General features: G+C 67.4%; 49 protein-coding genes. 20 read left to right on the top strand and 29 right to left on the bottom strand.

Features of this window, described 5'->3' with window-relative positions:
• Nucleotides 1-108: 108 nt before the first annotated feature.
• The 4 genes from KIT86_RS11590 to KIT86_RS11575 form a co-directional block, all read right to left on the bottom strand.
• Nucleotides 109-900: an ABC transporter ATP-binding protein gene (locus KIT86_RS11590; protein WP_297398465.1), complete on the bottom strand. Its 792-nt coding sequence runs from the start codon at nucleotides 898-900 to the stop codon at nucleotides 109-111.
• A gap of 96 nt (nucleotides 901-996) precedes the next feature.
• A complete protein-coding gene (locus tag KIT86_RS11585; RefSeq protein ID WP_297398463.1) occupies nucleotides 997-2025 on the bottom strand; it encodes a branched-chain amino acid ABC transporter permease in 1029 nt (342 codons plus the stop codon).
• Nucleotides 2022-2924, bottom strand: coding sequence for a branched-chain amino acid ABC transporter permease (locus tag KIT86_RS11580; protein ID WP_297398461.1), 903 nt, complete (start codon nucleotides 2922-2924; stop codon nucleotides 2022-2024). Before KIT86_RS11580 ends, KIT86_RS11585 begins: the two co-directional genes overlap by 4 nt.
• 109 nt (nucleotides 2925-3033) lie before the next feature.
• Complete coding sequence (locus tag KIT86_RS11575) at nucleotides 3034-4230, bottom strand: amino acid ABC transporter substrate-binding protein (protein WP_297398458.1); 1197 nt, start codon at nucleotides 4228-4230, stop codon at nucleotides 3034-3036.
• 192 nt (nucleotides 4231-4422) lie between these two features.
• On the opposite strand from KIT86_RS11575, the gene KIT86_RS11570 reads away from it, so the two are divergent.
• Nucleotides 4423-5376, top strand: a complete 954-nt coding sequence (locus KIT86_RS11570; RefSeq protein WP_297398456.1) for a helix-turn-helix domain-containing protein — start codon at nucleotides 4423-4425, stop codon at nucleotides 5374-5376.
• A 152-nt stretch (nucleotides 5377-5528) separates the two neighbouring features.
• On the opposite strand, the gene holA is transcribed toward KIT86_RS11570, so the two are convergent.
• The 7 genes from holA to KIT86_RS11535 form a co-directional block, all read right to left on the bottom strand.
• Nucleotides 5529-6581 carry a DNA polymerase III subunit delta gene (gene holA / locus KIT86_RS11565; RefSeq protein WP_297398454.1) on the bottom strand — a complete coding sequence of 351 codons (1053 nt, stop codon included), beginning with the start codon at nucleotides 6579-6581 and terminating at the stop codon, nucleotides 5529-5531.
• A gap of 22 nt (nucleotides 6582-6603) precedes the next feature.
• Nucleotides 6604-7140, bottom strand: a complete 537-nt coding sequence (gene lptE / locus KIT86_RS11560) for an LPS assembly lipoprotein LptE (RefSeq protein ID WP_297398451.1) — start codon at nucleotides 7138-7140, stop codon at nucleotides 6604-6606.
• 10 nt (nucleotides 7141-7150) lie between these two features.
• A complete protein-coding gene (gene leuS, locus KIT86_RS11555) occupies nucleotides 7151-9832 on the bottom strand; it encodes a leucine--tRNA ligase (protein ID WP_297398449.1) in 2682 nt (893 codons plus the stop codon).
• A gap of 114 nt (nucleotides 9833-9946) precedes the next feature.
• Nucleotides 9947-10381 (bottom strand): biopolymer transporter ExbD, encoded by a 435-nt coding sequence (locus tag KIT86_RS11550; RefSeq protein WP_297398447.1) that lies wholly within the window; start codon nucleotides 10379-10381, stop codon nucleotides 9947-9949.
• Entirely contained in the window at nucleotides 10378-11052 is a 675-nt protein-coding gene (locus tag KIT86_RS11545; protein ID WP_297398445.1) for a MotA/TolQ/ExbB proton channel family protein, read from the bottom strand. The genes KIT86_RS11550 and KIT86_RS11545 overlap by 4 nt, the downstream gene beginning before the upstream one ends.
• Before the next feature lie 138 nt (nucleotides 11053-11190).
• Entirely contained in the window at nucleotides 11191-12012 is an 822-nt protein-coding gene (gene dapB / locus KIT86_RS11540; RefSeq protein WP_297398443.1) for a 4-hydroxy-tetrahydrodipicolinate reductase, read from the bottom strand.
• The gene (locus tag KIT86_RS11535; protein ID WP_297398440.1) at nucleotides 12009-12575 is read right to left on the bottom strand and encodes an outer membrane protein assembly factor BamE; all 567 of its coding nucleotides are present in this window, start codon (nucleotides 12573-12575) and stop codon (nucleotides 12009-12011) included. Before KIT86_RS11535 ends, dapB begins: the two co-directional genes overlap by 4 nt.
• A 187-nt stretch (nucleotides 12576-12762) precedes the next feature.
• On the opposite strand from KIT86_RS11535, the gene fur reads away from it, so the two are divergent.
• Nucleotides 12763-13206: a ferric iron uptake transcriptional regulator gene (fur, locus tag KIT86_RS11530; protein WP_297398438.1), complete on the top strand. Its 444-nt coding sequence runs from the start codon at nucleotides 12763-12765 to the stop codon at nucleotides 13204-13206.
• A 15-nt stretch (nucleotides 13207-13221) separates the two neighbouring features.
• On the opposite strand, the gene hprK is transcribed toward fur, so the two are convergent.
• The 3 genes from hprK to raiA all read right to left on the bottom strand — a co-directional run bounded on the left by hprK (nucleotide 13222) and on the right by raiA (nucleotide 15128).
• Nucleotides 13222-14172, bottom strand: a complete 951-nt coding sequence (gene hprK / locus KIT86_RS11525) for an HPr(Ser) kinase/phosphatase (protein ID WP_297398436.1) — start codon at nucleotides 14170-14172, stop codon at nucleotides 13222-13224.
• A 13-nt stretch (nucleotides 14173-14185) separates the two neighbouring features.
• On the bottom strand, nucleotides 14186-14656 hold the full coding sequence (locus tag KIT86_RS11520; RefSeq protein ID WP_297398434.1) for a PTS sugar transporter subunit IIA: 471 nt from the start codon (nucleotides 14654-14656) through the stop codon (nucleotides 14186-14188).
• Nucleotides 14657-14798: 142 nt separating this feature from the next.
• On the bottom strand, nucleotides 14799-15128 hold the full coding sequence (gene raiA / locus KIT86_RS11515; RefSeq protein ID WP_291113681.1) for a ribosome-associated translation inhibitor RaiA: 330 nt from the start codon (nucleotides 15126-15128) through the stop codon (nucleotides 14799-14801).
• A 140-nt stretch (nucleotides 15129-15268) separates the two neighbouring features.
• Between raiA and KIT86_RS11510 the strand changes: the two genes are divergently transcribed.
• The 3 genes from KIT86_RS11510 to corA all read left to right on the top strand — a co-directional run bounded on the left by KIT86_RS11510 (nucleotide 15269) and on the right by corA (nucleotide 19688).
• On the top strand, nucleotides 15269-17194 hold the full coding sequence (locus KIT86_RS11510; RefSeq protein ID WP_297398431.1) for a hybrid sensor histidine kinase/response regulator: 1926 nt from the start codon (nucleotides 15269-15271) through the stop codon (nucleotides 17192-17194).
• Nucleotides 17195-17225: 31 nt separating this feature from the next.
• Entirely contained in the window at nucleotides 17226-18491 is a 1266-nt protein-coding gene (locus KIT86_RS11505; protein ID WP_297398429.1) for a patatin-like phospholipase family protein, read from the top strand.
• A gap of 210 nt (nucleotides 18492-18701) precedes the next feature.
• On the top strand, nucleotides 18702-19688 hold the full coding sequence (gene corA, locus KIT86_RS11500; protein ID WP_297398427.1) for a magnesium/cobalt transporter CorA: 987 nt from the start codon (nucleotides 18702-18704) through the stop codon (nucleotides 19686-19688).
• A gap of 6 nt (nucleotides 19689-19694) precedes the next feature.
• On the opposite strand, the gene KIT86_RS11495 is transcribed toward corA, so the two are convergent.
• Together KIT86_RS11495 and KIT86_RS11490 are read right to left on the bottom strand one after the other, a co-directional pair.
• Entirely contained in the window at nucleotides 19695-20447 is a 753-nt protein-coding gene (locus KIT86_RS11495) for a 5'-methylthioadenosine/adenosylhomocysteine nucleosidase (RefSeq protein ID WP_297398425.1), read from the bottom strand.
• A 76-nt stretch (nucleotides 20448-20523) separates the two neighbouring features.
• Nucleotides 20524-22200, bottom strand: coding sequence for a long-chain-fatty-acid--CoA ligase (locus KIT86_RS11490; protein ID WP_297398469.1), 1677 nt, complete (start codon nucleotides 22198-22200; stop codon nucleotides 20524-20526).
• 256 nt (nucleotides 22201-22456) lie between these two features.
• On the opposite strand from KIT86_RS11490, the gene KIT86_RS11485 reads away from it, so the two are divergent.
• The 3 genes from KIT86_RS11485 to KIT86_RS11475 are packed head-to-tail and all read left to right on the top strand — an operon-like array spanning nucleotide 22457 to nucleotide 26122.
• Nucleotides 22457-24127: a CHASE2 domain-containing protein gene (locus KIT86_RS11485; protein WP_297398423.1), complete on the top strand. Its 1671-nt coding sequence runs from the start codon at nucleotides 22457-22459 to the stop codon at nucleotides 24125-24127.
• Nucleotides 24128-24144: 17 nt separating this feature from the next.
• On the top strand, nucleotides 24145-24477 hold the full coding sequence (locus KIT86_RS11480) for a hypothetical protein (protein ID WP_297398421.1): 333 nt from the start codon (nucleotides 24145-24147) through the stop codon (nucleotides 24475-24477).
• A gap of 16 nt (nucleotides 24478-24493) precedes the next feature.
• Nucleotides 24494-26122 (top strand): M48 family metalloprotease, encoded by a 1629-nt coding sequence (locus tag KIT86_RS11475; RefSeq protein WP_297398419.1) that lies wholly within the window; start codon nucleotides 24494-24496, stop codon nucleotides 26120-26122.
• A 24-nt stretch (nucleotides 26123-26146) separates the two neighbouring features.
• Here the strand turns inward: KIT86_RS11475 and KIT86_RS11470 are convergent, their stop codons facing one another.
• From KIT86_RS11470 to KIT86_RS11455, 4 genes are read right to left on the bottom strand one after another with little or no spacing between them, the layout of a single operon-like run.
• Complete coding sequence (locus tag KIT86_RS11470) at nucleotides 26147-27571, bottom strand: NAD(P)(+) transhydrogenase (Re/Si-specific) subunit beta (RefSeq protein ID WP_297398417.1); 1425 nt, start codon at nucleotides 27569-27571, stop codon at nucleotides 26147-26149.
• Complete coding sequence (locus tag KIT86_RS11465) at nucleotides 27568-27891, bottom strand: NAD(P) transhydrogenase subunit alpha (RefSeq protein ID WP_291113664.1); 324 nt, start codon at nucleotides 27889-27891, stop codon at nucleotides 27568-27570. The genes KIT86_RS11470 and KIT86_RS11465 overlap by 4 nt, the downstream gene beginning before the upstream one ends.
• 15 nt (nucleotides 27892-27906) lie before the next feature.
• Complete coding sequence (panD, locus tag KIT86_RS11460; protein WP_297398414.1) at nucleotides 27907-28269, bottom strand: aspartate 1-decarboxylase; 363 nt, start codon at nucleotides 28267-28269, stop codon at nucleotides 27907-27909.
• Nucleotides 28266-29396, bottom strand: a complete 1131-nt coding sequence (locus KIT86_RS11455) for a Re/Si-specific NAD(P)(+) transhydrogenase subunit alpha (RefSeq protein WP_297398412.1) — start codon at nucleotides 29394-29396, stop codon at nucleotides 28266-28268. The genes panD and KIT86_RS11455 overlap by 4 nt, the downstream gene beginning before the upstream one ends.
• A 104-nt stretch (nucleotides 29397-29500) precedes the next feature.
• Between KIT86_RS11455 and KIT86_RS11450 the strand changes: the two genes are divergently transcribed.
• A complete protein-coding gene (locus KIT86_RS11450) occupies nucleotides 29501-29998 on the top strand; it encodes an NUDIX hydrolase (RefSeq protein ID WP_297398410.1) in 498 nt (165 codons plus the stop codon).
• A gap of 77 nt (nucleotides 29999-30075) precedes the next feature.
• Nucleotides 30076-31437: a DUF3422 family protein gene (locus KIT86_RS11445; RefSeq protein ID WP_297398408.1), complete on the top strand. Its 1362-nt coding sequence runs from the start codon at nucleotides 30076-30078 to the stop codon at nucleotides 31435-31437.
• On the opposite strand, the gene mnmA is transcribed toward KIT86_RS11445, so the two are convergent.
• A complete protein-coding gene (gene mnmA / locus KIT86_RS11440; RefSeq protein ID WP_297398406.1) occupies nucleotides 31434-32585 on the bottom strand; it encodes a tRNA 2-thiouridine(34) synthase MnmA in 1152 nt (383 codons plus the stop codon). The genes KIT86_RS11445 and mnmA overlap by 4 nt on opposite strands.
• A 125-nt stretch (nucleotides 32586-32710) precedes the next feature.
• Here mnmA and KIT86_RS11435 point away from each other — a divergent pair, with 125 nt between their 5' ends.
• The 4 genes from KIT86_RS11435 (at nucleotide 32711) to KIT86_RS11420 (ending at nucleotide 34843) form a co-directional block, all read left to right on the top strand.
• Nucleotides 32711-32968, top strand: coding sequence for a PepSY domain-containing protein (locus KIT86_RS11435; protein WP_297398404.1), 258 nt, complete (start codon nucleotides 32711-32713; stop codon nucleotides 32966-32968).
• Nucleotides 32965-33495: a cytochrome b/b6 domain-containing protein gene (locus tag KIT86_RS11430; protein WP_297398402.1), complete on the top strand. Its 531-nt coding sequence runs from the start codon at nucleotides 32965-32967 to the stop codon at nucleotides 33493-33495. Before KIT86_RS11435 ends, KIT86_RS11430 begins: the two co-directional genes overlap by 4 nt.
• A gap of 27 nt (nucleotides 33496-33522) precedes the next feature.
• Nucleotides 33523-33927: an alternative ribosome rescue aminoacyl-tRNA hydrolase ArfB gene (arfB, locus tag KIT86_RS11425; protein WP_297398400.1), complete on the top strand. Its 405-nt coding sequence runs from the start codon at nucleotides 33523-33525 to the stop codon at nucleotides 33925-33927.
• Between the two features lie 172 nt (nucleotides 33928-34099).
• Nucleotides 34100-34843, top strand: a complete 744-nt coding sequence (locus KIT86_RS11420) for a hemerythrin domain-containing protein (protein WP_297398397.1) — start codon at nucleotides 34100-34102, stop codon at nucleotides 34841-34843.
• On the opposite strand, the gene KIT86_RS11415 is transcribed toward KIT86_RS11420, so the two are convergent.
• Entirely contained in the window at nucleotides 34840-36204 is a 1365-nt protein-coding gene (locus KIT86_RS11415) for a GAF domain-containing protein (RefSeq protein ID WP_297398395.1), read from the bottom strand. The two genes, KIT86_RS11420 and KIT86_RS11415, sit on opposite strands and share 4 nt — an antisense overlap.
• Nucleotides 36201-36698 carry a hypothetical protein gene (locus tag KIT86_RS11410; RefSeq protein ID WP_297398393.1) on the bottom strand — a complete coding sequence of 166 codons (498 nt, stop codon included), beginning with the start codon at nucleotides 36696-36698 and terminating at the stop codon, nucleotides 36201-36203. The genes KIT86_RS11415 and KIT86_RS11410 overlap by 4 nt, the downstream gene beginning before the upstream one ends.
• Before the next feature lie 109 nt (nucleotides 36699-36807).
• Between KIT86_RS11410 and KIT86_RS11405 the strand changes: the two genes are divergently transcribed.
• Together KIT86_RS11405 and KIT86_RS11400 are read left to right on the top strand one after the other, a co-directional pair.
• Complete coding sequence (locus KIT86_RS11405; protein ID WP_297398391.1) at nucleotides 36808-37410, top strand: TetR/AcrR family transcriptional regulator; 603 nt, start codon at nucleotides 36808-36810, stop codon at nucleotides 37408-37410.
• 57 nt (nucleotides 37411-37467) lie between these two features.
• Nucleotides 37468-38352: an alpha/beta fold hydrolase gene (locus KIT86_RS11400; RefSeq protein ID WP_297398389.1), complete on the top strand. Its 885-nt coding sequence runs from the start codon at nucleotides 37468-37470 to the stop codon at nucleotides 38350-38352.
• Nucleotides 38353-38369: 17 nt separating this feature from the next.
• On the opposite strand, the gene KIT86_RS11395 is transcribed toward KIT86_RS11400, so the two are convergent.
• Nucleotides 38370-38846: a MarR family winged helix-turn-helix transcriptional regulator gene (locus KIT86_RS11395; protein WP_297398387.1), complete on the bottom strand. Its 477-nt coding sequence runs from the start codon at nucleotides 38844-38846 to the stop codon at nucleotides 38370-38372.
• A gap of 109 nt (nucleotides 38847-38955) precedes the next feature.
• On the opposite strand from KIT86_RS11395, the gene KIT86_RS11390 reads away from it, so the two are divergent.
• Genes KIT86_RS11390 through KIT86_RS11375 form a run of 4 tightly spaced genes read left to right on the top strand, consistent with a single transcriptional unit; the run spans nucleotide 38956 to nucleotide 42383 of the window.
• Nucleotides 38956-40158 carry a 3-hydroxybenzoate 6-monooxygenase gene (locus KIT86_RS11390; RefSeq protein ID WP_297398385.1) on the top strand — a complete coding sequence of 401 codons (1203 nt, stop codon included), beginning with the start codon at nucleotides 38956-38958 and terminating at the stop codon, nucleotides 40156-40158.
• Between the two features lie 14 nt (nucleotides 40159-40172).
• A complete protein-coding gene (locus KIT86_RS11385; protein ID WP_297398383.1) occupies nucleotides 40173-41231 on the top strand; it encodes a cupin domain-containing protein in 1059 nt (352 codons plus the stop codon).
• Between the two features lie 16 nt (nucleotides 41232-41247).
• On the top strand, nucleotides 41248-41949 hold the full coding sequence (locus KIT86_RS11380) for a fumarylacetoacetate hydrolase family protein (RefSeq protein ID WP_297398381.1): 702 nt from the start codon (nucleotides 41248-41250) through the stop codon (nucleotides 41947-41949).
• Nucleotides 41950-41981: 32 nt separating this feature from the next.
• Nucleotides 41982-42383 carry a YbaN family protein gene (locus KIT86_RS11375; protein WP_297398379.1) on the top strand — a complete coding sequence of 134 codons (402 nt, stop codon included), beginning with the start codon at nucleotides 41982-41984 and terminating at the stop codon, nucleotides 42381-42383.
• 6 nt (nucleotides 42384-42389) lie between these two features.
• On the opposite strand, the gene KIT86_RS11370 is transcribed toward KIT86_RS11375, so the two are convergent.
• From KIT86_RS11370 to pgk, 5 genes are all read right to left on the bottom strand, one after another.
• Nucleotides 42390-43286: a LysR family transcriptional regulator gene (locus KIT86_RS11370; RefSeq protein ID WP_297398377.1), complete on the bottom strand. Its 897-nt coding sequence runs from the start codon at nucleotides 43284-43286 to the stop codon at nucleotides 42390-42392.
• A gap of 6 nt (nucleotides 43287-43292) precedes the next feature.
• Nucleotides 43293-44384, bottom strand: coding sequence for an ABC transporter ATP-binding protein (locus KIT86_RS11365; protein WP_297398375.1), 1092 nt, complete (start codon nucleotides 44382-44384; stop codon nucleotides 43293-43295).
• A 25-nt stretch (nucleotides 44385-44409) separates the two neighbouring features.
• A complete protein-coding gene (locus KIT86_RS11360) occupies nucleotides 44410-46140 on the bottom strand; it encodes an iron ABC transporter permease (RefSeq protein WP_297398373.1) in 1731 nt (576 codons plus the stop codon).
• A gap of 71 nt (nucleotides 46141-46211) precedes the next feature.
• On the bottom strand, nucleotides 46212-47546 hold the full coding sequence (locus tag KIT86_RS11355; RefSeq protein WP_297398371.1) for an extracellular solute-binding protein: 1335 nt from the start codon (nucleotides 47544-47546) through the stop codon (nucleotides 46212-46214).
• Between the two features lie 135 nt (nucleotides 47547-47681).
• Nucleotides 47682-47805, bottom strand: a 124-nt coding sequence (gene pgk / locus KIT86_RS11350) for a phosphoglycerate kinase (protein ID WP_297398467.1), incomplete at its 5' end; no start/stop codon positions are given.

Below are 47805 nucleotides of genomic sequence, written 5' to 3'. Positions count from 1 at the left end.
GCCTGCCGCGCAGCTCGTGGTCGGCGCCGTTGCCGGCGGACTGGCGGTCGACCTTGAGGCGCGCGCGCGCGCCGCCGCCGAGTTCGAAGGGGGTGGGTCGGTACCACATCATGCGGCGGCCTCTTCTTCCGTCATTTCATCGCCCAGGTAGGCTTCGATCACTTCGGCGTTGCGCACGACGTCGGCGGGCGTGCCGTCGGCGATCTTGCGACCCTGGTGCAGGACGATCACGCGCTCGACATGGCGCAGCAAGGTGGTGACGGCGTGCTCGATCCAGACCACGGTGAGGTCGAGTTCGTCGCGCAGGCGGCGGATGAGGCGCGCCATTTCTTCCACTTCGTTTTCGGTGAGGCCGGCGGCCACTTCGTCGAGCAGCAGCAGCCGCGGGCGGGTGGCCAGGGCCATGCCGATTTCGAGCAGGCGCTGTTGCGAGGGCGTGATGGCGGCGGCGGGCAGATCGGCCTGGGCGCTCAGGCCGATGAGGCCGAGGATGCTCTCGGGCGTGCGCAGCACCCAGGGCACGGAGGCCTCTTCGCCCCACAGGATGTATTTGCGCGGGCGCCGGCCGGCGAACTTGAGGCCGAAGGCGATGTTGTCGCGCACGGGCATGTCGCCGAAGACGCGCGGGGTCTGGAAGGTGCGCGCCAGGCCGTTGGCGGCGAAGCGGTGCGGCCCCTGGCCCGCGAGTTCGCGGCCTTGCACCGAGAGCGCGCCGCTGGTGGGCTTGGTCACGCCGGAGATGGCGTTGAAGAAGGTGGTCTTGCCCGCGCCATTGGGGCCGATGATGCCGACGAGTTCACCGGGCAGGAAGCGCGCGCTGACGGCGTCCACGGCCGTGAGGCCGCCAAAGCGCACGGTGACGTCGCGGGCGTCAAGAAGAGGCGTTCTCGTCTCGGTCACGTGCGCTCCTCCACGCACGCCATGCAACGGGTGCGACCATCTAGCCCAGAGCTGCCCACTTTGAGGGGGTCGCGCGAAGCGCGGCAGGGGTGTTTCTCAATACACATGGCGACGCTCCCGCTGTTCTTTTTCGCGTTGCTTGCGGCGTCGGGTCTCGCCGCTGAGGTCGTCCCGCAGGTCCTGCCACCAGGCTTTGGCGTCGTCGCGCCAGCCGCGGAAGGTGTCGGCACGCACGGAGGCCAGGCCACCGGGCAGGTAGAGCACGGCGAGGATGAGCAACAGGCCAAGCGACATCATGTAGATCTGAGGCACTTGCAGGCGCAGGGTTTCGGCGAGCACGCTGAAGACGATGGCCGCGATGAGCGGGCCCCAGAGCGTGGCCGCACCGCCGATGAGGGCGATGAGCACGGTCTGGAAACCGATGAAGGGGTTGAAGACGGTGTGCGGGTCGATGTAGGTCCAGCGCACGGACATGGCCGCACCGATCGCGCCGGCCACGGCCGCGGTGAGTGCGAAGCCGGCGATCTTGACCAGGCGGGTGTTGACGCCCAGGGTCTGCGCGCGCTGTTCGTCCGCGCCGATGCCGAGCATGGCCAGGCCAAAGCGCGTGCGGCGGATGGCGATGGAGAGCGCAACGGTGCCCACGGCGAGGAGCAGCACGGTGAAGTAGATGGTGTCTCGCTCGGGCACGACCATGAGCACGCGGCCGACGGTGCCGGTGACGGATTTTTCAAAGTAGCTGATGGCGTGGCGGATGAGCTCGGTCATGCCGAAGGTGAGCACGGCAAAGTAGGTGCCGCGCAGGTGCAGCACGGCCGCGCCCATCACGATGGCCACGCCAGCGGCGATGAGCGCGCCCAGGCCGATGGCCTGCGCCCAGGAGACTTGCTCGAGCAGGATGGCGCTGGCGTACGCGCCGATGCCGAAGAAGGCCGAGGTGGCGAGCGAGAGGTAGCGTGTGGTGCCGCAAAAGAGCGCCCAGCTGGAGGACAGCGCGACGTACATCAGGCAGGTGAGCGCCATGGAGACGACGAACTCGCTGGCGAAGCCGGGCAAGGCCACGGCCCAGCCGGCCAAGCCGAAGAGCACCAGCAGGTCGCGGATGAGGAACTGGCGGGAGGTCATGCTTTGCGGCTCTTTCTGGCAAAGAGCCCTTCGGGGCGCAGCAGCAGCACGCCGATGAAGACGACGTAGCTCAGCAAGGCCTTGAGGGAGGGGTTGGTGAAGTGCATGCCCAGGGCTTCGATGACGCCCAGCAGCAGGCCGCCGGCGAGTGCGCCACCCATGCGGCCGAAGCCGCCGAGGGTGATGACGATGAGGGCGGTGACGGTGTAGGGCTCGCCCATGGAGGGGCTGATGGTGTAGGCCATGGAGAGCAGGCAGCCGGCCACGCCCGAGAGGCCCAGGCCGATGCCGAACATCATGGGGTGCAGGCGCTTGGTGTTGATGCCCATGAGCTGAGCGCCGGTGGGCGACTGCATGAGCGCGCGCACGCCCTTGCCCAGCAGCGTGGTGCGCAGCAGCAAGATGAGCGCGCCCGAGAACAGCAGGGCCAGCGCGAACACGACCAGCTTGTTGACGGCAAACTGCGCGCTGCCGCCGGGCAGCGGGATGGACAGCGGCTGGGTGAGGTAGTCGTACCCGCGCAGGTCGCCGCCCCAGACGTAGGAGATGAAGTTCTGCACCAGGAACATGAGGCCGAAGGCGACCATGAGGCCACGGGCTTCGAAGACGTCGAGGTTGGGCGAGGTGGCGGTGAGGCGGCGAAAACACAGCCAGTGCACTGCCACGCCAAGGGCGAACAGCAGGCCGAAGGAGACCGGGATCATGAGCAGCGGCGAGAGGCCGAAGGAGGTCTGCACCATCCAGGTCAGGAAGGCCCCGACCATCAGGAACTCGCCGTGCGCGATGTTGAGGATGCGCATCAGCCCGTACTGCAGGTTCAGCCCGAGCGCGACGAGCGCGTAGATGCCCCCGGTGATGAGTCCGGAGGCGATGAGTTCTAACCAGGCGGAAAAGGACATAGGGCGAGAGAGGGGAAACGGATCCAGCACGTCGCGGGTGCGGCTTCGCCGGCCCGCAGACGTTGCCCCTTGAGGGGTGACGCGCCGCGGGCGCGGCGCGGGGTGGGCCTTACTTCCACGCCGGCTTCACCGGCATGAGCTTGGCGGTGGCGACCTTCTGCGGCCAGACGACTTCGAACTCGCCGTTCTGCCACTGGCCCACGGTGCCGGGCGTGCCCACGTTCTCGCTGCCGCTGAACTTGATGTCGCCAATGATGGTCTTGTGGGTGGTGTTGGCCACGTAGTCGCGGATGGCCTTGCGGTCCAGGCCCTGGGCCTTGACGGCGTTGGTGAGGATTTCCAGGCCGGCCCAGCAGGCGCCGCTGGCCCAGCGATCGGGTTCCTTTTTCTGGCTGGCGACGTGGGCGTCGAAGTAGGCCTTGGCGCCGGGGCTGGTCTTGCTGTTCCAGGAGCCCATGCCGAGCACGCCTTCGGCGCCGGCGGGGGTCATGACGTTCTTGTAGAGCGGGAAGGCCGTGCCGACCGAGGCGTAGAAGAACTTGGGGTTGAAGCCGATTTCCTTGGCCTGGCGGCTGGCGAGGATGGTGTCGGGCGGGTAGGTGAAGCCGACGAAGGCATCGGGGTTCTTGTCCTTGATGCTGCGCAGGGTGGGCGAGAGGTCTTTGACGCCGCCGGGATAGCTGGTCTCCTGCACGAGGTTGATGCCGGTGCCTTGCAGCGCGACCTTAAGGGCGGAGTAGTTTTCCAGCCCGAAGAGGTCGTCCACGTAGACGACGGCGACGGTCTTCACGCCGTTGGCTTTGAACATCTCCACCAGCGCGTCGCACATGGGCTTGGGCTGTTGCAGGAGCAGGAAGAAGTAGGGCAGCTTCATCTCGGCCAGGCGGCGCGAGAGCGCGGTGGGCGCGAGGAAGGGGTAGCCCAGCCGGTTGGCCAGGGGGGCGACGGCGAAGTTGGCGTTGCTGCCCCAGGGCGGGAGGACGAGGTCGACCTTGTCGCTGCCCATGAGTTTTTCGTAGGTGCGCACGACGGTTTCCATGTCGCTTCGGTCGTCGCTGCTGATGAGTTCGATCTTGCGGCGCACGCCTTTGACGTCGAGGCCGCCGGCGGCGTTTTGCTGTTCGGCCCACAGCAGGTAGTTGGGCTCCTGGCTGACCTGGGCGCCGCCTGTCCACGGGCCGGTGCGCGACATGGAGTAGCCGACGCGAACGGGCGCGGATTGCGCAAGGAGCTGGGGCGCGAAGGACATGGCGCCCACCGTGGCGGCAGCGCTTTGAATGACCAGACGGCGATTGGGATGGGCCATGGTGTGTCTCCTGGAGTTGTGGTGGACCAAGCCGCATCGTAGGGAGAACCGGGGCGCGCCGCTATGCTGGTTGTGCACTGGCTGCTTGTCGGAATGTGCACACCGATTCGGGTTAACCCTTGACCCTGGCCGCCGCGCCCGGGCGGACCGCGCCCGATAATCCGGCCCATGCCCACCCCCTCGCCGTCCACCATGACCACCGATGCCGTCGCCCCGGGCGAACGGGCGGCGATCTGGCGCGATTGGGTGTGGACGCATTTCGGGGGCCTGGAGTCGGATCTGTATGGCGACGTGGGGTTCGACGGCCACATGCATGCTTCGCACGCGGGGGACGTGGTGCTGACCAAGCTGGAGGCGAACCGGCACCGGGTGTTGCGCAGCCCTCAGCTGGCGCGGGGCAGCGAGCGGGCGTACCTGAAGATCGTGGCGCCATGGCGAGGCAGTGCGGGGGTTCAGCAGCACAACCGCGAGGCCTGGGTGCGGCCGGGGGGCTGGGCGATTTACGACACGACGGGCAGTTACGAGATCGCGAACCCGGAGCGGGTGGAGCATTTGATCGTGATGCTGCCCAAGGAGCAGCTGGCCGAGCGCGGTTTGCGGCTGGAGCCTCTGATGGCGCGGCATGTGGGCGGCGTGAGCGGGATCGCGCGGGTGGCGCTGGAGACGATGCGCACGACGTACCAGGAGTTGCCGGGGATGAGCGAGAACGCGGCGCGCGGTGCGGGCGAGCTGATCGTGGAGCTGGTGCGTTTGTCGCTGCAGGAGTTGTCGGGGCGCGAGAACAGCACGACGCAGCTGGAGGCGTTTCGCGATCGCATCCGTGAGCACATCGGGCAGCATTTGCGCGATCCGTCTTTGACCTTGGACCACATTGCGCAGGCCTTGAACTGCAGCAAGCGGCACCTGCACAAGGCGTTCAGCGCGGAGGACGATACGCTGGCGCACTACATCCAGCGTCAGCGCATTCAGGCCTGCATGCGGGAGTTGGCCCATCCCTCCCGGGCGCACCGCACGATCACGGAGATCGCGTTTTCCTGGGGCTTCAACAATGGGGCCCACTTCAGCCGGGTGTTTCGGGAGCACACGGGGCAGTCGCCCAGCGATTTCCGGGAGTCAGCTTTGCGGGCTGGGGCTTCTTCGGCCTGAGTTTTTTTGTGGGTTGGGTTTCTGGCTTCCACCTCGCGTGAGGCCAGTGGCGGGTTCCGACGGCTGCGGCCCTGCGACACAAGAGCGGCCGGCGCCAGCATGACCGGCCCCCCCGACCTCGCCAACCCCGGTGGCGTGAAAAATGAAAGAACCTACCGAACAGAGCAGGCCAGAGAAACCTTCATGGCCATCTGCTGCAAAGCCTGCCAGGGATCGGCCGGCCAGGTGGGCACCTTGAGGCCCTTGACGATGCCATCGACCGTGTGGGCATCGTCCAGCCAGCGCGACAGGGTGGCGATGCTGAGCAGAGGGATGGCGCGCTCCATGAGTTTTTCCTTCACGCCCCACACCCGGTTTTCGCGCAAAGCCATCGGCAGCGGCCGGCCGGCGTCCATGGCCGTGCGGATGCGGTGCAAGGTGCGGATGTCTTCCGACAAGGCCCAGTGCACCAGCACGGGCGCCTCGCCCTCGGCCTGCAGGCCATCCAGCATGCGCTGCACCCGCTGCACCTGCCCACCCAGCACCGCCTCGGCCAGCTTGAAGGCGTCGTAGCGCGCCACATTCAACACCGCGCCCTCCACCTGCTCGAAGCTGAGCTCACCGGCCGGGTGCAGCAGCGCGAGCTTCTGGATCTCCTGGTGCGCAGCGAGCAGGTTGCCCTCCACGCGGTCGGCGAAGAACTGCAGCGTGCGCTGCCCCTCCTCGCCCGAGGCGACGCGCTGACCCTGCTGCTGCAGGCGCTGCGCGATCCATTGCGGCAGGGCCTTGCGGTCCACCGGGTCCAGCTTCACCGTGGCGCCGAAGCTCTCCAGCGCGGCGAACCAGGCGCCCTTCTGCGTGGCCATGTCCAGGCGCGGCAGCAGCACCAGGGTGAGCGTGCTGTCATTGCCCTGCGCGGCCTCGGCGATCTGCTGCAGGGCCTGCGAGCCGTCCTTGCCCGGCTTGCCCGAAGGGATGCGGATCTCGATCAGCTGTTTGTCGGCAAACAGGCTCATCGAGCCACCGCTGGCCAGCACCTCGCCCCAGTCGAAATGCGCGCCCGCCACGGTGTGCACCGTGCGCTCGGTGTAGCCCTGCTCGCGCGCGACCGCGCGGATGGCGTCGGCCGCCTCCTGCACCAGCAGGGGCTCGTCGCCATGCAGGGTGTAAAGGCTCCTGAGCCCACGCTGCAGCTGGGCGGTGAGTTGCGGTGCGGCAATCTGCATGGCGATCGAGGGGCGGTGCCGGTCAGAGCGATTTCACGGCCGCCATGCGACGCACGACCTGCTGCACCACGTCGGAGGCCATGTCGCGGTAGAGCAGCTCTTCTTCGGCCGCCTTCGAGAGCACCGCCGTTTCACTGAAGCTCAGGTCGCGCTCGAGCAGCAGCTCCGTGTCTTCGATCAGCTCCTTGTCGACGGGCGTGCGCAGGCGGAAGGTGAAGCGGGTGCGCAGCTGCAGTTCCCGCACCTGGCCGGCGGCGGTCTGGCCCACGGCGATGCGCTCGCGCTGATCGGTGACGACGGTGAGCACCACGTCGGCGGGCGACGCGCCGCTGACGACTTTCAGCCCGTTGGTGATCAGCGCCCTTTGCAGCTCGGCCGCCACGGGGGTGCTCACACTGCCGGCCATTCGCACGGTCTGGAACGGGAAGGTGGGCGCCTGGCGCAGCTTGAAGCCGCAGCCCGTGGCGCTGGCCAGCACCGCAGCGCCTGCCGCCAGTTGCAACAGCGCGCGGCGGCGCGTGGCGGAAGGGGGCAAAGGGAGCACGCGGTGGGTTGGCATGTATCGACTTTCAGATGACCACGTTGACAAGGCGTCCGGGCACGACCACCACTTTTTTCGGCGCGGCGCCCGCGGCCTGTTTGATGAAGGCTTCACTGGCCAGCGCCGCGGCTTCGATGGCGGCCTTGTCGGCGCCAGCGGGCACGGTCACGCTGCCGCGCAGCTTGCCGTTGATCTGCAGCATGAGTTCGATTTCGTCGCGCTGCAGTGCGGCAGGGTCGGCCTCGGGCCAGGGCGCGTCAAGCAGTTCGCCCACGTAGCCCAGGTCGCGCCAGAGGGTGTGCGCGATGTGAGGCGTGGCAGGGTAGATGGCGCGCAGCAGGATGCCGAAGCTTTCGGCCAGCGCGGCGTTGTCGCCCGTGGAGCCGTCGGGCTTGAAGTCTTCGAGCGCGTTGAGCATCTTCATCGCGCCGGAGACCACGGTGTTGTATTGCATGCGCTGGTAGTCGTAGTCCACCTGCTTGAGCACGGTGTGGATTTCCAGGCGCAGCGCCTTGGCGGGCTTGGACAGCGCCTGGCCCGACACGCTGGCGGCGAGCGCACCCAGGCCACCGATGGCCGAGAGCTTCACGCCGAAGGCCCACACGCGGCGCAGGAAGCGGTAGCTGCCCTCCACCGCCGCATCGTTCCACTCCAGCGTGGCTTCGGGCGGCGCGGTGAACATGGTGTACAGGCGCGCGGTGTCGGCACCGTACTTCTCGATCAGGTCCTGCGGGTCCACGCCGTTGTTCTTGGACTTGGACATGGTGCCCACGCCTTCGTAGTCGATCGGCGTGCCCACAGGCAGCATGCCGTCACCGCTGGTGGCCGGGTTCTTCAGTTGGGCGCCGACGATCTTGCCGCTTTCATCGAGCACATGCTCCACGTCGTGCGGCCAGAAGTAGTCTTTGCCGCCCTTGGCGGTGCGGCGGCTGTAGATGTGGTTGAGCACCATGCCCTGCGTGAGCAGGTGGGTGAAAGGTTCGTCCACCTTGACCAGGCCGAGGTCGCGCATGACCTTGGTCCAGAAGCGCGCGTACAGCAGGTGCAGGATGGCGTGTTCGATGCCGCCGATGTACTGGTCCATCGGCATCCAGTAGTCCGCACCACCGGCGACCATCTGCTCGTCGTTGGTGGGGTCGCAGTAGCGCATGAAGTACCAGGACGAATCCACGAAGGTGTCCATGGTGTCGGTCTCGCGGCGCGCGGGCTGGCCGCACACGGGGCAGACCACGCCGGCGTGGAAGCCTTCGTGCTTGTGCAGCGGGTTGCCCGAGCCGTCGGGGATGCAGTCCTGCGGCAGGACCACCGGCAGGTCCTGCTCGGGCACGGGCACGGCGCCGTGTTCGGCACAGTGGATGATGGGGATGGGGGTGCCCCAGTAGCGCTGGCGGCTCACGCCCCAGTCGCGCAGGCGGAAGGTGGTCTTCTTCTCGCCCATGCCCTTGCTGGCGAGCAGCTCGGCGACCTTGTCGACGGCGGCCTTGTAGCCCAGGCCGTCGAGCACCCCGGAGTTCACGCACACGCCGCGCTGTTTGTCGCCGTACCAGTCGGCCCAGGTTTCGGTGCTGAAGGTTTCGCCGTCGACAGCCACGACCTGCTGGATGGCGATGCCGTACTTGTTGGCGAAGGCGAAGTCGCGCTCGTCGTGCGCGGGCACGCCCATCACGGCGCCGTCGCCGTAGCTCATGAGCACGTAGTTGCCGACCCACACGTCCACCTCCTTGCCGGTCAGCGGGTGCGTGACGGTCAGGCCCGTGGCCATGCCCTTCTTTTCCTGCGTCGCGAGTTCGGCTTCGGTGGTGCCGCCGGTCTTGCATTCCTCGATGAACGCGGCCAGGGCCTGGTTGCCTTCGGCCGCGTGCGCGGCCAAGGGGTGCTCGGGCGCCACGGCGCAGAAGGTCACGCCCATGATGGTGTCGGCGCGCGTGGTGAAGACGTACATCCGGCCGCCGCCGATCGGTGTCCCGTCTTCGCCCTGGATGGTGTGCGGGAAGGCGAAGCGCACGCCCTCGCTCTTGCCAATCCAGTTCTCCTGCATCAGCCGCACCTTGTCGGGCCAGCCGTTGAGCGTGGCCTTGGGGTTGCCGATCTGCACGTGGTCGAGCAGTTCGTCGGCGTAGGCGGTGATGTTGAGGTAGTAGCCGGGGATCTCGCGCTTCTCGACCACGGCACCGGTGCGCCAGCCCTTGCCATCGATCACCTGCTCGTTGGCCAGCACGGTCTGGTCCACCGGGTCCCAGTTGACGACCTGCGTCTTGCGGTAGGCAATGCCCTTTTGCAGCATGCGCAGGAACAGCCACTGGTTCCATTTGTAGTAGCTCGGGTCGCAGGTGGCGACTTCGCGCGACCAGTCGATGGCCAGGCCCATGGCCTGCATCTGCTGCTTCATGTACGCGATGTTGTCGTATGTCCACTTGGCGGGCGGCACGCCGTTCTTGAGGGCGGCGTTCTCGGCCGGCAGGCCAAAGGCGTCCCAGCCCATGGGCATGAGGACGTTGTGGCCCTTCATGCGCAGGTGGCGCGCGAGCATGTCGTTGATGGTGTAGTTGCGCACATGCCCCATGTGCAGCTTGCCACTGGGGTAGGGCAGCATCGAGCAGGCGTAGAACTTCGACTTGCCGGCATCTTCGCTCACGCGATAGGCGTCGATGGCGTTCCAGTGGGCGTGCGCGGCGCGCTCGACTTCCTTGTGGGCGTATTTGTCTTGCATGAACCTGGGGCCGGACCAGCCGGAAACGGTGAGATCAGAGAGAGGGCGCGCGGCGGCGCGGGGAGATGCGGGATTTTAGGCCTTGGCCCGATCCGCACGCCCGCGCCCCGGCATTCAGCGGGCGGCGCGCGGCGCGCTGTCGGCCACAAAGCCGATGCGCGAGAGGCCGGCGCTCTGCGCCAGGCCAATGAGCTGCACCACGCGGCCATAGGGCGCGGCGGCGTCGGCGCGCAGTTGCAGCTCGGTCGCGGCGTTGCGCAGGGCGGTCTCCCGCAGGCGCTGGCGCAGGGCGTCTTCCGCCAGGGGTTCGTCGTTCCAGCGCAGCTGGCCCTGGGCGTCCAGGGAAAGGGAGACGAAGGCATCGGCCACGGCCGGGGCGGTCGCGGGCACCTCGGCCTTGGGCAGCTCCAAGGCCAGCCGGCTGGCCATGAACGGCGCGGCGATGATGAAGATGACCAGCAGCACCAGCATCACGTCCACCAGGGGCGTGACGTTGATGTCGCTCATGGGCCGGTCGCCCGTGGGGCGTTCCAGCCGGCCGAAGCTCACGGCGACTCCCTGTGCGCCAGGAGTTCGCGCAGGTCGCGCGCGAAGCCTTCGAGGTCGGCCTCGATGCGGGCGATCTGGCGCCCCAGCACGTTGTAGGCGAGCACGGCAGGAATGGCCACCGCCAGGCCGGCGGCGGTCATCACCAGCGCCTCGCCCACCGGGCCGGACACCTGCTCGATGCGGAAGGGCCCGTCCAGCCCGATGCCGGTGAGCGCGTGGTAGATGCCCCAGACAGTGCCCAGCAGGCCCACGAAGGGCGCGGTGGAGCCCACGGTGGCCAGGAGCACCTGGCCGAACTGCAGGCGGCGCAGGACGCGGTGCAGGGCATCGCGCAGCACACGGGTGAGCTGCTGGGACCGGTCACCGGCGGCGGCCAAGGTGTGGGGCGCCGCCGCATCCAGGCCGCGGGCGGCCTGCAGCAGGGGCAGCAGGAGCTGTTGCGGGTCGAAACGGCCCAGGCGCGCCTGGGCGTCGTCCAGGTCGCTGGCCTGCCAGAAGGCGGCGGTGCTCAGGTTCAGGTCGGCGGCGGCGCGGCGCAACAGCCAGGCCTTCCACAGGATGACCACCCAGCTGGCGACCGACATGGCCAGCAGCAGGAGGGCCACGGCGCGGCCAAGCGCATCGGCCTGGCTCAGGGTCTGCAGGAGGCCCGGCCCCAGCTCGCCGTCCATGTCAGACCCGGACCGGCCCAAGCCCGCGGCCTCGAGCCCCCGGGGCTGCGCGGAACCGGCTTTGCCGGAGCGCAGGTGCCGGGCCCCGCCCGCCGAGGGCGGGAAAGGAGGGAGCCGCGAAGCCGCGCTGCGGGAGCTTCATTTCAAGCCGAGCACGTCGAACATGTCGTACAGCCCGGCCGGCTTGCCCGCCAGGAAACGCACGGCGCGCAGGCTGCCCTGCGCGTAGGTGGTGCGGCTGCTGGACTTGTGCGTGATCTCGATGCGCTCGCCGGTGCCCGCGAAGAGCACGGTGTGGTCGCCCACGATGTCGCCGCCCCGGATGGCGGCGAAGCCGATGGTCGACGGGTCGCGCTCGCCGGTGACGCCCTCGCGCGCGTAGACCGCGCATTCCTTGAGGTCGCGGCCCAGCGCGTCGGCGATCACCTCGCCCATCTTGAGCGCGGTGCCGCTGGGGGCGTCCACCTTGTGGCGGTGGTGCGCTTCGATGATTTCGATGTCGTAGCCCGTGGCCATGGCCTTGGCCGCCATTTCCAGCAGCTTGAGCGTGACGTTGACGCCCACGCTCATGTTGGGCGACATGACGATGGGAATCTGTTTCGCGATCTGGGCGATCTCGGTCTTCTGCGCGTCGGTGAACCCGGTGGTGCCGATGACCACGCCCACGCCGAGCTTCGCGCACTCGCGCAGGTGGGCCATCGTGCCCTCGGGGCGGGTGAAGTCGATCAGGAACTGGCTGCCTGAGAGGCCCGCGGTCAGGTCGGCGGTGATGGCCACACCGCTGGCCTGGCCCGCAAAGCCGGCCGCGTCCTGGCCGATGGCCGGGCTGCTGGCGATGTCGAGCGCGCCGGTCAAGGTGCAGTCACCGCTGTCGCGCACGGCTTCGACCAGCATCTGGCCCATGCGGCCGCTGGCCCCGGCCACACACACGCGCAGGGCGGCATTCACGGCGGCGCTCAACGTGCCACTCCCGAGCGCTCCAGCGGCGGGTAGACGGTGTCGGGCGAGGGCGCCGGTGGTGTGGGCTCCGGCGCCAGGGGGGTGTTCTTTTCCTGGAAGGACTTCAGCTGGGCCTCGGTGGCCTGCAGCGGGGGCACCTTGCCAAACTTGCGCCGCGCGTCGAGCGACGCGACGAACTCCACTTCGCTGGGCAGCTCGTCGCCTTCGAAGCGCTCAAGCGTCTCGCCCTTGAAGAACACCGTGAGCTTGCGCTGCTGGGGCTCCTGGCCCTGGCGGCGGAAGGTGAACACGTAGTCCCAGCGGTCGGCATGGAAAACGCTGGACAGCAGGGGCGAGCCCAGGATGTCGCGCACCTCGGACCGCGACATGCCGGGCTTGAGCGCGTTCGCCTGCTCGCGCGTGACCACGTTGCCCTGCACGATGTCGATCTTGTAGGGGGTGATGATGGTCGGGACGTAGCTGCAGGCCGAGAGCGAGGCCACGGCCACCAGCACGCACAGGACCGGCGCCAGGCGCAGGGTCGGCTTCGTGGAACGGGCGCGGCGGGGTGAGAGGAAATGCATGTGGGCTGACCCTGGAGGCGTAACGCCGTGTGCCACACGGGGGAAAATGCGGCAGCCGGCGAACGCTGGCGATATGATCCGGTCATTGTAGCCCCGGGGTCCTGCACCGCAGGGCACCCACCCCAGGGGTCGGCGGTGCCCGGTGGCGCTCATCGGCGCCTGTTTCAACCCCTTGCACCTGCCTGCCATGACCAACATCGAAGAACTCAAGAGCACGGGACTCAAGGCCACCCTGCCCCGGCTGAAGATTCTGGAGGTGTTCCAGAACGCGAAGCAACGGCACATGACGGCCGAAGACGTGTTTCGCGTGCTGCTGGAAGACCGCTCGGACATCGGCCTGGCCACGGTGTACCGCGTGCTGATGCAGTTCGAGCAGGCGGGCCTGCTCACGCGAAGCAATTTCGAGTCGGGCAAGTCGGTGTTCGAGCTCAACGAAGGCCAGCACCATGACCACCTGGTGTGCCTGGACTGCGGACGGGTCGAGGAGTTCTTCGACGCCGAGATCGAGAAGCGCCAGCAGATGGTGGCCAAGGCCCGCGGCTTCGTGCTGCAGGAGCACGCTCTGTCGCTCTATGCCAACTGCAGCAAGACCGACTGCCCGCACCGGGGCAACGTGCACCGCGTCACCTGAGGCGCAGCGAGCGCCTCATTCACTGCGCGACATGGCCGCGCGGTGGCGCGAGACGAACTCCTGGTAGGTGTCGATGCCGCGCAGTTGCAGGATGGTGTTGCGCACCGCCGCCTCCACCAGCACGGCGATGTTGCGGCCGGCCACCACCTGGATCACCGCCTTGCGCACCGGCACACCGAGCACGTCCTGGTACAGCGGTTCATGGGGCATGCGTTCGTAGTCCCGCTCCATGGTCTCACGGCGAACCAGGTGCACGATCAGCGAGAGCCGCATCTTGCGGCGCACGGCGGTCTCGCCAAAGATGGCCTTGATGTCGAGCAGGCCGATGCCACGCACCTCGAGCAGGTTCTGCAACAGCTCGGGGCAGCGGCCCTCGATGCTGGTCTGGTTGATGCGGTAGAGGTCCACCGCGTCGTCGGCCACCAGGCCGTGGCCGCGGGAAATCAGCTCCAGACCCAGCTCGCTCTTGCCCAGCCCGGACTCGCCGGTGATGAGCACGCCCATGCCCAGGATGTCCATGAACACGCCGTGCATCGAGGAGCGGTCGGCGAAATGGCGCGAGAGGTAGGCGCGCAGCACGTCGATGACGAAGGCCGCCGACTCCTGCGTGGCGAACATCGGGATCTGGGCCCGCTCGCACATCGCGGTGAGGGCGTCAGGCGCGGTCTGCCCATCGGCCACGACCAGCACCGGGGGCTCCAGCGTGACGATGCGCGCCACGCGGCGGCGGTTGTCGTCCTCGCTGGGACTGGTGAGGTAGGCGACTTCGCGCTCGCCAAACACCTGCACGCGATAGGGGTGGATGTAGTTGAGGTAGCCGACCAGGTCGGCGCCAGACCGGGCCGCCCGGATGGCCACCTCATCGAAGCGGCGTTCTGAAGCGCCAAGCCCGGCGATCCACTGCCACTTCAAGGCGTCGCGATGGTCCTCGAAGAGGACATCGGCGCTGACGACGGTGGGTTTCAAACGGGGCTCGGGCTCAGGCGGCGGCGTGGGCCGACTGCCAGGAGGTGATCAGCTTGTGCAGCTCGGCCGAATCGGTGGACGTCTTCATCTGCTCGCGCAGCGCGCTGTCGCTGAGCATTTCCGCGATCTCCGACAGGATCTCGAGGTGCTTCTGCGTGGCCACTTCCGGCACCAGCAGAAAGATCATGAACTGCACCGGCTGCTCGTCGGGGGCATCGAAACCGATCGGGCTGCCCAGCTGGAACACCGCGGCCAGCGGCTGTTTGAGGCCTTTGATCCGACCATGGGGAATGGCCACGCCATGGCCAAGGCCGGTGGAGCCCAGACGCTCGCGCGCAAAGAGGCTGTCGGTGATCAGGGCGCGGTTGAGTCCGTGCTCGGTTTCAAACAGCAGGCCTGCCTCTTCAAATGCGCGTTTCTTGCTGGTGGCGTCAACGCCAACGAGCACTTGCACGGCGGGCAATATGGCGGAAAGTCGGTTCATGTAGGCCCTTTCGGACCGCAAATTATGCCGAGTTGGTGTCCCTTGGCTAGACTGCGGGCACAAAAAAGCCGCTTGACATATCAAGCGGCTTGCTGCAATGCAACATTCGTCACGCGCCCTGTGTCGGGCGCCGTGCGATGGGTCACATCAAACGTTTGACCGTACCGTGGTGATGGTCTTGCGTCTTGTCCTTGTAACGCAGCACCTGGCGGTCCAGTTTGTCGGCCAGTTCGTCCACCGCCGCGTACAGGTCGGCATGGACGCTTTCCGCAAACAGATCGCGCCCTTTGACATGGACATTGCACTCGGCCTTTTGTCGCAGGTCTTTTTCCTTGAGGTTGTCCACCGTCAGCAGCACCTTGATGTCGACCACCTGGTCGAAGTGTCGGGAGATGCGTTCCAGCTTGGTGGTGACGTAACCGCGCAGGGCGGGCGTGACCTCGAGGTGATGACCGCTGATCGTCAGGTTCATAGATGAGCCTCCATATGCTCCGGGTTGACACAAGCCGCCTGGGGCAAGACCTCCCGACGGCCACGGGGATGTCTTGAGACCACTATGCCCATGAATGCCCAGCGGCGCAACCCTGAGCGGCAACAAAGCGTGAGAAACGCGTGAAAACCCATCCGCGAACCTGGGAATTGGAAGCCTATTTGAGCCGTGGGCGGGCGGGCAATAGCATCCCTTGCGGCGCCCGGACGAGTCCGCACGTGGGCACGACTTGGCACGGTGTGAGAGAACAAATTCGTTGGGGAATGGACGTCATGCCGAGCAACCTCGATACGTTGAGGCTGGAGCAGCGCCTCTTGCACGAACAAGTGGGGATTCTTCTGCGGCACCTGCCAGGGATGGTGCTGGGCACCGTGATGCTGGCCAGCGGGGCGGCCTGGCTGCTGATTCTGCGGGGCCTGCCCGGCAGTTACGTTCTGGCCTGGTGGTGCGCGATGGTGGCCTACTCAGCGGGCCGCCTGGGCCTCTACGCCTGGCACCGCCGTCACCCGCACCACGAAGGCAACGTCCGCCAGTGGGCATGGGTCCTCACCGCGGCTTCTGCCGGCGCCGGCATGGTGTGGGGCAGCATTGCGCTCCCATTCTTCACGCCCGAAGACCCCTTCACACTGGCCATGATCGCGTTCGTGCTGTGCGGCATCCTGGCCAGTGCGACCCAGTCCATCGGATCGTTCTGGCCGGCGCAGGTGAGCTTCTCCATCCCTTGCCTGATGCCTTTCGCCATCCGGTGCCTGTTCGACGCGGATCCATCGCTGAACATGCTCGGCCTTCTTTCGCTGCTGTACCTCGTGTTCACCGCGTCGTTCGCACGCAGCATTCCCCGGTCGCTGCGCGAATCCATCCAATTGCGCATCGAGAACGAGCAACTGGTGGACCACCTGACCGCCGCCAAGGAACACGCGGAATCGTCTGACCGGCGCAAGACGCGGTTCCTTGCGGCGGCCAGCCACGACCTGCGGCAACCCATCCATGCGATGGGCTTGTTCGTTCCTTCACTGCAACGCCTGGTGCGCGACCCGCAACCCTCCCATCGGGAGCTGGCTGATATCGCCGACCGGATGCAGTCGGTGCTGGGGAGCATGGGCCAGCTGCTGCAGGTGCTGATGGAAATGTCGCGCCTGGACTCCGGCGCGGTCACGGTTCGACGGACCCCGTGCGCGATCAACCCGATCCTCTCGCAGGTGGGCGAGGTGTTGAGGGAACAGGCGCAATCGAAAGGCCTTCGGATCCGCATCGTCCAGACGCCGCTTTGGGTGGAGGCCGACCCTGCGGTGCTGCACACCATCCTGCTGAATCTGGTGGCCAACGCGGTCCGGTACACCGAAGAGGGCGGGGTGCTGGTGGGGGCCAGGCGCCGCGGGAACAACGTGGAGATCCAGGTCTGGGACACAGGCATCGGCATCCCGGAGCAGGAACTGCCCCAGGTCTTCGACGAGTTCTACCAGGCCAGCAATGCAGCCCGCGCATCGGCCCGGTCCCGGGGGTTCGGCCTGGGTCTGTCGATCGTGCACAGGTCGGCCGATCTTCTGGGGGCGCGCCTTGTCGTGCGCTCCCGCCTGGGACGTGGATCGCTGTTCGGCCTGCTTCTGCCCGGCAGCAGACCGGTGAGCGAGCCGCCCATGCCGCCACGCGCGCCCGCTGCTTCGGGCCTGGTGGTGCTGGTGCTGGACAACGACGAGCAGATCGTTCGCGCCCTCACGCACCTGCTCAGTGGCTGGGGCCATACGGTGCTCGGCGCACGAACGATGCGCGAGGCCCTGGTGCTGGCCTGGAACAACGATGCGTCGATTTCGCTGTTCGTCGTCGACTACCACTTGAGCGAGGACTTCAATGGCCTGCAAGCCATCGCTCGCCTGCGGGGCATCCTCGAGCGGGAAGTGCCCGCGCTGGTGATCACAGGCGACGCGAGCATTCAGCTGACCGATGGAGACATGCAGCAAGACATCACCCTGCTGCACAAACCCGTCGACCCGCAGGCGCTTCAGCGGCGGATGGACGAGGCCATCCACCCGGCGGCCGGGATTGTTTAGCATGTGACGGTCCCCACCACGCGATTCGCCCTTGTCCCTCGACACCCTTATCACCCACAACACCCTTCTGCCCCGCACCGCGGAACACAGCGCCGACGCCTGTGCGCTGGTGCTGATGGGCGGTGGCGCGCGCACCGCCTACCAGGTGGGCGTGCTCAAGGCCGTGGGGGCGCTGCTGGCCGGGCAGGCTCGGCCGGGCCAGGCCCTGCCGCCGTTTCCGTTCCAGTGGCTGTTTGGGACCTCGGCCGGCGCGCTCAATGCCACCTACCTCGCCAGCATCGCCACCCAGGGCTTGCCCGCGCTGTCCCAACTGGCCACCTTCTGGAGCGGCCTGCGCTCCGAGCGCGTCTACCGGCTCGAAGCACCGGGCTGGGTGCGGGCCAACCGCGTGGTGGCCGGGCTCACGCTGGCGCGGCAGGTGCGCCGGCACCGCGCGCTGCTCGACACGCTCCCCCTGGTGGACACCCTGCACCGCGCGATCGACCTGCAGGGCCTGGAGCGCGCGCTGGATCAAAGGCTGATCCATGCGCTGGGCGTCACGGCCTCGAGCTACACCACCGGTGAGCACTGGACCTTCTGCCAGACGCGGCCCGGCCACCCGGTGCCGCCCTGGCACCGGCCAGGGCGGCGTTCGGAATTCCAGCCCATCACCATCGAACACCTGATGGCTTCGAGCGCCATCCCCTTCCTCTTCCCGGCCGTGCCGCTGTGGGTCGATGGGCACAAGGAGCATTTCGGCGACGGTTCGATGCGGCAGCTCTCGCCGCTGTCGCCGGCGATCCAGTTTGGCGCGCGCCGCATCCTGGTGATCGGTGTGGGCCAACCCCAGCGGGCCGGGTTGGCCGCGCGCAACGGCGGCGAACCCACGGCCGGCACCATCGCGGGCCACGCCATGGCCAGTGTGTTCCACGACACCTTGCAAGCCGACGTGGAACAGACGCAGCGAGTGAGCCAGACCCTGGCCCGCCTGCCACCCGGACTGGCGGCCGCGCTGCCCTACCGGCCTGTGGAGGTGCTGGCGATCCAGCCCAGCTTCTCGCTGGACGAGCTTGCCAGCAAGCACATCCGCGAACTGCCCGCGCCCACCCGCAACACCCTGGCGGGCCTGGGGGCGCTGGACACGCGGCGCGGTGCGGCCGGCAGCGCGGCCGCGCTGGCAAGCTACCTGCTCTTCGAGCCGGGCTTCGTCAATGCCCTCATCGAGTTGGGCGAACACGACGCCTGGCGCCGAAAGGATGAACTGATGCGCTTTTTTGCCGCCCCGCAGGACCTCCAGGCCGGTGCTGCAGTGCCATAATTCCCCTTGTTTCATACCCGGAGAGACGCATGGAAAGCACACCCCCCAGTTGTGTGCTTTCAGCCACCCCCGCGACCGTCTGAGCGCCGCCACTGGCGGCTTTGGGTCAGGCGGCCGGACGGCTGAAAGCAGCACCCGAACCGCCCCCGAGGCCCGCTGCGCCGGCCTCGACCTTTTGCCAGACAGCACGAAACCGCCGGGAGCGCCGTCATGCTCAACGTATTCACCCTGGCCAATGGCCGCCTGTTCCAGGAAGAAATCGAGTCGCTCGAAGAGCTGGCCCGCTTCAAGCCCATCTGGGTCGACCTGGAAGACCCCACCCCCGAAGAGCGCCGCTGGGTCAAGCAGCACTTTGGCCTTTCGATTCCCGAAGACGCGATGGACGACGACATCGAGGAGTCGGCGCGTTTCTTCGAGGAAGACAACGGCGAGCTGCATGTGCGCTCGGACTTCCTGATCGACGACGACGAAGACCCGCGCGCGGTGCGTGTGGCCTTCATCCTGAACGAGCACAACGACACACTCAAGAGCCGGGGCGTGCTGTTCTCGATCCACGACGAGGACGTGCCGGTGTTTCGCCTGCTGCGCATGCGCGCGCGCCGCATGCCGGGCCTGATCGAGGATGCCAAGGACGTCCTGCTGATGCTGTTCGACGCCGACGCCGAGTACTGCGCCGACACGCTGGAGGACATCTACGACGAGATCGAAACCGTGAGCAAGAAGGTGCTCGACAGCAACGCCTCGGACAACCTGCTGAGCGAGGCGCTCTCGGCCATTGCGCGGCACGAGGACATGTCAGGCCGCATCCGCCGCAACGTGATGGACACGCGCCGCGCGGTGAGCTTCATGATGCGCAGCCGCATGCTCAGCGCCGAGCAGTTCGAAGATGCGCGACAGATTCTGCGCGACCTGGACTCGCTCGACAGCCACACCGCCTTCCTGTTCGACAAGATCAACTTCCTGATGGACGCGACCGTCGGTTTCATCAACATCAACCAGAACAAGATCATCAAGATCTTCTCGGTGGCCAGCGTCTCCCTGTTGCCCCCGACGCTGGTGGCCAGCAGCTATGGCATGAATTTCGACTTCATGCCTGAGCTGAAGTGGCACTACGGCTACCCACTGGCGCTGGCGTTGATGGTGTTGTCCGCGGTCCTGCCGATGCTCTACTTCCGCAAGCGCGGCTGGCTGAGGTAGCGCCGCTCAGCGCTGCGCCAGCAGCGCGTCGATGACCGCGCCGCTGTAGCGGCTCGCGACCTCGCGCAGGAAGCGCGGGAAGTCCACATGGGCGGCGTCGTCAGCACGGTCGGAAATGGTGCGCACCACGGCCAGCGGCACACCGTAGTCGTGGCACACCTGGGCAAAGGCGGCGCCCTCCATTTCCACCGCGAGCGCATCGGGCAAGGCATCGCGCAGGGCCAGGCTCTCTGCGGTGGTCGAGACGAAGCGGTCACCGCTGATCAGCAGGCCCTGGTGGCAGCGCGGCGCCTCCAGGCCAAAGGCCCGCATCACTTCGGCACCCAGCCGCGAAGGCAGCTCGCGCATCACCTGCTCGCTTGCCCGCACGAGCTGGGCCGTGAGCATGGCGTCGGCATCGAAACGCGAACGACCATAGCCTGGAACCTCATGGCGCGGAAAGATCGGCGAGGCGTCCATGTCGTGCTGCAGGAAGTGCCGGGCCACCACCACATCGCCCACGTTCACGCCCGGCGCCAGCCCGCCGGCCACGCCGGTGAACACGATGCGTTGCACACCGAATCGCTCGATGAGCACGGCGGCGGTGGTGGCGGCGGCCACCTTGCCGATGCCCGAGAGCACCGCCACCACGTCATGCCCCTGCAGGTGACCTCGCCAGAACGTGCGCCCACCCACGACCTGTTGCTGCTCATCGGGCATGAGATCGAGCACGGCGGCCAGTTCTTCGTGCAGGGCGCTGACGATGGCGATCGTGGTCACGGAAGGGTCACTCCTGGGCAGACAAAAGAAAGGGCGGCCGAAGCCGCCCTGCATTGTGGCGCAGCGCGCCAGGACCTCACTTCTTGTCGCGCAACTCGCGCCGAAGGATCTTGCCAACCGGTGTCTTGGGCAGCTCGGTGCGGAATTCCACCACCTTGGGCTGCTTGTAGCCCGTGAGATTGGTCTTGCAGTACTCCCGCACCTGCGCTTCGGTAAGGCTCTCGTCCTTCTTGACGATCACCAGCTTGACCGCCTCGCCCGACTTCTCGTCGGGCACACCGACCACGGCGCACTCCAGAACGCCAGGCAGCAGGGCCACCACGTCTTCGACTTCGTTGGGGTACACGTTGAAGCCACTGACCAGGACCATGTCCTTCTTGCGGTCCACGATCTTGAAGTAGCCGCGCGCGTCCATCACACCCACGTCGCCGCTCTTGAAGAAGCCGTCGGCGGTCATGACCTTGGCGGTCTCGTCGGGGCGCTGCCAGTAGCCCGCCATGACCTGCGGGCCCTTGATGGCGATCTCGCCCGGCTGGCCCACCGGCACTTCGTTGCCGTCGTCGTCCAGGCACTTCATGTAGGTGTTGGGCAGGGGCACGCCGATGGTGCCGCTGTACTCGGTGCTGGTGGTGGGGTTGCAGCTGGCCGACGGGCTGGTCTCGCTCAGGCCGTAGCCTTCGCAGATGGGGCAACCGGTCTTCTCCAGCCAGAGCTTGGCCACCGCGCTTTGAACCGCCATGCCACCGCCGACCGAAACCTTGAGGTTGCTCCAGTTGACGGTGTTGAAGTCGGGGTGGTTGGCCAGCCCGTTGAACAGTGTGTTGACCGCCGGGAAGCTGTGGAAGGTGTGCTTGCTCAGTTCCTTGAGCACGGCGGGCAGGTCGCGCGGGTTGGGGATCAGGATGGTCTTGCCGCCTGTGCGCATGGCCAGCATCATGTTCACGGTGAACGCGAAGATGTGGTACAGCGGCAGGGCGCACACGCTGGTGGGCTGTTCACCGGCCGGCACCTTCTTCATCACCGGGTCGTTCCAGGCCTCGGATTGCAGCACGTTGGCGATGACGTTGCGGTGCTGGAGCACCGCGCCCTTGCTCACGCCCGTCGTGCCCCCGGTGTACTGCAGCACGGCCATGTCGTCGGGCTTGATCTCGGGCCGCTTGAGCGTCCCGCGCGCACCCTTGGCGATCGCGTCGTTGAAGCGCACCGCCTGCGGCAGGCTGTAGGCCGGCACCATCTTCTTGACGTTGCGCACCACGTAGTTCACCAGCGCGCCCTTGAGCAGCCCCAGCTGATCGCCCATGGCCGCGAGCACCACGTGCTTGGTCGGCGTGTTGGCCATGCACTGCTGCAGCGTGTGTGCGAAGTTCTCGATGATCACAATGGCCTTGGCGCCCGAGTCCTTGAGCTGGTGCTCGAGTTCACGCGGGGTGTACAGGGGGTTGACGTTGACCACCACGAAGCCCGCGCGCAGTATGCCGGCCACCGCCACCGGGTACTGAGGCACGTTGGGCATCATGATGGCCACGCGATCGCCCTTGACCAGACCCAGGCCCTGCAGGTAGGCCGCAAACGCCTGCGAGAGACTGTCGGTCTGCGCGAAGCTGACGTCTTTGCCCATGAAGCTGTAGGCGGTGCGGCCGGCGTGCTTCTGGAAGCTCTCCTCCATCAGGTGCACCAGCGAGGGGTATTGCGCCACGTCGATGTCGGCAGGCACCCCGGCGGGATAGGCCCCCAGCCAAGGACGGTTGGCCATCGGTTCGGTCATTCGGAAACTCCTCGTTCTTGTGAATAGGACAACCGCGCATTGTCTGTGGGAAGTCCGGCCCCCGGCCTCGGTTTTTCCCTTACGCGGCCCTGACAAGGCTACCCGAAAAGCCCTGGATGGCCGGGCTCCTGCTACCAAAACCGAAGTTTGACGCCGTCGGGTGGCTTCCTCCAGCGCAATTGCGCTTGGCGATTCGCCGACGGCCCATTAACCTGCAGGACAAGGCGGAACAACCCGCAGATGGATGGAAACCATCGCAGGAGGGAAGAGGATGGCGACCCAACGAAGCGGGCGCACGCGGCTGGTCGACTGGACGAGAAAAGCCCTGGTGTTTGGCGAGCGCCGCGATGTGCCGCGCCCGCGCCATCTGCCCATCCTGCTGCTGTCCTTCGGCATCCTGCTGCTGGTGTCGTTTCTCATGCTCTCGATCGGCGACCGCATCAACGCCCAGGGCGCGGTGCTGACGCGGTTCATGGCTCGCGGTCAGGCGCCGCTCACGGCCCAGTGGTTCTACCCGGACAAGGAACGCGACCGCATCACCGTCGTGGTGTACGACGAGGAGTTCCTGTCTGCCACGGGCAGCGCCTGGCCGATCAGCTATGAGGCACACGCGGACAACCTGTTGCGGCTGGCGAACGAACACGGGCAGCGGCCCAAGGCCATCTTCCTGGACATCACTTTCGGGCAGGCGCGGCAGGACCCCACACTCCCGCATCTCGCTGTCGCCTTGTGCCAGTTGCACAAGGCAGGCATTGGCGTGTACCTGGCCGCCCTGGCCGACGACGCGGGACGGCTGCGCGTTCGCGAAGGGCTCAACGGGCTCACGGACATGGACGGTCAAGCCTGTTTCACACTCGTGGGCGTGGACTATGTACCTGATCCACTGGACGGCATTGCCTGGACTTACGAACTGAGCCGGCACCGGACCTTCAACGGCTGGGACAGGGGCGTCACTTCCCCCGACGCCCGCGCCCCGCCGTATTCGAGCGCCGCCATGATGATGGCGCAGCAGTCGGAGAAGCTGAACCTGGGCGTGGAAACCGCCCCCATGGCGCTGATCTGGGGCCACAACTCAGCCACCCAGGAAATGCGCCCAACCCACCTCGTGCACTGCCGCCCCGGCGAGCCGCGCTGGACGAACCTGATTCCCGGCGTATTGAGGCAACTCTGGGAACCGGCGATCCAACCGCCGCTGTGTCCCTATCACCGCACGCTGTCCATGAGTCAGCTGGGCCAAATGACCCAGGAGCAGCTCAACTACGACCTGAGGGACAAATTCGTCTTCGTGGGCGCGCACGTGCCCGGCTACAACGACTTCGCCAATTCGCCGGTGCATGGCCTGCTGCCGGGCGTCCACGCCCATGCCATGGCGCTGGACAACTTCCTGACCTACGGACGCGGCTACAAGCGCCAGGCCAACTGGAGCATGCCACCCGATTGGCACCTATTCGGTGCAGGCCTTGCGGTCATCGCGGTGGTCTTCATCGTCCACGTGTTATGGCGCCGCGCGCCACGCTGCGTCCGCGTGCTGGCGCACCGCTGGCGCTCACGCCCCTGGGTGGGCAGGGCCAGGAAAACGGTCAGCCAATGGCGATCGGGTTACCGATCATGGTCGCCCCGAACGCGCCACTGGCTGGCACAGCTTCGGATGCTGTTGGGCTGGCTGCTCCGATTGACGCTGCAAACCATTGCCGCGATGATGATGATCGGGTGGCTGCAGAAGGCGTCCCACATCGGACTGCTGCCCGTCGTTGAACTGATCGGCATGGCGCTGTTGGCGGAGGCGTTGGGCGTCATGCGATTTCTGGACGATTTGCTGTTCGGCCTGCCCAAGGAGCCACGCGCAGCGTGCACTCCTGCAGCGGCCCGCGATTCGACAACAACGCCGCCACATACGGGTCGGGGGAATACATGAGAACCGCTGCCGTTGCCATGGCTTGGCTGGTCGTGCTGTTGCCGCTCGCAGTGCACGCCCAGAACCAGATCGAAGGGGTCTCACCGAGCAGCCGGACGCGCCTGGAGCTTTACGCGGATCCTGCAGGCCCACTGAGCGGCGAGAGGGAGGCCGCCCAGATCCGTTGGCCGTTGGCGATCCTGGAGACAAAGGCCGGCTTTCACCGGGTGGAGATCGACCAGCAACCTCGGTGGATCAAGGGCGTTCACGTGCGCGTCGGCCGCTCGAACACAGGGGGATGCGCCACGGCCAAGAACAGCCCCTCCGGGCCGACCCTGAGCACACCTGGAGCTGGAAAAAATGCGTGCTGACCGCCAACGCCCACTCATGAGCCAGCGTGCACGACGCCTCGCGCTCCCACTGCTTTGCATCAGCCTGCTGGCTGGCTGCAAGACCATGCCGGAAAGCATCACCTCGCTGCCCATCATCAACAAGATCGCGGGCAAGGCGCCCGACCCGCAAGCCCCCCTGCCACCGCCGGTGGCCCGCACATGGCCCGATGTGCGCAAGGACGTGGTGAACCAGCGCGCGCGGGGCTTTGGCCTGGTCCATGCGCCGGAGCTGCAGAAGTACCTCAACGACCTGCTGGCCAGGATCAAAAGGGCCGTCGGTGTCCCGGACTGGCAAGGCGGCGTCCATGTGCTGGCCAGCCACGCGCTGGACGCCTATGCCACCGGCGCGGGCAACATCTACGTGTCGTTGCAGTGGCTCATCGATGCCCAGAGCGAAGATGAGCTGGTCGCATTGCTTGGCCACGAGTTCGGTCACATCTACCTGCACTACCACCAGCTCGAGAGCGCCGTGGCCGACGCCGACACCGTGACCGCGCTGCTCGGCATGGGCACGTCCCTCACGCTCAAGGCGGGCGAGGCCAACCGCTGGAACAAGGTGGACGTGCTGTTCACGTCGTACTCGCTGGGCAGAGGCCTGGCCACGGCGATTTACAGCCAGTCCGAAGAAACCGCAGCAGACCACTTCGGGCTGGCCATCGCCCACAAGCTCGGGTACTCGTACGAACACGGCAGCAAGGCCTTTCTGGAACGCCTGGCAGGCTGGGAGGAAGTCCAGGACAAGCGCGAGCGCGATCAGCAGGAGGCGTTGCTGGCCGCGATCCGCGCCCAGGCCGCGGAGCAGCCGTCCGCTCGCCAGACGGCCAGCCCGGCCAATCCCCTGAACCAGGGCATGGCCGACGCCAGTGGCGCGATGCGAGGTGAAATGCAGGCCGCCATGAGCCAGCTGTCCTTTGAGCTGCGCACCGGCTTCGACAAGGTGGCCGGCTCGCACCCTTCCACCTTGCGTCGCATCGATACGCTCGCCGAGGTGGCTGAGACCTATCCGGCGGTGGCTGTCCACCGGGAGGCGGTGGTGCAGCCGCTCGAGAGAGTTCGCAAGGAACGGCGAACCGCCTTGATCCTGCAGAACTACGAAACCGCCTTCAAAGTGATTGACGCGCCAGATGCGCCGACTGCGGTGGCCACCGCCCGCGCGGCCGCTTCAGGACCCACGGCGACGCATGCCGTGCCGCTGTACGCGTTGTACGTGGCCACGCAAGAGCAGACCGCAAGGGGCCGCAGCTCCCCGGCGCAGCAGCGCCAGGATCCTGGCCAGCTGCTGGAAGCCAATTTCAGCTCGGAAACCGACCGGGCCTGGATCACCTACCGGGAACGCAGCACGCGCCTCAAGGAGGGCCGGCAAACCGCTGCGGCCCAGCGCACTGTCGAGCGAGGCCTGGCGAGCTTTGCCCAGGCCGAGGAGGTCCAGCCCTACCTGGTGCGCTTCTACGGCGAAACCAGCGGCTGGGACGACGCCAAGAAACGGGCCCTGGCCTGTGCCAAGGACTTCCCCCGCGCCGCCCGGCGTTGCCAGCGCGCGGCGATCAGCCCGGCGGAACAAGCCCAGCTGGACAAGCAGGACAAGACCAAGCGGGACGATTTCCTCAAGCAGATGTTCAAGTGAGGCGGCGGCCCGCGCCGCCAGCCCTTACTCGACGGCCTTGGTCATGTCCTCGACGACCTTCTTGGCGTCGCCGAAGACCATCATGGTCTTGTCCATGTAGAACAGCTCGTTGTCCAGACCCGCATAACCGGCGGCCATGGAGCGCTTGTTCACGATCACCGTCTTGGCCTTGTACGCCTCCAGGATCGGCATGCCGTAGATGGGGCTGCCCTTCTGCAGGGCGGCCGGGTTCACCACGTCGTTGGCACCCAGGATGATGGCCACGTCGGCCTGGCCGAACTCGCCATTGATGTCTTCCATCTCGAACACCTGGTCGTAAGGCACCTCGGCCTCGGCGAGCAGCACGTTCATGTGGCCCGGCATGCGGCCGGCCACCGGGTGGATCGCGTACTTCACGGTGATGCCCTTCTCGGTGAGCTTGTGCGCGAGCTCCTTCACCGCGTGCTGCGCCCGGGCCACGGCCAGACCGTAGCCGGGCACGATGACGACCGTTTCGGCGTTGCCCAGGATGAAGGCCGCATCATCGGCGCTGCCGCTCTTGGCGGTGCGCTGCACCCCGCCACCGGCGGCCGCCGCCGTCGCGTCGCCGCCGAAGCCACCCAGGATCACGTTGAAGAACGAGCGGTTCATCGCCTTGCACATGATGTACGAGAGGATGGCACCGGAGGACCCCACCAGCGAGCCGGCGATGATGAGCATGGAGTTGTTCAGGCTGAAGCCGATGCCTGCGGCCGCCCAGCCCGAGTAGCTGTTGAGCATGGAGACCACCACCGGCATGTCGGCACCGCCGATGGGGATGATGATGAGCACGCCCAGGATGAAGCCCAGCGCGATCACCAGCACGATGTCCATCCAGCTCTGCGAGTGCCAGAAGCCGAAGATGAAGAAGGCCGTGGCCAGGCCCAGCAGCAAGTTGAGCTTGTGCTGGCCGGCGAAGGTGACCGGCGCCCCCTGGAACAGGCGGAACTTGTATTTGCCCGAGAGCTTGCCGAAGGCGATCACCGAGCCCGAGAACGTCACCGCGCCAATGAAGGCGCCCAGCGCGAGTTCGATGCGGTTGCCGCCCGGAATCGCTTCGCCCTTTGCGACGATGGCGAAGGCCCAGGGCTCGGCCACCACGGCCACGGCGATGCAGACCGCGGCCAGGCCGATCATGCTGTGCATGAAGGCGACCAGCTCGGGCATCTTGGTCATCTCGACCCGGTTGGCCATGAGGGCGCCGATGGCACCACCGGCCACCAGGCCGCCCAGCACCCAGACCATGCCCTGCGCCTTGCCGCCGGAGAGCTCGACGATGAGCGCGGCGGTGGTCAGCACGGCGATGGCCATGCCGGTCATGCCGAAGACGTTGCCTCGGATGGAGGTGGTGGGATGGCTCAGGCCCTTGAGGGCCTGGATGAAGCAGACGCTGGCAACGAGATACAGCAGCGTGACGAGGTTCATGCTCATTTGTGCGCTCCCTCAGCAGCAGGCGCCTTGCGCTCCTTTTTCTTGAACATCTCCAGCATGCGCCGGGTGACGAGGAAGCCACCGAAGACGTTGACGGCGGCCAGCGCCACGGCCAGCACGCCCATGGTCTTGCCCAGGTTGGTCTCGGTGAGCGCGGCGGCCAGCATGGCCCCCACGATCACGATGGCCGAGATGGCGTTGGTCACGGCCATCAGCGGCGTGTGCAGCGCGGGCGTGACGTTCCACACCACGTGGTAGCCCACGTAGATGGCGAGCACGAAGATGATGAGGTTGAGAATGGTGGGGGATACGGCTTCCATGAGAGTCTCCTCGATTCAGGTTTTCTTGATCTCGTTGATGCGGTTGCCCTCGCCGAGCAACACGACCCGTGGCTTCCAGTGCGGCACGGCGGCGTCGTCCACCGGGGAGTAGGTGCAGATGATCAGCAGGTCGCCCACGTGCGCCTTGCGGGCGGCCGCGCCATTGAGCGAGATGGCCCCCGAGCCGCGAGCGGCTTTGATGATGTACGTGGAGAAGCGCTCGCCGTTGTTGACGTTGTAGAGCTCGATCTTCTCGTACTCGCGCATGTCGGCCGCGTCCAGCAGGTCCTCATCGATGCCGCAGGAGCCCTCGTAGTGCAGGTCGGCCTCGGTCACGGTCGCGCGGTGCAGCTTCGCGCGCAGCATCACACGGCTCATTTGCGCTTGACCTCGCCGCCTTGCGCCATCAGGCAGGCCGCCACGATGTCGTCTTCCATGTCCACGTGCAGCCCGCCGTCCTTGTTGATGATGAGCTTGAGGAAGTCGAGCACGTTGCGTGCGTACAAGGCCGAGGCATCGGCGCCGACCATGGCGGCCAGGTTGGTCTCGCCCACCAGCGTCACGCCGTGCTTGACCACCGTCTTGTCGGCCTCGGTGAGCGGGCAGTTGCCACCCACGCCGTCGGCACCCTTGCCGGCGGCGATGTCCACGATCACGCTGCCGGGCTTCATGGACTTGACCATGTCCTCGGTGATGAGCACGGGCGCGGCACGGCCGGGGATGAGCGCGGTGGAGATGACAACGTCGGCCTGGGCCACGCGCTTGGCCACTTCGGCCTTCTGGCGCTCCAGCCAGGACGGCGGCATCGGGCGGGCATAACCACCCACGCCTTCGGCGGCTTCCTTCTCTTCGGCGGTCTCGTAAGGCACGTCGATGAACTTGCCGCCCAGCGACTCGACCTGTTCCTTCACGCTCGGGCGCACGTCGGAAGCCTCGATCACCGCGCCCAGGCGCTTGGCCGTGGCAATGGCCTGCAGGCCAGCCACGCCCACGCCCAGGATCACCACGCGCGCGGCCTTGACCGTGCCCGCCGCCGTCATGAGCATGGGGAAGAAGCGCTGGTAGTGGTGCGCAGCGACCATCACGGCCTTGTAGCCGGCGATGTTGGCCTGCGAGGAGAGCACGTCCATGCTCTGCGCGCGGGTGGTGCGCGGCGCGGCTTCGAGCGCGAAGGCGGTGAGGCCGGCCGTGGCCAGGCGCTGCAGGCCCGCGGCGTCGAAGGGGTTGAGCATGCCGACCACGGTGGCGCCGGGCTTCATCAGGGCGAGTTCGTTGTCGAACGGCGGGCGGACCTTGAGCACCAGGTCGGCGCCCAGGGCCCCGGCCGCATCGGTGATCTCGGCGCCCACGGCGGCGTAGGCCGCGTCGGTGGCGCTGGCGGCCACGCCGGCGCCCGATTGCACGCGCACGGTGTGGCCTTGCGCCACGTACTTCTTCGCCGTCTCCGGGGTCACGGCCACTCGGGTCTCGCCCACTGTGGTCTCAGCGGGTACGCCTATCAGCATGAATATCTCCTCACCCACAGGTTGAATGTGAAAGTCGGGCGAGCTTACCTGAAAGCGCCCGATTCGGCCCATGTCAGAGCGCCGCAAAGCCCATAATGCGCGCCATGGACACCCGATGGAAACCCAGCGTCACCGTGGCGGCCGTCATCGAGCGCGACGGGCGCTTCTTGCTCGTGGAGGAGCACACGGCCGAAGGACTGCGCCTGAACAACCCGGCCGGGCACCTCGATCCGGGCGAAGGCCCGCTCGAAGGTGTGGTGCGCGAAACGCTGGAGGAGACCACGCACGCGTTCACGCCCACGGCCCTGGTGGGCGTGTACCTCTCGCGCTTCCAGCGCCCGAGCCGCGCCGGGCTGCCGGACGAGGACATCACCTACCTGCGCTTCGCCTACAGCGGAGAACTGGGCGAGGCGCAGCCCGGCCGCGCACTGGACACCGGCATCGTGCGCACCCTGTGGATGACGCCCGACGAGATCCGCGCCAACGCCGCGCGCCTGCGCAGCCCGCTGGTGCTGCGCTGTATGGAAGACCACCTCGCGGGGCAGCGCTATCCCCTGTCGCTGGTGTTCACCGACCCCTCGGTCGCCCCCCTCGTTCGCTAGGGCCTGTCACCCCTCACGGGGCACCAGGCGCCACGTCACTTCGCATACAGTGAACGTCCATCGCCGATGCCCTGCCCATGAACGACTCCACCGAAACGTCCGTTGCACCCGCCCTGCCCCGGGGCCTGCTGCCTGCCGACGACGCGCTGCGCGCCGAGCTGCACAACGAGGTGCATGCGCGGCCATCCGCCCGCATCCGGCTGCCCGCGCTGGTGGTCTACGTCGCCGTGCTCAACGAGGGCGTGAGCCGCGAGCAGGAGTGCGAGCACCTGCGCCGGCTGCCCGGCCAGCAAGGCCTCTCGCCCGATCAGATGCAAGGCAACTTCCTGCGCTTGCGCTTCGAGGAACACACGTTGAAGTGGGAACGCCACACGGAGTTCACCCGCTATTCCATCGTGCAGGCATTGCCCGCCGAGGCAGGTCTGGGCGCCAGCGACCCCCACTTGCTGGAGGCACTGGCGACACCACCGGGCTGGCTGCGGGACATTCCCGGCCGGACCATCGCGGCGATCCAGCTTGTCATGCTGCACGCCGAGCTGCCCGAGCAGACACCCCAGGCCCAGGCCCGCCTGATGGAACCCGCCCAGCGCTGGTTCGGCCACCGCACGGTGGTCGCCTCCCAGCTGGGCGGCGGGCACTCGTGGGCCGTGACGGACTTCCACCTGCAGCCGTCGGGCTTTGAACGCGTGCTGGTGATCGCGCCACCCGATGTCAGCGAAACCCGGGCCGGGCGCATCTCGCAGCGCCTGCTGGAACTGGAGACCTACCGCCTGATGGCGCTGCGGGGCCTGCCCGTGGCCAAGGCCCTGGGGCCCACGCTGACGCAAGCCGAAGCGCAGCTGGCCAGCATCACCGCGCAACTGGAAAACAAATCGGCGTCGGAACAGGCGCTGCTGGACCAGCTGGTGTCGCTGGCCGCGCGTGTGGAGCGCGCCACGGCCGAGAACACCTACCGCTTTGCCGCCACGCGGGCCTACGATGCCCTGGTCACGCAGCGCATCGCCGAGTTGCGCGAGCGGCCGATCCCGGGCACGCAGACCATTGGCGAATTCATGCAGCGGCGCTTGTCACCGGCCATGGCCACGGTGGCTGCCAGCGCGCAGCGGCTCACGTCGCTGTCCGAGCGCGTCTCACGCACCAGTGCCTTGCTGCGCACGCGGGTGGACATCGTGACCGAGGCTCAGAACCAGCAGCTGCTGGAGAAACTCACGCGCGGCCAGGCCATGCAGTTGCACCTGCAGACCACGGTGGAAGGCCTGTCGATCGCGGCCATCTCGTACTACGTGATCAGCTTGCTGCTGTACCTGGCCAAGGGCGCCAAGGCCGCAGGCCTGCCGATCCAGCCGGAAATCGCCGCAGGCGCTCTGATCCCCCTGGTGCTGTGGGCCGTGTGGCGCACCACCCGACGGATTCACGCGCGCCTGGGGGCCCCGCACTAGGCCGGCACAGGCCGCTCACCCGCCGGGCTCGCCTGGATCGACGCCGCGTCGGTGGTGATCACCCCGCCACCGAGGCAGACCTCGCCGTCGTACAGCACCGCGCTCTGGCCCGGCGTCACGGCCCATTGCGGGTCGGCGAAGTCCAGCGCAAAGCCCTGATAGCCCACGGCTTCGAAGCGGCAGGTCGCGTCGGCCTGGCGGTAGCGCGTCTTGGCGGCGAGGGCGTTGGCCGCGGGCGCATGGCCCGCCACCCAGCTCGCATCCTGCGCCCGCAGGCGTGGCGTGAGCAGCCAGGGGTGATCGTGGCCCTGCACCACCCAGAGCGTGTTCTTCTCGACGTCCTTGCGCGCCACGAACCAGGGCGCGTGTTCATTGCCGCCCTTTTGCGCGCCCTTCTCGCGCACACCACCGATGCCCAGGCCCTGGCGCTGGCCCAGGGTGTAGAAGCTCAGCCCCACGTGCTGGCCGAGCACGCGGCCCTTGGCATCCTTGATGGGGCCCGGCTCCCTGGCGATGTAGCGGTTGAGAAAATCGCGGAACGGCCGCTCGCCGATGAAGCAGATGCCGGTGCTGTCCTTCTTCTTCGCGTTGGGCAGGGCGATCTCCGCCGCGATGCGGCGCACCTCGGTCTTGGGCAGCTCGCCCACGGGGAACAGGGTCTTGGCCAGCTGCGCCTGGTTCAGGCGGTGCAGGAAGTAGCTCTGGTCCTTGAGCGGGTCCTTCCCCTTGAGCAGCTCGAAGGCACCGCCACGCTCGCGCACGCGGGCGTAGTGACCGGTCGCGATTTTCTCGGCGCCCAGGCGCATGGCATGGTCGAGGAACGCCTTGAACTTGATCTCGGCGTTGCACAGGATGTCGGGGTTGGGGGTGCGCCCGGCCTGGTACTCGCGCAGGAACTCGGCGAACACGCGGTCCTTGTACTCTGCGGCGAAATTCACGTGCTCCATGTCGATACCGAGCACATCGGCCACGCTGGCGGCGTCCAGGAAATCCTGCCGGGTCGAGCAGTATTCGCTGTCGTCGTCGTCTTCCCAGTTCTTCATGAAGATGCCGATGACCTCGTGCCCCTGCTGCTTGAGCAGGTACGCGCTCACCGCGGAGTCCACGCCCCCGCTCAACCCGACCACCACGCGCTGTTTGCTTGCCATGGGGGGATTATCCCAGCGCGGCCTGCCGCCCGATGGCGCAAGGCCATTTAAGGTTGCCTTCAAGTTGCGGCGCTGAAATGCCTTCACCCGCTGATTGGCGGGGTTCATCAAAGGACCCATCTCCCATGAAATCCATCGTTCTCTCCGCTTTCCTGATCTCCCTGACGGCCACCGCCATGGCCTCCCCGGTGTGCACCGCGCCCAAGGAACAGTGGCAGCCTGAAGCCACGTTCAAGAAAGACCTGGAAGCCCAAGGCTACAAGATCAAGACGTTCAAGGTCACCAAGGGCCAGTGCTACGAGATCTACGGCACGGACAAGGCCGGCAAGAAGGTCGAGATCTACTTCGACCCGGTCAGCGGCAAACCCCTGCAACAGAAGTGAACACCATCGTCGACTCGAAACGGGTCTGGGACCCGTTGGTGAGGGTCTTCCACTGGTCGCTGGTGACCTGCGTGCTGCTGGACCTCTTCGTGGTGGAGGAAGGCGAAGCCCTTCACCAATGGCTTGGGTATGCCGCTGCAGTGCTGGTGTGCGTGAGGGTGGTGTGGGGCTTCATCGGCCCGCGCCATGCGCGCTTCGCCGACTTCTTTCCCACGCCCGGTCGCGTGATCCGTCACCTGCAAGCCCTTGGGCGCAAGACGCCCGAACACCACTGGGGCCACAACCCGCTGGGGGGTCTGATGGTGCTGGCGCTCATGGCCATGGTGCTGGCGCTGGGGGTCACGGGCTGGATGCAGACGCTCGATGCGTTCTGGGGCGTGGCCTGGCTGCAGGACCTGCACGAGGGACTGGGCGAATGGCTGATGCCGATGGTCGGTGTGCATGTCCTGGCGGCCATCGTCATGGGCCGCATCGAACGCACCCGCTTGGTCAAGGCCATGGTGACCGGCGTCAAGGAGCGCTACTGATGCCACGTCGCGTGGCACACTGCGCCGATGCCGATCACCATCGATCCCGCCGAGGTCGAATTCACCGCCATCCGCGCGCAGGGCGCGGGTGGGCAAAACGTGAACAAGGTCTCCAACGCTGTGCACTTGCGCTTCGCCGTGCATGGCTCCTCCCTGCCCGAGGCGGTGAAGGAGCGCCTGCTCGCGCGAAGCGACCAGCGCATCACGACCGAGGGTGTGGTGGTCATCAAGGCGCAGACCAGCCGCAGCCTGGAGCAGAACAAGGCCGAGGCGCTGCAGCGGCTGCAGGCCCTGGTCGACAGCGTGGCCACGGTGCCCAAGGCGCGCAAGGCCACCAAGCCCAGCTTCGGTGCCCGGCAGCGGCGGCTCGAAGGCAAGGCGGCGCGCTCGGGTGTCAAGCAATTGCGCGGCCGCGTGCGCGGTTTGGACTGACGCGCGCCCATTCCTGATGGGTTAAGGTTTTTTTACGATTCCTTTAAGCGCTATTTAGCGGCGCGGCGAGGCGCGGATTCCTAGACTGCCTCTCCATGATTCGACGCACATGGGGTGCGGCGGTCATCCCGAGACAGGGCCGGGCCCCGCGCCTGCCCAAGGAATCCACACCATGCAATCCCACACCCTCGAAATGGCGCGCGTCGCCGCCGCCGCCCGCACCGGCCTTGGCCGCTTCAACCTCTATGCCGGCATCCACAAGGCCCTGCGCGCCTTCATGGCCGACACCCTGCTCACGGTCGGTCGCACCGACCCCACCGACGACGCAGAGCTGGCACGCACCCTCAGCCAGGTCGACGAGCTGCTGGCGCTTTGCGCGAACCACGTCGCGCACGAGAACGGCTTCGTGCATCCCGCGCTGGAAGCGCGCTGCCCAGGCACCTGCGCCCAGGTGGCGCAGGAACACATGGGCCACCTGGAGCACATCCAGCACCTGCGCGACGCGGCCCGCGCCCTGCCCGCGTGTGCGGCCGACGAGCGCGAAGCCGGCCTGCACGCGCTGTACCTGGCCCTGGCCCTGTTCATGGCCGAGAACCTGCAGCACATGCACACCGAGGAGACGGTGCACAACGCCGCCCTGTGGGCGGCCTATACCGACGCGGAACTGGTTGACGTGCACAACGCCCTGGTGGCGACGATCCCGCCTGCCGAGATGATGCTCGTGATGCGCTGGATGCTGCCCAACCTGAACGCGCCCGAACGCCTGGGCGTGCTCCAGGAGATGCGGGCAGGCGCGCCAGCGCCGGTGTTCGAGGCCATGCTGGACGCCACACGGGGCACGCTCAACGCGCACAACGCGATGAAACTGGCGCACGGGCTCGGGCTGCCGCCCGTGCCCGGCCTGGTCGCGGCCTAGCCCACTTCTTCCAGCTCGACCGGGCGCAGCGCCTCGAATCGGAAGCACCCCCGCCCGGTCTTCTGGATGCGCAACTGCGGACATTGCTCCGCCAGCCGCCGATGCAGCAACAGCAGACGGGCCTCCAGGTTGTCGGCCACGTCGGGCAGGCGCAGCGAGGCATCCAGCCGCAGCTCGCGGTTGGTGAACTCGCTGCGGCCCTGGCGCTGACCATCCTGCAGCAGCTTCCACAGGATCGCGCCCGCCACGCCTTTGATCAGGTAGTTGTTGTTCACGAACACGCTGTCGTTGCTGCGGTAGTGCCGCACGCGCAGGGCGGGACCGGCTTGCATCGGCGGCTCGGCCGCAGCGGCGCCCGCGGGTTCTTCCTCGGTGCAGACCGTCTCGGCCTCCTGCATGAGGTCGATGGCGGCGCCCAGCTGCCCACCCAGCGCCACCAGCAAATCTTCCTCGTCGTAGCCAAAGCGCATGTCCACCGGGCTTTCAACGAACAGCACACCGGTCACGCGGCCGGCAGACAGCAGGGGCACGGCCAGCTGGCTGTGCGGCTCGGGCAGGCCGGGGTAAGGAATGTCGGTTCCGGCGGGACCGCTGCCGCCGTAGCACGCGAGGCTGTCGCGCATCGCCCGGCTGTAGAGGTAAGCGCTGGTCATGTGGCCAATGCGCACTGGCGTGCGCTCGCGCGCGGCAACGCCGATCACACCATCGCCCAGGGCGATCTCCGAACCCACGCCCGAGGTGGCGTAGCCCCGGCTGGCCACGGTGTAGAGCCGCTTCGAGGCCGCATCGAGGATCAGCAGAATCGCGTGGGGCATCGCGAGCTCTTTCTCCAGCACGTCCAGCGTGGCCTCCAGCACCGCGCCCAGGCTGCGCGCGGCCGACAGGCGCGCACTCGCCCGGCGCAGCACCGCAAGGGCCGGTGGTTTGCCCGGGGTGGGCGGCAGCGGCTCGGCCAGGGGCTCCTGGGGCAGCCGCTCGACCTCGATCACCTCGTGGATGTCCGAGCCCCGCAGGCGAAACACATCGGCCATACCGCTGTGACTGGCGATGCCGGCCAGCTGCGCCTTCATGCTCTCGAACACCGGGCCCTCCTCCTCGGTGCGCAGGTATCGCAGGTGCAGGCGGTAGAACACCGCATTGAGCGGGTTGAGCACCAGCAACGTCGAACGGGGATGGGCCAGGAGGTTCTGGCGCGTCTTGTTGAAGAACTGGAACGACAGCGCGACGTGTCCCTCGTCCACGTAATAGACCTGTGAGATGTAGGCCACGTTGGGCGTGCCGTCGGCTGACGTGGTCGCCACCATGGCCGGGATGACCCCCTCCAGGCAAGGCCGCACCTCGGCCAGGTCCACGGCGGTCATGGGCGCCCCACGATCGGCTGGCCGGCCTTGCGCCCGGGCGTCTGGTCGAAGGCCTGCTCGGGCTGGAACTCGATCGCCACCACGTCGTCCAGCCGGTGCGTGAGCATGGCCCGGGTGAAAACACGGTCGAAGCCGAGCAGGGACAACTCCTGCTCCATGCCACGCAGGTAGCGCTGGAGGACCGGTGCCTCGTCCTCGCGTGCCTCGCGCAGGCGGGCGCTGGTGGTCTTGAGTTGCACGGTCTTGTGCGTGCTGGGCTGGCTGAACACCGCGGCCAATCGCCCACTGCGGGCAATGTCGCGCAGCAGTTGCACCGACTGGCTGCGGCACAGGTACACCGTGATGAGGCGGCCCTGCGGCCCGACCTGGCTGCCCACGGCGCGCATGACGCTGGGCGTGAGGTCCGGCCCACAGCTGCTGACGATGACGGAAACCCCGGCATCCATCATGGCCAGGTGCTCCAGCGTCAGCAGGGGTGAATGGGAGGATTCCAAGGGCGGCCACCAAGGGTGCACAGGACGCCGCGATCATAGCGAGGGCCGCGGGCAGCGCCAAGCGGCGGCATCGGCTTGACATTTCGCACGTTCGTGCTAAATTTGCCCCATGGACGCCAGGACGCAGAAAAGTGAAATGACACGCGCCGCCATCGTCGGCGCGGCGCTGGACCTGGCCGCGTCCGAAGGGCTGGAGGCCATCACCCTGCAGGCCGTGGCCGACCGCATCGGCATTTCCAAGAGTGGCGTGTTCTCCCGCGTGGGCTCGCGCGAGGCCTTGCAGAAGGCGGTGATCGAGGAATTCGGCCGCCGCTTCATCGGCGACGTGTTCGTGCCGGCCATGCAGGCGCCCAAGGGGCTGCCGCGCCTGAGCGAGATCGTGCGGCGCTGGCTCATCCGCCTGCGCGACGTGGAGGCGCACACCGGTTGCCTCTACACCTCGGGCGCCTTCGAACTCGATGACCGCGAAGGCGAGCTGCGCGACCTGTTGCTGGGCGAGGTCACGCGCTGGCGCGCCGCGCTGCGGCGCACCGTGCTGCAGGCGATCGAACTCGGCCACCTCCAGCCCGACACCGACCCCGAGCAACTGGTGGGCGAAATCTGCAGCCTGGCCATCGGGCTGGTTCACGACGTGCGCTTTCTGCGCGATCCACGCGCCGCCGAGCGGGCCCAGGCGACCTGGGCCCGCCTGGTCAAGACCTACGAGCACTGACCCTCTCTCTTTTTTGTCCTAATTTCGCACGATTGTGCGATTTACTTGGAGAATGCCATGAGCACCACGCCCTTGCAGACCGCTTCAGCCTACTACCAGGCCAGCCCAGGCACGCGCTGGCTTCGCTGGGCGCTGGGCCTGTCCGAGAAGGTCTGGCCGGCGCTGGCGGTGCGCGGCGCCTACCGCCTGTTTGGCACGCCATTGCCGCCCAAGTGGCTGCACCGCCGCCAACCTGCGCTCGCCGCCTGGCGTGCCACGCCCTGGCCGTTCGAGCAGGCCAGCCTCACGGTGTACGAGCCCCCCGGCCCATCCGGCCCGGTGGTGCTTCTGCTGCATGGCTGGGGTGGCCATGCCGCGCAGATGTTGCCTCTGGCGCAGGCCCTGCTGGACCAGGGCCTTCGGCCCGTGCTGGTGGATCTGCCCGCACACGGGCGCAGCCAGGGCAGCACCAGCAACCTGCCTCAGTTCGCGCGCGCCATCGAGTACCTCGCCGCGCGCCTCCAGCAGCAGGGTCACGAAGTGCGCGCCGTGGCCGCGCACTCGCTGGCGGCCAACGCCCTGGCCTACGCCGCCGCGCGCGGCCTGCCGGCAGCCAGGATCGCGCTGCTCGCACCACCCGCCTCACCCCACGCCTACACCCGCCTGTTCGCGAAGGTCTTCGGTCTGAGCGAACTCACGCGCGAGCGCCTTCAGCAGCGGGTGGAGGCGCGCGAGGGCATTCTGATGCGCCAGTTCGAGCCCGCGGCGGTGGGTCCGCGCGTGGCCTTGCCCACGCTGATCGTGCACGACCGCGAGGACCGCATCAACCGGTTCGCCGACGCCGAGGCCTATCGCGACGCGATCGCCGGCGCGCGCCTGATGCCGACCCAGGGCCTGGGCCACACGCGGCTGTTGCGCGACGGGCAGGTGGTGCAGGCGGTGGTGGCACACCTCGCGGGCTGAGCCGCCCGCAGCGCGCCTCACTTCATAGATTCACTGGGCGCGCGACTGTGCTCGTTGTTGGTGTCCACCAGCAGGCGCAGCAGCTTCAGGAATTCACCGCGCTGGCGCTCGGTCAGCGGCGCCAGGATGTGCTCCTGCACCTGCAGCATCGCGGGCACGGCCTTGGCCAGCAACGCGTTGCCCGCATCGGTGAGCACGAGCTGGCGCGAGCGCCGATCCTCGGGTGAGGTGCGGCGTTCCAGCCAGCCGCGCGATTCCATGCGGTCGACCACGCCGCCGGTGGTGGACGCATCCAGCGCAATGGTCCGCGCCAGCGTGCGCTGGTCGATGGCCGGGTGGTTGGCCACGGTCTGCAGCGCCGCGTACTGCACCGGCGTGAGCTCCAGCGCGCCCAGCTCGCGAAGAAAGATGCCGACCGAGATCTGGTGCAACCGCCGGATGTTGTGGCCGGGCTGATCGTCGATGTCGATGGCCGGAGGCTGGCAGCGCTTCATGAATTCGTTGGGAAAGGTCGGTGACGGGCGGGGCTTGCCGGAATGCTAGCATCGCCCATACAATAAGTACACTTATCGTAAGCATGCCTTGCATGTGAAGGAGACAACCGTGACCTCATCGATCCAGGAACTTCCCGTGCTGGTGGCCGGTGGTGGCATCGGCGGCCTGGCCGCTGCGCTCGCCCTGGTGCGCCAGGGCTTTCGCGTCAAGGTGCTGGAGCAGGCACCCGAGATCGGCGAAATCGGCGCGGGCATGCAGCTCGGCCCCAACGCCTTCCATGCCTTCGACGCGCTGGGCGTGGGCGAGCAGGCGCGCAGCCGCGCGGTCTACACCGACTTCATGGTGATGCACGACGCGCTGGACGAGTACCAGGTCGGCAAGATCCCCACGGGCGAGGCCTTCCGCCAGCGCTTCGGCAATCCGTACGCGGTGATCCACCGGGCCGACGCCCACGGCTCGCTGCTCGAGGGCGTGCAGGCCAGCGGCCAGATTCAATTCCTGACCTCGACGCGCGTGGAGCGCATCGAGCAGGACGCCACGGGCGTGACGGTGCACGACCAGCACGGCACGGCGCACCGGGGCCTGGCGCTGATCGGCGCCGACGGCGTGAAGTCCGTGGTGCGCCAGCAGTTCGTGGGCGACGAGGCCCGCGTGACCGGGCACGTGGTCTACCGCGCGGTGGTGGACAAGGCCGATTTCCCTGAAGACCTGCGCTGGAACGCGGCCAGCATCTGGGTCGGCCCGAACTGCCACCTGGTGCACTACCCGCTGCGCGGCGGCGAGCAGTACAACGTGGTCGTGACCTTCCACAGCCGCGAGGCCGAAGAATGGGGCGTGAAGGAGGGCAGCAAGGAGGAGGTGCAGAGCTACTTCCAGGGCATCAGCCCCAAGGCGCGCCAACTGATCGATTTGCCCAAGAGCTGGAAGCGCTGGGCCACGGCCGACCGCGAGCCGATCGGCCAATGGAGCTACGGCCGTGTCACGCTGCTGGGCGACGCCGCGCACCCGACCACGCAGTACATGGCGCAAGGCGCCTGCATGGCGATCGAGGACGCAGTGACGCTGGGCGAGGCGCTGCGGGTGAACCACAATGACTTCGAGAAAGCGTTCGACCTGTACCAGCGTTCGCGCGTGGCGCGCACCGCGCGCATCGTGCTGAGCTCGCGCGAGATGGGCCGCATCTACCACGCCAGCGGCGTGGAGCGCCTGGTGCGCAACGACCTCTGGCGTGGCCGCAGCGCCGAGCGCTTCTACGATGCGATGGAATGGCTGTACGGCTGGAACGTCGGCAACTGTCTGGCCGAGCACTGAACCCAGGAGAACCCATGAACGACCTCGGACGACTCGAAGACCTGCCTGCCGACTACGTGGCCGAGCTGCGCGCGCTCAATCTGGTGCCGCTGTGGCCAAGCCTGCGCGGCGTGCTGCCGCCGAAGACGCCGACGCGCCAGACTCAGGCGACGCACTGGGCCTACCAGTCGATCAGGCCCCTGCTGCTCAAGGCGGGAGAACTCACGCCGATCGAGAAAGCCGAGCGCCGCGTGCTGGTGCTGGCCAACCCGGGCCATACGCTGGAGAAGATGCAGGCCAGTTCGGCCATGTACCTGGGCATGCAGCTGCTCATGCCGGGCGAGTGGGCGCCGAGCCACCGCCACACGCCCAATGCGGTGCGCATGGTGGTCGAAGGCGAAGGCGCCTGGACGACGGTGGACGGCGAGAAGTGCCCGATGTCGCGCGGCGACCTGATCCTCACCCCCACGGGCCGCTGGCACGAGCACGGCCACGACGGCGACCAGCCCGTGATCTGGCTCGACGTGCTTGATCTGCCGCTGATGTATTACCTGGAGGTGAGCTACCACCTCAACGGCGGGCGCCAGGACACCCTGCGGGGGCGGGGCGACCGCGCCTACACACGGCCGGGCGTGGTGCCCACGCCGGTGTTCGGCCGCAGCGGCAAGCGCTACCCCATGCTGCGCTATCCCTGGGTGGACGCCAGGGCCGCGCTGGAATCGATGGCGGCCGACCAGCCCGACCTGGAGGCCGTGCAAGTGACCTACACCAACCCCGAGTCCGGCGAAGACGCCGAGAACGTGCTGGGCTTCCATGCCTTGATGCTGCGCCCGGGCCAGACGCTCACGCTGCCGGCACGCTCGCCTGCCGTGATCTACCACGTGATCGAAGGCGCGGCCCGGGTGGCCACCGAGGCGCAAGGCTTCGACCTGGTGGTGGCCGACACCTGCTGCATTCCCGGCTACACCGGCACCACGCTCACCAACGCGTCCGCCAACGCACCCGCCTTCCTGTTCCTCGCCGACGAATCCCCGCTGCACCGCAAGCTCGGCGTTTACGAAGTGCGCCCCGACAACCAACCCAGCATGCCGTGAAGCGGCCTCATCTCCCATGACCACGTACCTCTTCCCCCCGCCTCCCGTCGCGTCCGTTCCCGTGCGCGGCAAGACCGAACAATTTCCGGTCAACCGCCTGTTCTTCGTCGGCCGCAACTACCACGCGCACGCGGTGGAAATGGGCAAGCCGGTGGACAAGACCGCCGAGCGGCCCTTCTACTTCACCAAGGCCCCGCAGACGCTGGCGCTCTCGGGCGCGACCACCCCCTACCCCAGCGAGACAAACAACTACCACTTCGAGATGGAGCTGGTGCTGGCCGTGGGCAAGGCGGGTTTCCGGGTGAAGGCCGAGGATGCGCAAGACATCATCTACGGCTACGCCTGCGGCCTGGACATGACGCGGCGCGACCTGCAGCTGGTGGCGCGCGACAAGGGCCGTCCCTGGGACCTGGGCAAGGACGTGGAGCACTCGTCGGTCTGCAGCGAGATCGTGCCCATGCCGGGCGTGGTGATCGAGCGCGGCGCCATCGAGCTGGCCGTCAACGGCGAGGTCAAGCAGAAGTCCGACGTGGACAAGCTGATCTGGAACATCCGCGAGATCATTGCCGACCTCTCGCTCTTCTACCACCTGCAACCCGGCGACCTGATCTACACCGGCACGCCCGAAGGCGTGGGCGCGGTGCTGCCGGGTGACAAGATCACCGGCCGCGTGGAAGGCGTGGGCGAGATCGAGCTCACCGTCGGCCCCAAGCCCTGAGGAGCCCGGGCGCTGGCTATGATGCCAGCGTCATGTCCTCCACGCCCTCATCTTCGCGCACCGTGCGCTGGCTGCTCTGGCTGGCCGGCACGGTGTCGCTGGCGCTGGGCCTCATCGGCGTGGTGCTGCCGGGCCTGCCCACCACGCCCTTCGTGCTGCTGGCCGCCGCCTGCTACGCCAAGGCCTCGCCGCGCCTGCACGGCTGGCTGATCAACCACCGATTTCTCGGTCCCATGGTGCGCGACTGGGAACAGCATCGCAGCCTTACACGGCGCACCAAGACGGTGGCCATCGGCTCGATGTTGGTGATGGTCGGCCTCTCGGCCTGGGGTTTTCGCCACCAGCCCTGGGTGCTGGCTGCGCTGCTGGCGGCCGCCGCCGTCGGGCTCGTCGTGGTGGCGCGCATCCCCACGCGCGAGCGACCGACCTCCTGAACCGCCTCAGGCCGGCTGGCGCGACGGCAGCCCCCAGACCTGGCGCAGCACCGACAGCGCCGCGACGATGGCCGGGTCGTGCTCGGCGGTCTTGGGGTAGATGAAACTCAACAAGGCGGCCACCCGCGTGTGCGGCCAGATCACCAGCTCCTCGCGCTCGGCGGCGGGCACGGCCATGTCTTCGCGCAGCAGCGCCAGGCCCAGGCCCGCGCGCACCAGGCTGTAGGGCGCCGAGGCGTCGTCGGACTCCACGACCTGGTTGGGCAGCAGGCCCTGGCGCGAGAACAGGTCGCGCAGCAGCGTTTGCACGTGGCCGGCGTGCGGCGTGCCGATCCAGGGCAGGTCCGCGATTTCGCGCCAACCCGCGTGCAGCAGCCGATCGCGGTAGGCCACCGGCGCCACCACCCGGTAATGCAGGGTCTGCAGCGGCAGGCCGAGCACGTCGCGCGGGATGTGGGGCCCGATGTAGAAGGCGGCCTGCAGCGTGGACGTGGCCACGCCCTCGCGCAGCGTCTGCGCGTCGCCCGAACGGGTCTTGATGTCCAGCAGGGGCAGCGCCGCCACCAGGCCACCCAGCAGCGAGCCCAGCCGCAGCGCATCGGGATCGCCCAGCGTGCCGATGACCAGGGAACCGGCGACCTCGCCCTGCAGCTCGCGTGCGCGGCCGATCAGCGAGCCTGCGGCGGCCAGCACCTTCTCGGCCTCGGGCAGCAGGCGCTCGCCCGCGCGCGTGAGCGCGACGCGCCCGGGCCGCCGGTCGAACAGCGAGACGCCCAGCTCCTCTTCCAGCGCCTTGATCTGCCCTGTGACGGCGGGCTGCGTGACGTGCAGGGCCTCGGCCGCGCGCGTGAGCTGGCCGATCTTGGCCACGGTGACGAAGGCACGCAGCTGGTAGATCTCCATGGGCGCTCAGTGCGTCAGGAAGCGCGCCTGAGAAGGTTCGATGCCCAGCCTCACCTCGGCCCCAGGCGGGAACAGCGACAGGCCCGAGAAGTGCGCCTGGTTGGCCACGATCAGGGTCTCGCCCACGCGCACGCGGTAGCGCGAGGTCTCGCCCAGGAACTCGGAGCTCTCCACCCGGCCGTCGAGCCAGATCCGCGACGCGTCGCCGTGCTCGTCGCGCACGCGGATGTGAACGGTGTGCGGCCGGAACGCCAGCGAGGCAGGCCCCGTGCCCGGGCTCTCCTGGTTGCGCGGCAACACCATCTCGCCCAGACCATCGGCCTGGAAATGCAGGGTCTCGCCGTTGACGTGCGTCACCCGACCCTGCACGAGGTTGGCCGTGCCCACGAAGCTGGCCACGAAGCGGTTGGCCGGGAAGTCGAACAGGGCGGCGGCCGTGCCCACCTGCTGCAGCACACCCTTGTCGAGCACGGCCATGCGGTCGGCGGTGGTCATGGCCTCTTCCTGGTCGTGCGTCACGAAGATGGTGGTCAGCCCTAGTGTGCGCTGCAGGTTCTTGAGCTCCTCGCGCATCTGCACCCGCAGGTTCTTGTCGAGGTTGGACAACGGCTCGTCGAGCAGCAACAGCTTGGGCTCGATCACCACCGTGCGCGCCAGCGCCACGCGCTGCTGCTGCCCACCCGAGAGCTGGCTCGGCCGGCGCTGCGCGTAGTCCTGCAGGCCCACCAGTTCGAGCGCGGCCCCCACCTTGCGGCGCAGCGATTCCTTGGGCTCCTTGCGCTCCACCAGGCCGAAGGCCACGTTGTCCCACACCGTCATGTGCGGCCACAGCGCGTAGTTCTGAAACACCATGCCCACGTTGCGCAGGTGCGGCGGCGTGCCGGTGATGTCCTTGCCGTCGATCAGAAGTTCGCCGCGCTGGTGCTGGTTGAACCCGGCAATGAGCCGCAGCAGCGTGGACTTGCCGGAGCCCGATGGGCCGAGCAGGGCGAAGAACTCGCCCGGCTCGATGCGGATGTTGACGTCCTTGAGCACCTCGGTGTTGCCGTAGCTCAGGCTGATGTGGCGCGCTTCGAGGGAGACCTTGTTGAGATGCATGGCTGTCTTTCGATGTGTCTGTCGTTCAGGGCTGCGCGGCGCGGCCGGGGGCGCGCGACTTTTCCACCACGCGGTGCGAGAGGTAGGTGCCGATGGCCACCACGACCACGGCCACCACGCCGAGCGCGGCGCCCGGGCCACGCCCGGCGATGCTCTGCATGTAGAGGTAGATGCCGTAGCTCATGGGCGCCTGGCTTTGCGCCGAGGTGAGCAGGATGGTGGCCGAGAGCTCCACCGCGGCGGTGATGAAGCTGGTGACGAAGCCGGCCAGAATCCCGCCCATCATGAGCGGCACCATGATGCGCCGCACCGTGCTGACCTTGCCCGCGCCCAGGCTCTGGCCGGCTTCTTCGAGCGAGATGTGCACCTGCTGCAGCGCGGCCATGCACGAGCGCAGCGCGTACGGCAGGCGGCGCACCGCGTAGGCGATCATGATCAGCACCCAGGTGCTGATCACCGGCGTGTCGGTGAACGGGATGTCCACGCCCTTGAACATGCGCAGGTAGCCGATGGCCAGCACCAGGCCCGGAATCGCCAGCGCGATCGAGGCGATGTAGTCGAGCCAGCGGCGCGCGGGCAGGTCGGTGCGGAAGATCAGGTACGCGATGAGCGTGCCCAGCACCACGTCCAGGCTGGCGGCCATCAGGCAGTACTTGAGCGTGTTGACGACCATCAGCTTGGAGTCGGTGAAGATGGTGGCGTAGTGCTCCAAGGTGTAGCTGTCGGGCAGCACCGAGAAGCTCCAGACCTTGGAGAAGGACATCAGCAGGATGCCGATGTGCGGCGCCAGCGTGACCAGCAGCACGAAGCCCACCCAGGCGTAGGCCAGCACCGAGGCCCCGCCGCGCAGCGGGCGGCGCTGCAGCGAGTTGCCGCCCTTCTGCAGCGTGGAGTAATCCTTGCCTTTCATGACGCGCGAGGCCATCCACAGCGCAAGGATGGACAGCACGATCATGATCACGCTGATGACGTAGCCCAGCGGGTCTTCGATGCCCACCGAGGTGATGCGCAGGTAGGCCTGCGGCGCGAGCATGTTGGTCACGCCCATCACCAGTGGCGTGCCCAGGTCGTCGAAAACCTTGACGAACACCAGCGCCGCACCGGCCAGATAACCCGGCAGGGAGAGCGGGAAAATGATGCGCCAGAACAGGCGCCAGCCCTTGGCCCCCAGGTTCTGCGCCGACTCCTCCATGGCGCCGTCGATGTTGCGCATCGCGGCCACGAGGTTGAGCAGGATGAAGGGGAAGTAGTGGATGCTCTCGACGAAGGTCACGCCCACCAGCCCGTCCATGATCGGCACGGTGAAACCGAACCAGTCGTTGAGCAGCAGGTTGACCGATCCGCTGCGCCCGAAGATGAGCTGCAGCGCGACCGCACCCACGAACGGCGGCATGATCAGCGGCAGCACCCCGAGCGTCTGGATCAGCAGCGCACCCCGGAACTCGAAGCGCACCGTGAGGTAGGCCAGCGGGATCGCGATCACCGAAGCGAAGAACACCGAAGCCAGCGCCACCACGAGGCTGTTGATGAGCGATTCGCGCAGCAGGCTCTGGCCGAAGAAGTTGCTGAAATGCCCCAGGGTGGGCGCACCGGTTTCGGTCACGAAGGCGGTGTAGATCACCTCCGCGATCGGCAGCAGCAGGAACAGCCCGAGGAAGGCGAACACCAGACCGGCGAGCAGCCAGTGGCCCCACACAGTGGGTGGACGCAGCCGGCGCGGCGTGGGCGCGGCAGAACCTGTCAGGACAGCGGACATGGGCAATCTTTCCGGAAAGGGAGGGGCCCGCCGGCAGGCCGCCGCGCGGGCATCACGGGGCGTTCAGGCGCTCACTTGGCTTGCGCAGCGGCCTGGTTGGCCAGGTCGCGCGCGCGCTCGTAGTTGGCCTTCGCCTTGGAGCTCCACAGCTCTTCGAGCCCGGTGAGCTGTTTGGCCACTTCCACGTCGCGCTTGTTCTGGCGGAACAGGTTGAGGAATTTTTCGTCCTTCACCATGGTCTCGGGCACCAGCGACGAGTAGGCGAAGCTGCGGGCCTGGCGCAGCAGCTCGCTGCCGTGCGCGTTGGGTTTGGCCTGCAGCTTGCGGTCGGCCTCGTGGATCGCGCGCGTGGCGGCCTGCAGCTCCTTGAGGCGGAAGGTCACCATCTGGTCGAACAGGCTCACCACCACCTGGTAGCGGTTGCTGGAGAGTTCGGTGTTGAACTGCACCTTGGCGCGCTTGGCGATGTCCTGCGCGTCGGGGTAGCCGGCCGGCGCCTTGTTGCCAAACGACGCGTTGGGCAGCACCGGCAGGCGGCTGATCTTGGGGTCGAACAACAGTTCCTGGCCTTCGCGCGAGAGCGTGTAGGCGATGAACTTCTTGGCCTCGTCGGCGTTCTTGCCCCCGCTGATGAGCGCGATGTTGGCCGGCACCACCGCCGTCACCGAAGGGTAGTGGAACTCCACCGGGTAGCCCGAGTACTTGCCGGCCAGGCCGAAGAAGTCGATCACCATGCCGACGCCGTACTGGCCATTGTTCACGCCATCGGGCACCGCGAAACTGCGGTCGGTCACGGCCGCGCAGTTGCCCGCGATCTGCAGCATCTGCGTCCAGCCCTTCTCCCAGCCCTCGCCTTGCAGGATGGTCTCGACCGTGAGGTGGGTGGTGCCCGATCGCGAGGGCGAGGAGATGGCCACGTGGCCGAAGTAGGCGGGTTTGGTCAGGTCGGCCCACTCGCGCGGCGCGGGCACCTTGTTGGCCTGCATGTAGCGCGTGTTCCACATCAGGCCGTAGCCGGCCAGTGCCTGGCCGTAGTACAGGCCGTTCGGGTCGTTGATGGGGTAGTTGCCCACCTTGGCGGGCACCTGTGCGTTCTTGACCTCGGGCGCGGCCTGCAGCAGCTTGTCGCGCGCCAGCACCTCGAAGGCATCGGGCGCCGAGGCCCACATCACGTCGGGCCGCTGGCCCACGGCCAGTTCCTTGATGTAGGCGATGCTCGCCGTGGTGTTCTTGTTGAGGATCTCGATCTTGATGCCGGGGTTGGCGGCTTCAAAGGCCTTCTTGTAGGCCTCGGTCAGTTCCTTGGGGAACGAGGTGATCACGGAGACCGTGCCAGCTTGCGCCGCGGACCAGGCCGTCACCAAGGAAAGAACCACCACCTTCAGCGCTGCTGTCTGTCGTCCCATGTCTGTCTCCATCGTTGTGTTTGCGACGGGACCAATTTAGCAACAGAAAGCGCGCGCGACCAATCATGGTTTCTGATAGGCCGCATAAACCGCGGCGTGAGTCGGGTAAACCCCGAGCGGCGCAGCGTGCGGACCTTATGCCTTGGCTCGGCGCGCCAGCACTTCAAACGCCGGCAGGGTCTTGCCTTCGAGCACCTCGAGGAAGGCGCCGCCACCGGTGGAGATGTAGCCCACGTCCTTCTCGATGCCGTACTTGGCA

This window comes from Hydrogenophaga sp. (genome assembly GCF_026125825.1).
In the GTDB taxonomy this organism is placed as follows: domain Bacteria; phylum Pseudomonadota; class Gammaproteobacteria; order Burkholderiales; family Burkholderiaceae_C; genus Hydrogenophaga.
Note: the sequence above shows the minus strand (reverse complement) of the source record. Positions and strands in the feature narration are given on the sequence as shown.

What these genes read in the sequence shown, in the direction of transcription:
- mnmA (WP_297398406.1), bottom strand. Translation starts at nt 32,585, where the DNA reads ATGGCAAGCAAACAGCGCGTGGTGGTCGGGTTGAGCGGGGGCGTGGAC.
- KIT86_RS11545 (WP_297398445.1), bottom strand. Translation starts at nt 11,052, where the DNA reads ATGGACGGCGAGCTGGGGCCGGGCCTCCTGCAGACCCTGAGCCAGGCC.
- KIT86_RS11470 (WP_297398417.1), bottom strand. Translation starts at nt 27,571, where the DNA reads ATGAGCATGAACCTCGTCACGCTGCTGTATCTCGTTGCCAGCGTCTGC.
- KIT86_RS11485 (WP_297398423.1), top strand. Translation starts at nt 22,457, where the DNA reads ATGGAAACCATCGCAGGAGGGAAGAGGATGGCGACCCAACGAAGCGGG.
- panD (WP_297398414.1), bottom strand. Translation starts at nt 28,269, where the DNA reads ATGAGCCGTGTGATGCTGCGCGCGAAGCTGCACCGCGCGACCGTGACC.
- KIT86_RS11475 (WP_297398419.1), top strand. Translation starts at nt 24,494, where the DNA reads ATGAGCCAGCGTGCACGACGCCTCGCGCTCCCACTGCTTTGCATCAGC.
- holA (WP_297398454.1), bottom strand. Translation starts at nt 6,581, where the DNA reads ATGCAGATTGCCGCACCGCAACTCACCGCCCAGCTGCAGCGTGGGCTC.
- corA (WP_297398427.1), top strand. Translation starts at nt 18,702, where the DNA reads ATGCTCAACGTATTCACCCTGGCCAATGGCCGCCTGTTCCAGGAAGAA.
- KIT86_RS11395 (WP_297398387.1), bottom strand. Translation starts at nt 38,846, where the DNA reads ATGAAGCGCTGCCAGCCTCCGGCCATCGACATCGACGATCAGCCCGGC.
- arfB (WP_297398400.1), top strand. Translation starts at nt 33,523, where the DNA reads ATGCCGATCACCATCGATCCCGCCGAGGTCGAATTCACCGCCATCCGC.
- KIT86_RS11370 (WP_297398377.1), bottom strand. Translation starts at nt 43,286, where the DNA reads ATGGAGATCTACCAGCTGCGTGCCTTCGTCACCGTGGCCAAGATCGGC.
- fur (WP_297398438.1), top strand. Translation starts at nt 12,763, where the DNA reads ATGACCAACATCGAAGAACTCAAGAGCACGGGACTCAAGGCCACCCTG.
- KIT86_RS11360 (WP_297398373.1), bottom strand. Translation starts at nt 46,140, where the DNA reads ATGTCCGCTGTCCTGACAGGTTCTGCCGCGCCCACGCCGCGCCGGCTG.
- KIT86_RS11365 (WP_297398375.1), bottom strand. Translation starts at nt 44,384, where the DNA reads ATGCATCTCAACAAGGTCTCCCTCGAAGCGCGCCACATCAGCCTGAGC.
- KIT86_RS11375 (WP_297398379.1), top strand. Translation starts at nt 41,982, where the DNA reads ATGTCCTCCACGCCCTCATCTTCGCGCACCGTGCGCTGGCTGCTCTGG.
- KIT86_RS11400 (WP_297398389.1), top strand. Translation starts at nt 37,468, where the DNA reads ATGAGCACCACGCCCTTGCAGACCGCTTCAGCCTACTACCAGGCCAGC.
- KIT86_RS11445 (WP_297398408.1), top strand. Translation starts at nt 30,076, where the DNA reads ATGAACGACTCCACCGAAACGTCCGTTGCACCCGCCCTGCCCCGGGGC.
- KIT86_RS11455 (WP_297398412.1), bottom strand. Translation starts at nt 29,396, where the DNA reads ATGCTGATAGGCGTACCCGCTGAGACCACAGTGGGCGAGACCCGAGTG.
- KIT86_RS11520 (WP_297398434.1), bottom strand. Translation starts at nt 14,656, where the DNA reads ATGAACCGACTTTCCGCCATATTGCCCGCCGTGCAAGTGCTCGTTGGC.
- KIT86_RS11580 (WP_297398461.1), bottom strand. Translation starts at nt 2,924, where the DNA reads ATGTCCTTTTCCGCCTGGTTAGAACTCATCGCCTCCGGACTCATCACC.
- KIT86_RS11480 (WP_297398421.1), top strand. Translation starts at nt 24,145, where the DNA reads ATGGCTTGGCTGGTCGTGCTGTTGCCGCTCGCAGTGCACGCCCAGAAC.
- KIT86_RS11415 (WP_297398395.1), bottom strand. Translation starts at nt 36,204, where the DNA reads ATGACCGCCGTGGACCTGGCCGAGGTGCGGCCTTGCCTGGAGGGGGTC.
- KIT86_RS11465 (WP_291113664.1), bottom strand. Translation starts at nt 27,891, where the DNA reads ATGGAAGCCGTATCCCCCACCATTCTCAACCTCATCATCTTCGTGCTC.
- KIT86_RS11385 (WP_297398383.1), top strand. Translation starts at nt 40,173, where the DNA reads ATGAACGACCTCGGACGACTCGAAGACCTGCCTGCCGACTACGTGGCC.
- KIT86_RS11575 (WP_297398458.1), bottom strand. Translation starts at nt 4,230, where the DNA reads ATGGCCCATCCCAATCGCCGTCTGGTCATTCAAAGCGCTGCCGCCACG.
- KIT86_RS11420 (WP_297398397.1), top strand. Translation starts at nt 34,100, where the DNA reads ATGCAATCCCACACCCTCGAAATGGCGCGCGTCGCCGCCGCCGCCCGC.
- KIT86_RS11585 (WP_297398463.1), bottom strand. Translation starts at nt 2,025, where the DNA reads ATGACCTCCCGCCAGTTCCTCATCCGCGACCTGCTGGTGCTCTTCGGC.
- KIT86_RS11435 (WP_297398404.1), top strand. Translation starts at nt 32,711, where the DNA reads ATGAAATCCATCGTTCTCTCCGCTTTCCTGATCTCCCTGACGGCCACC.
- lptE (WP_297398451.1), bottom strand. Translation starts at nt 7,140, where the DNA reads ATGCCAACCCACCGCGTGCTCCCTTTGCCCCCTTCCGCCACGCGCCGC.
- KIT86_RS11490 (WP_297398469.1), bottom strand. Translation starts at nt 22,200, where the DNA reads ATGGCCAACCGTCCTTGGCTGGGGGCCTATCCCGCCGGGGTGCCTGCC.
- KIT86_RS11380 (WP_297398381.1), top strand. Translation starts at nt 41,248, where the DNA reads ATGACCACGTACCTCTTCCCCCCGCCTCCCGTCGCGTCCGTTCCCGTG.
- KIT86_RS11570 (WP_297398456.1), top strand. Translation starts at nt 4,423, where the DNA reads ATGACCACCGATGCCGTCGCCCCGGGCGAACGGGCGGCGATCTGGCGC.
- KIT86_RS11450 (WP_297398410.1), top strand. Translation starts at nt 29,501, where the DNA reads ATGGACACCCGATGGAAACCCAGCGTCACCGTGGCGGCCGTCATCGAG.
- KIT86_RS11405 (WP_297398391.1), top strand. Translation starts at nt 36,808, where the DNA reads ATGGACGCCAGGACGCAGAAAAGTGAAATGACACGCGCCGCCATCGTC.
- leuS (WP_297398449.1), bottom strand. Translation starts at nt 9,832, where the DNA reads ATGCAAGACAAATACGCCCACAAGGAAGTCGAGCGCGCCGCGCACGCC.
- KIT86_RS11355 (WP_297398371.1), bottom strand. Translation starts at nt 47,546, where the DNA reads ATGGGACGACAGACAGCAGCGCTGAAGGTGGTGGTTCTTTCCTTGGTG.
- raiA (WP_291113681.1), bottom strand. Translation starts at nt 15,128, where the DNA reads ATGAACCTGACGATCAGCGGTCATCACCTCGAGGTCACGCCCGCCCTG.
- KIT86_RS11535 (WP_297398440.1), bottom strand. Translation starts at nt 12,575, where the DNA reads ATGCATTTCCTCTCACCCCGCCGCGCCCGTTCCACGAAGCCGACCCTG.